This is a genomic window from Nonomuraea bangladeshensis (genome assembly GCF_039529455.1).
Taxonomy (GTDB): domain Bacteria; phylum Actinomycetota; class Actinomycetes; order Streptosporangiales; family Streptosporangiaceae; genus Nonomuraea; species Nonomuraea bangladeshensis.
In genome coordinates, this window is sequence record NZ_BAAAMV010000014.1 from 1 (window position 1) to 56,344 (window position 56,344).

Annotated in this window: 52 protein-coding genes and 1 pseudogene (1 of these 53 cut by a window edge); 32 read left to right on the top strand and 21 right to left on the bottom strand. The window is 71.6% G+C overall.

Annotated elements, in window-relative coordinates; genetic code table 11:
• A pseudogene (locus ABD292_RS40265) lies at positions 1-371 on the top strand (glutathione-dependent formaldehyde dehydrogenase); the annotation flags it as partial.
• Between the two features lie 81 nt (positions 372-452).
• Here ABD292_RS40265 and ABD292_RS40270 read toward each other — a convergent pair.
• Positions 453-1,370 carry a TIGR03619 family F420-dependent LLM class oxidoreductase gene (locus ABD292_RS40270; RefSeq protein WP_344217061.1) on the bottom strand — a complete coding sequence of 306 codons (918 nt, stop codon included), beginning with the start codon at positions 1,368-1,370 and terminating at the stop codon, positions 453-455.
• A gap of 205 nt (positions 1,371-1,575) precedes the next feature.
• Here ABD292_RS40270 and ABD292_RS49095 point away from each other — a divergent pair, with 205 nt between their 5' ends.
• The 3 genes from ABD292_RS49095 to ABD292_RS40285 all read left to right on the top strand — a co-directional run bounded on the left by ABD292_RS49095 (position 1,576) and on the right by ABD292_RS40285 (position 9,950).
• Positions 1,576-1,803 (top strand): zinc finger domain-containing protein, encoded by a 228-nt coding sequence (locus ABD292_RS49095; RefSeq protein ID WP_425565242.1) that lies wholly within the window; start codon positions 1,576-1,578, stop codon positions 1,801-1,803.
• A gap of 917 nt (positions 1,804-2,720) precedes the next feature.
• Entirely contained in the window at positions 2,721-9,131 is a 6,411-nt protein-coding gene (locus ABD292_RS40280; RefSeq protein WP_344217065.1) for a DNRLRE domain-containing protein, read from the top strand.
• 66 nt (positions 9,132-9,197) lie between these two features.
• Positions 9,198-9,950 (top strand): DUF6461 domain-containing protein, encoded by a 753-nt coding sequence (locus ABD292_RS40285; RefSeq protein WP_344217067.1) that lies wholly within the window; start codon positions 9,198-9,200, stop codon positions 9,948-9,950.
• A 315-nt stretch (positions 9,951-10,265) separates the two neighbouring features.
• On the opposite strand, the gene ABD292_RS40290 is transcribed toward ABD292_RS40285, so the two are convergent.
• Positions 10,266-11,654: an APC family permease gene (locus ABD292_RS40290; RefSeq protein ID WP_344217069.1), complete on the bottom strand. Its 1,389-nt coding sequence runs from the start codon at positions 11,652-11,654 to the stop codon at positions 10,266-10,268.
• 112 nt (positions 11,655-11,766) lie between these two features.
• A complete protein-coding gene (locus tag ABD292_RS40295; protein WP_344217071.1) occupies positions 11,767-12,693 on the bottom strand; it encodes a CAP domain-containing protein in 927 nt (308 codons plus the stop codon).
• Positions 12,694-12,927: 234 nt separating this feature from the next.
• On the opposite strand from ABD292_RS40295, the gene lepB reads away from it, so the two are divergent.
• The 5 genes from lepB to ABD292_RS40320 all read left to right on the top strand — a co-directional run bounded on the left by lepB (position 12,928) and on the right by ABD292_RS40320 (position 19,471).
• A complete protein-coding gene (gene lepB, locus ABD292_RS40300; protein ID WP_344217074.1) occupies positions 12,928-13,455 on the top strand; it encodes a signal peptidase I in 528 nt (175 codons plus the stop codon).
• A gap of 126 nt (positions 13,456-13,581) precedes the next feature.
• Entirely contained in the window at positions 13,582-14,121 is a 540-nt protein-coding gene (locus ABD292_RS40305; protein WP_344217076.1) for a cysteine hydrolase family protein, read from the top strand.
• A 133-nt stretch (positions 14,122-14,254) separates the two neighbouring features.
• Positions 14,255-15,025, top strand: coding sequence for an SDR family oxidoreductase (locus tag ABD292_RS40310; RefSeq protein ID WP_344217078.1), 771 nt, complete (start codon positions 14,255-14,257; stop codon positions 15,023-15,025).
• Between the two features lie 117 nt (positions 15,026-15,142).
• Positions 15,143-18,040: an ATP-binding protein gene (locus tag ABD292_RS40315; RefSeq protein ID WP_344217080.1), complete on the top strand. Its 2,898-nt coding sequence runs from the start codon at positions 15,143-15,145 to the stop codon at positions 18,038-18,040.
• Positions 18,041-18,220: 180 nt separating this feature from the next.
• On the top strand, positions 18,221-19,471 hold the full coding sequence (locus ABD292_RS40320; RefSeq protein ID WP_344217082.1) for a hypothetical protein: 1,251 nt from the start codon (positions 18,221-18,223) through the stop codon (positions 19,469-19,471).
• On the opposite strand, the gene ABD292_RS40325 is transcribed toward ABD292_RS40320, so the two are convergent.
• From ABD292_RS40325 to ABD292_RS40335, 3 genes are read right to left on the bottom strand one after another with little or no spacing between them, the layout of a single operon-like run.
• The gene (locus ABD292_RS40325; RefSeq protein ID WP_344217084.1) at positions 19,404-20,579 is read right to left on the bottom strand and encodes a hypothetical protein; all 1,176 of its coding nucleotides are present in this window, start codon (positions 20,577-20,579) and stop codon (positions 19,404-19,406) included. The two genes, ABD292_RS40320 and ABD292_RS40325, sit on opposite strands and share 68 nt — an antisense overlap.
• Positions 20,580-20,601: 22 nt before the next feature.
• A complete protein-coding gene (locus ABD292_RS40330) occupies positions 20,602-21,648 on the bottom strand; it encodes a Gfo/Idh/MocA family protein (RefSeq protein WP_344217086.1) in 1,047 nt (348 codons plus the stop codon).
• On the bottom strand, positions 21,645-22,412 hold the full coding sequence (locus tag ABD292_RS40335) for a ThuA domain-containing protein (RefSeq protein WP_344217088.1): 768 nt from the start codon (positions 22,410-22,412) through the stop codon (positions 21,645-21,647). The genes ABD292_RS40330 and ABD292_RS40335 overlap by 4 nt, the downstream gene beginning before the upstream one ends.
• A gap of 173 nt (positions 22,413-22,585) precedes the next feature.
• Between ABD292_RS40335 and ABD292_RS40340 the strand changes: the two genes are divergently transcribed.
• Entirely contained in the window at positions 22,586-22,888 is a 303-nt protein-coding gene (locus ABD292_RS40340; protein ID WP_344217090.1) for a hypothetical protein, read from the top strand.
• 14 nt (positions 22,889-22,902) lie between these two features.
• Positions 22,903-23,646 (top strand): SDR family oxidoreductase, encoded by a 744-nt coding sequence (locus ABD292_RS40345; RefSeq protein WP_344217092.1) that lies wholly within the window; start codon positions 22,903-22,905, stop codon positions 23,644-23,646.
• Between the two features lie 98 nt (positions 23,647-23,744).
• On the opposite strand, the gene ABD292_RS40350 is transcribed toward ABD292_RS40345, so the two are convergent.
• Positions 23,745-23,996, bottom strand: a complete 252-nt coding sequence (locus ABD292_RS40350) for a hypothetical protein (protein ID WP_344217094.1) — start codon at positions 23,994-23,996, stop codon at positions 23,745-23,747.
• A gap of 183 nt (positions 23,997-24,179) precedes the next feature.
• On the opposite strand from ABD292_RS40350, the gene ABD292_RS40355 reads away from it, so the two are divergent.
• Both ABD292_RS40355 and ABD292_RS40360 read left to right on the top strand, forming a co-directional pair.
• Entirely contained in the window at positions 24,180-24,584 is a 405-nt protein-coding gene (locus ABD292_RS40355; RefSeq protein ID WP_344217096.1) for a cupin, read from the top strand.
• A 16-nt stretch (positions 24,585-24,600) separates the two neighbouring features.
• On the top strand, positions 24,601-25,014 hold the full coding sequence (locus ABD292_RS40360; protein ID WP_344217098.1) for a Clp protease N-terminal domain-containing protein: 414 nt from the start codon (positions 24,601-24,603) through the stop codon (positions 25,012-25,014).
• Here ABD292_RS40360 and ABD292_RS40365 read toward each other — a convergent pair.
• The 5 genes from ABD292_RS40365 to ABD292_RS40385 all read right to left on the bottom strand — a co-directional run bounded on the left by ABD292_RS40365 (position 24,986) and on the right by ABD292_RS40385 (position 29,181).
• Complete coding sequence (locus ABD292_RS40365) at positions 24,986-26,176, bottom strand: GNAT family N-acetyltransferase (protein ID WP_344217100.1); 1,191 nt, start codon at positions 26,174-26,176, stop codon at positions 24,986-24,988. The genes ABD292_RS40360 and ABD292_RS40365 overlap by 29 nt on opposite strands.
• A gap of 14 nt (positions 26,177-26,190) precedes the next feature.
• A complete protein-coding gene (locus tag ABD292_RS40370; protein ID WP_344217102.1) occupies positions 26,191-26,526 on the bottom strand; it encodes an ArsR/SmtB family transcription factor in 336 nt (111 codons plus the stop codon).
• A 45-nt stretch (positions 26,527-26,571) separates the two neighbouring features.
• Positions 26,572-27,777, bottom strand: coding sequence for an acyltransferase family protein (locus tag ABD292_RS40375; protein WP_344217104.1), 1,206 nt, complete (start codon positions 27,775-27,777; stop codon positions 26,572-26,574).
• 52 nt (positions 27,778-27,829) lie between these two features.
• Positions 27,830-28,297: a hemerythrin domain-containing protein gene (locus tag ABD292_RS40380; protein ID WP_344217106.1), complete on the bottom strand. Its 468-nt coding sequence runs from the start codon at positions 28,295-28,297 to the stop codon at positions 27,830-27,832.
• Positions 28,298-28,407: 110 nt separating this feature from the next.
• Positions 28,408-29,181, bottom strand: coding sequence for an SDR family NAD(P)-dependent oxidoreductase (locus ABD292_RS40385; protein ID WP_344217108.1), 774 nt, complete (start codon positions 29,179-29,181; stop codon positions 28,408-28,410).
• A gap of 148 nt (positions 29,182-29,329) precedes the next feature.
• Between ABD292_RS40385 and ABD292_RS40390 the strand changes: the two genes are divergently transcribed.
• A complete protein-coding gene (locus ABD292_RS40390; protein WP_344217110.1) occupies positions 29,330-31,621 on the top strand; it encodes a HelD family protein in 2,292 nt (763 codons plus the stop codon).
• A 41-nt stretch (positions 31,622-31,662) separates the two neighbouring features.
• Here the strand turns inward: ABD292_RS40390 and ABD292_RS40395 are convergent, their stop codons facing one another.
• A complete protein-coding gene (locus tag ABD292_RS40395) occupies positions 31,663-32,118 on the bottom strand; it encodes a MarR family winged helix-turn-helix transcriptional regulator (protein WP_344217112.1) in 456 nt (151 codons plus the stop codon).
• A 97-nt stretch (positions 32,119-32,215) separates the two neighbouring features.
• On the opposite strand from ABD292_RS40395, the gene ABD292_RS40400 reads away from it, so the two are divergent.
• From ABD292_RS40400 to ABD292_RS40415, 4 genes are all read left to right on the top strand, one after another.
• Positions 32,216-35,440 (top strand): efflux RND transporter permease subunit, encoded by a 3,225-nt coding sequence (locus tag ABD292_RS40400; RefSeq protein ID WP_344217114.1) that lies wholly within the window; start codon positions 32,216-32,218, stop codon positions 35,438-35,440.
• Between the two features lie 104 nt (positions 35,441-35,544).
• Positions 35,545-36,975: an adenylosuccinate lyase gene (gene purB / locus ABD292_RS40405; protein WP_344217116.1), complete on the top strand. Its 1,431-nt coding sequence runs from the start codon at positions 35,545-35,547 to the stop codon at positions 36,973-36,975.
• A 10-nt stretch (positions 36,976-36,985) separates the two neighbouring features.
• A complete protein-coding gene (locus ABD292_RS40410) occupies positions 36,986-37,738 on the top strand; it encodes a GNAT family N-acetyltransferase (RefSeq protein ID WP_344217119.1) in 753 nt (250 codons plus the stop codon).
• Positions 37,739-37,861: 123 nt separating this feature from the next.
• Complete coding sequence (locus ABD292_RS40415; RefSeq protein ID WP_344217121.1) at positions 37,862-38,842, top strand: DUF4037 domain-containing protein; 981 nt, start codon at positions 37,862-37,864, stop codon at positions 38,840-38,842.
• Positions 38,843-38,848: 6 nt separating this feature from the next.
• On the opposite strand, the gene ABD292_RS40420 is transcribed toward ABD292_RS40415, so the two are convergent.
• From ABD292_RS40420 to ABD292_RS40430, 3 genes are read right to left on the bottom strand one after another with little or no spacing between them, the layout of a single operon-like run.
• Positions 38,849-39,640: an SRPBCC family protein gene (locus tag ABD292_RS40420; protein WP_344217123.1), complete on the bottom strand. Its 792-nt coding sequence runs from the start codon at positions 39,638-39,640 to the stop codon at positions 38,849-38,851.
• Positions 39,637-39,960, bottom strand: a complete 324-nt coding sequence (locus ABD292_RS40425; protein ID WP_344217125.1) for an ArsR/SmtB family transcription factor — start codon at positions 39,958-39,960, stop codon at positions 39,637-39,639. Before ABD292_RS40425 ends, ABD292_RS40420 begins: the two co-directional genes overlap by 4 nt.
• 45 nt (positions 39,961-40,005) lie before the next feature.
• A complete protein-coding gene (locus tag ABD292_RS40430; RefSeq protein ID WP_344217127.1) occupies positions 40,006-40,764 on the bottom strand; it encodes a MerR family transcriptional regulator in 759 nt (252 codons plus the stop codon).
• A gap of 296 nt (positions 40,765-41,060) precedes the next feature.
• Here ABD292_RS40430 and ABD292_RS40435 point away from each other — a divergent pair, with 296 nt between their 5' ends.
• From ABD292_RS40435 to ABD292_RS40450, 4 genes are all read left to right on the top strand, one after another.
• On the top strand, positions 41,061-41,555 hold the full coding sequence (locus ABD292_RS40435; protein WP_344217129.1) for an ATP-binding protein: 495 nt from the start codon (positions 41,061-41,063) through the stop codon (positions 41,553-41,555).
• A 639-nt stretch (positions 41,556-42,194) separates the two neighbouring features.
• Positions 42,195-42,446, top strand: coding sequence for a helix-turn-helix domain-containing protein (locus tag ABD292_RS40440; protein WP_026215115.1), 252 nt, complete (start codon positions 42,195-42,197; stop codon positions 42,444-42,446).
• A gap of 43 nt (positions 42,447-42,489) precedes the next feature.
• Entirely contained in the window at positions 42,490-42,630 is a 141-nt protein-coding gene (locus tag ABD292_RS40445; RefSeq protein ID WP_344217132.1) for a hypothetical protein, read from the top strand.
• A 59-nt stretch (positions 42,631-42,689) separates the two neighbouring features.
• On the top strand, positions 42,690-43,145 hold the full coding sequence (locus ABD292_RS40450) for a nuclear transport factor 2 family protein (RefSeq protein WP_344217134.1): 456 nt from the start codon (positions 42,690-42,692) through the stop codon (positions 43,143-43,145).
• On the opposite strand, the gene ABD292_RS40455 is transcribed toward ABD292_RS40450, so the two are convergent.
• A complete protein-coding gene (locus ABD292_RS40455; RefSeq protein WP_344217136.1) occupies positions 43,139-43,888 on the bottom strand; it encodes a phytanoyl-CoA dioxygenase family protein in 750 nt (249 codons plus the stop codon). The genes ABD292_RS40450 and ABD292_RS40455 overlap by 7 nt on opposite strands.
• Before the next feature lie 70 nt (positions 43,889-43,958).
• On the bottom strand, positions 43,959-44,888 hold the full coding sequence (locus ABD292_RS40460) for a radical SAM protein (protein WP_344217138.1): 930 nt from the start codon (positions 44,886-44,888) through the stop codon (positions 43,959-43,961).
• Between the two features lie 141 nt (positions 44,889-45,029).
• Here ABD292_RS40460 and ABD292_RS40465 point away from each other — a divergent pair, with 141 nt between their 5' ends.
• From ABD292_RS40465 to ABD292_RS40495, 7 genes are all read left to right on the top strand, one after another.
• Positions 45,030-45,356, top strand: coding sequence for a DMT family transporter (locus ABD292_RS40465; RefSeq protein WP_344217140.1), 327 nt, complete (start codon positions 45,030-45,032; stop codon positions 45,354-45,356).
• A gap of 11 nt (positions 45,357-45,367) precedes the next feature.
• Positions 45,368-45,925: a TetR/AcrR family transcriptional regulator gene (locus ABD292_RS40470; protein ID WP_344217143.1), complete on the top strand. Its 558-nt coding sequence runs from the start codon at positions 45,368-45,370 to the stop codon at positions 45,923-45,925.
• A gap of 20 nt (positions 45,926-45,945) precedes the next feature.
• On the top strand, positions 45,946-46,500 hold the full coding sequence (locus ABD292_RS40475) for a GNAT family N-acetyltransferase (protein WP_344217145.1): 555 nt from the start codon (positions 45,946-45,948) through the stop codon (positions 46,498-46,500).
• The gene (locus tag ABD292_RS40480) at positions 46,497-46,793 is read left to right on the top strand and encodes a DUF952 domain-containing protein (RefSeq protein WP_344217147.1); all 297 of its coding nucleotides are present in this window, start codon (positions 46,497-46,499) and stop codon (positions 46,791-46,793) included. The genes ABD292_RS40475 and ABD292_RS40480 overlap by 4 nt, the downstream gene beginning before the upstream one ends.
• Positions 46,794-47,454: 661 nt before the next feature.
• Positions 47,455-47,709 (top strand): hypothetical protein, encoded by a 255-nt coding sequence (locus tag ABD292_RS40485; protein ID WP_329577730.1) that lies wholly within the window; start codon positions 47,455-47,457, stop codon positions 47,707-47,709.
• A 548-nt stretch (positions 47,710-48,257) separates the two neighbouring features.
• On the top strand, positions 48,258-48,650 hold the full coding sequence (locus ABD292_RS40490) for a nuclear transport factor 2 family protein (RefSeq protein ID WP_344217150.1): 393 nt from the start codon (positions 48,258-48,260) through the stop codon (positions 48,648-48,650).
• Positions 48,651-48,722: 72 nt separating this feature from the next.
• Entirely contained in the window at positions 48,723-49,229 is a 507-nt protein-coding gene (locus ABD292_RS40495) for a MarR family winged helix-turn-helix transcriptional regulator (protein ID WP_344217152.1), read from the top strand.
• Between the two features lie 42 nt (positions 49,230-49,271).
• On the opposite strand, the gene ABD292_RS40500 is transcribed toward ABD292_RS40495, so the two are convergent.
• Entirely contained in the window at positions 49,272-50,216 is a 945-nt protein-coding gene (locus ABD292_RS40500) for an NADP-dependent oxidoreductase (RefSeq protein WP_344217154.1), read from the bottom strand.
• A gap of 737 nt (positions 50,217-50,953) precedes the next feature.
• On the opposite strand from ABD292_RS40500, the gene ABD292_RS40505 reads away from it, so the two are divergent.
• Positions 50,954-51,928 carry a C39 family peptidase gene (locus ABD292_RS40505; RefSeq protein ID WP_344217157.1) on the top strand — a complete coding sequence of 325 codons (975 nt, stop codon included), beginning with the start codon at positions 50,954-50,956 and terminating at the stop codon, positions 51,926-51,928.
• Positions 51,929-52,324: 396 nt separating this feature from the next.
• On the opposite strand, the gene ABD292_RS40510 is transcribed toward ABD292_RS40505, so the two are convergent.
• Positions 52,325-53,413, bottom strand: coding sequence for an LLM class flavin-dependent oxidoreductase (locus ABD292_RS40510; RefSeq protein WP_344217159.1), 1,089 nt, complete (start codon positions 53,411-53,413; stop codon positions 52,325-52,327).
• Between the two features lie 67 nt (positions 53,414-53,480).
• The gene (locus ABD292_RS40515; protein ID WP_344217161.1) at positions 53,481-53,969 is read right to left on the bottom strand and encodes a hypothetical protein; all 489 of its coding nucleotides are present in this window, start codon (positions 53,967-53,969) and stop codon (positions 53,481-53,483) included.
• Between the two features lie 137 nt (positions 53,970-54,106).
• Here ABD292_RS40515 and ABD292_RS40520 point away from each other — a divergent pair, with 137 nt between their 5' ends.
• Both ABD292_RS40520 and ABD292_RS40525 read left to right on the top strand, forming a co-directional pair.
• Positions 54,107-55,636, top strand: coding sequence for a helix-turn-helix domain-containing protein (locus tag ABD292_RS40520; RefSeq protein WP_344217164.1), 1,530 nt, complete (start codon positions 54,107-54,109; stop codon positions 55,634-55,636).
• A gap of 108 nt (positions 55,637-55,744) precedes the next feature.
• Positions 55,745-56,344, top strand: partial view of a tyrosine-type recombinase/integrase gene (locus ABD292_RS40525; protein WP_344217166.1) — the 5' portion only. The gene runs 423 nt beyond the window's last position; 600 of the gene's 1,023 nt are visible here — the first part of the coding sequence; its start codon is at positions 55,745-55,747; its stop codon lies beyond the right edge, outside the window.

A 56,344-nucleotide genomic window follows, 5' to 3' on the forward strand; every position in this document is an offset into this window, starting at 1 on the left:
ATCCGACCCCGGCGATGTACGCCTACGACCGCACCAAGCAGGCCGCCCGGCTGGAGACCGAGCGGCCGTACGTGCTGCGCGAGGCCATCATGGCCTGCCGCAACGGCGGCGTGGTGTCGGTGATCGGGGTCTACGGCGGGTTCGTCGACAAGTTCCCGATGGGCACCGTCATGAACCGTTCGCTGACGATCCGCACCGGGCAGTGCCATGTGCAGCGCTACATGCGGCCGCTGCTGGACCGGATCCGCTCCGGCGAGATCGACCCGAGCTTCGTCATCTCGCACCGCATGCCGCTCAGCGAGGCGCCGCACGGCTTCGAGCTGTTCAAGAACAAGCAGGACGACTGCAACAAGGTCGTGCTCACGACGTGAACCTGCTTTCGCGGCCCCGGGCGGCGATCAGGTGGGCGACCCGCCGGCGGCGGCCCCCGTTCGCCGCCGGCGGTCCTCCGTCTACGGACGGGCCAGGCGGATGAGGTCGGAGTAGAGGGAGAGGGTCTCGTCGAGCCCGGCCTCCGTCCCACTGCCCGCGGTGGCGAACAGCACGTGGTCCACGCCGGTGCCCTCCAGCCCCACGAGGTCGTCGGCGACCTGGCGCGGCGAGCCGCCCAGGAACGGCCGATCGTCGCCCAGCGGCTCGGCCGTGAGCGGCACGTTGGCCCGCGCCACCACGGTCACCGAGCCCGGGTCGCGGCCCTGCTCCTCGACGGCCGCCCGGAACGCCTTGGCCATGTCGACCAGCGTGTCGCGGGTGATCACCACCGGGTTGAGGCCGTCGGCGATGCGCGCGGCCCGCCGGATGCCGCCCGGCGTCATGGCGCCGAGCAGGACCGGCAGCCGCGGCTGCACCGGCTTCGGGTTGATCTCGGATTCGGCGATGTGGGTGAAGTCGCCCTCGTACGCGACCGGGTCCGGCCCCCAGCAGGCCCGCATGGCGGCGACGACCTCGTCCATGCCGCGCCCGATCCGGCTCATCGGCACCCCGGCGGCCGCGAACTCCTGCGGCATCCAGCCCTGGCCGAGCCCGGCCACCGCCCGCCCGCCGCTGAGCTGGTCGAGGGTGGCCAGGCGCTTGGCGAGGACGACGGCCGGGTGCAGCAGGGCGTCGATGATGCTGGTGCCGAGCTTGACGCGGTCGGTGATCGCGGCCACGTAGCTCAGCGTCTCCAGCGGCTCGTAGGCCAGCCGGTAGATCTCGGGCACCGGCTGCGGGTCGCCGCCGCCGATGGCGACCGGCGCGGTCGGCCGCAGCAGTCGTTCGTAGGTCCACACCGAGTCGTAGCCGAGTTGCTCGGCCTCACGGGCGACGCGGGCGATGGCGGCGGGGCCGGCCAGGGGCCCGGAGGTGGGTAAGGCGATACCGAGTTCCATGCCCAGCACACTACTACGTTCTTTATAGTTCACTCGCAAAAAACGAGTAGCGTCCCCGGTCGGCCCTCCGCTTGAAACGGCGGCTCCGGCCGAGCGCGTCCAGGGCAAGCGCTGTTTCATAGGTCGATCAAACGAGTAGCCGGTTGAATCGCTCTGGCAGGGAGCGACGACGACTACCTCCGCGGTTGAGGCTCACGACTGCTCGATGACCTCCTGCGCCGCCCCGGCCGGTTCGCCCTGCCGGACGGGGAAGAGCAAGGTGGCAGTCCAGTGCCACACCGCCCGCTTCCGGCTCGTGCCCGCGCTCGCCAAGGCGCTCAACGTCCACACCCCGGCCCTCCGCAAACCGGGCACGGCCTGGATCGAACTGCCCCGCACGGGCCGCGGCCGGGGTCGAGCCGGCCACGGTTCTGCTGGTCGGCCGAATCCGTAAGTTCAGGCGGCGAATGGCCGGTGTCTCCGGCGCTGTTTGGCCAGGTGCGATCTCTTGATGGCCCGGAACTCCTGTGGCTGTCCGGCGAGCCGCCCATTCAGCTGATCAGCCCACCACCCCCCGCCGTGCAAGTAGTCAACCTGGTCAGAGGCGGCGGGAAAGAGGAGCATGGCCGGAGTTTGAGAGGCGCACACACTCCGTTCTGCAGGAGAGTCACCGAACTGTTCGCTCGTGAGGGAATCGTCGTCCAGAACGCTCCGAGGGTCATCCAGCTTACGGACCAAGATCATCGATTTCAAGAGGCTGAGTATCAGTGATCGCAGGCGGTAAGTAATCGGGCGTGCCGGACATCACCTGCACGATGGCGCCATCAAGGGCGAGAACCCCACCATCGGATCCTGCCTGGCCGGCTGGGCGGAAAGACGGCCGTCGATTCGCCCGGCCTGCCCTTGATCAATTACCCGCGCCGATCTCTTCCCATCCGGCGTTCCCGCTGATATCTATGTGATGATCATCAGCCACTTCGAGACCCGCCAAATGCGCGGGCCCTTCGTGCTGCCATGAATGAGGAGTATTAGTTGTTGTTACCTGCGTTAGATGAGCAGGCGGCTGCGTCGTCACGCCCCTTTGCCCCGAAGCGCCTTGCGCGTTGTTTCGGCAAAGCTGTCGCGGTAGGACTCGCCACCACCATGTTCGCCGCCATGACGAGCGTGCCTGCCTGGGCGCGGCAAGAGCCGGCCGCCGCTGCCGCCGAATCGAAACCCACGACCAGACTTGGAGCTGGTGAGCCCACCCCGGACATGGCGGTCGAAACCGCCAAGCGGAAGGCTCGCGAGACCGGAAAGCGCGTCGAGATCCCGTCAAAGCGGTCGGAGAACGCGACCGTGTACGCCAATCCGGATGGCGAAACGCTCCGTATGGAGCTGCGTTCCCAGCCCTTCCGCATGAAGAAGGAGGACGGCACCGGATTTACTCCGATCGACACCACTCTGCGGCAGAAAAGCGGCGCCATAGCCCCCGAGGCGGCTCCGGGTCACCTCGTGCTTTCTGCCGGGGGTGACAAAAAGCTGCTGCGCATCCGGAGCGAGGCCGGCACCGCGGAAATCGGAACTCCCCGCCAGCTGCCGAAGCCGAAGCTGACCGACGACACCGCCACGTACGAGTCGGCCTACGGCAAGGGCGTGGACCTGCGTGTCACGGCCACCGGGACCGGCTTCCGCCAGGAAATCGTCATTCATGAGCGGCCCAAGGAGCCGGTGGCCTTCCGCATCCCGGTGGATCTGCCCACCGGCATGTCGTACGCGACGACGGAATCGGGGCAGCCGGCGCTGTTCGGCAAGGACGGAAAGAAGATCGCCGACCTGCGTCCGGTGCCGATGCTGGATGCCGAGGCGGCCGACCCGGCCGGTTCCCTCGACGAGGCCCGAACAGGCAAGGCGAGCGTCACCCTGGATGAGGACGGCTCGGCCCTGATCCTCACTCCTGATAGTGCCTTTCTCTCCGATCCTGCCGTTCGATACCCGATCACTCTGACCGCCGCCTCGCCGGGGTGGGTGGGGGCTTCGCTGACGGACGACACGTTCATCAACAGCGTCGACCTCCAGGACGGCTGGTACAACAGTGATCTGGACAGGACCCTTGTCGGCAAGTCCAACAGCGGCACCAAGACCTGGCGCACCTATCTCAAGTTCAAGGTGGCCGTGTCGGAGCTGGAGGACGTGGCGATCCACAACGCCGACCTGATGTTGTGGAATTACTTGTCCAACACCTGCGGCTCGGCCGTCGGCTCGGGAATCGTCGCACGGCGGATCACCAGCCCGTGGGACATCTACACCTTGACCTGGTCCAACCAGCCGTCGACGACGTCGGAGTTCCAGGTCATCAACAACGCCGCCTACAGCAGCGACTGCAGCTGGGGCGAGGGCGAGTTGCTGTATTCGGTCGAGGACACGGTCCGCGCGTGGGCCGCGAAGCTGGACCCCGAGTACGGCTTCCAGCTGCGGGCCACCAGCGAGTCGGACGCCACCAACTGGCGCCGCTACCGCTCCAAGGAAGGGGGCAGCTGGGACCGCGAGCCCAACCACGCTCCCATTCTTTTCATCGACTACACCCCGAACGACCGCGTGGCCATCCATTTCGCGGAGAGCGGGCCGAGGCGGACAGAGCCGATCTCGTACGCGGAGGCCGTGAGCCTGGCGCAGGAGAGCGATGAGGACGTCACCCCGCTCTCTGGCCTCACCGAGGAGCAGCTTCTCCAGCAGGACGCACAGGGCGGTGACCCGTTCCCTGTCGACCGCAGCAACCGCCAGCCCCTCCCGGGTGAGAGCTGGGATCCGGATGAGGCCGAACAGGAGATGGACGAGTTCGCGCCGAAGGTGACTGCGGTCAGCCCGCCGAACAAGAGCGTCGAGGTTGATACCGGCACCACCGTGTCGGCGACATTCGACGAGCCCGTGACCGGGGCGCGGATCACGCTCAAGGACCCCGCAGGTACGGACGTGGCGGGCACGACCGCCATGGACGGGGCTAGCGAAACCATTACATTCACGCCCAGCAGCCCTCTCGCGCCGGGCGTGACGTACAAGGCGGAGGTCAGCGAGGCGACCGACGACGCCTACAACAAGGTCGAGCCCCAGCCCTGGGTTTTCACCACCGCCGGTGGGGTGGCCGCGCACTGGCCCTTCGACGAGGGCTCCGGGACCACCTCCGCCGATGCGTCAGGGCATGGGCATGACGCGACGTTGAGCGGCACCGGGAGGTGGATCGACGGGAAGACGGGCCACGGCGTGTCGAACACCGCGTTGACGCCGACCCGGATCGTCGCGAGCAAGGAGGCTGTCAGGCTGGGGAAGGCGGTCGAGGTTCACGCTGAAACGACGGCGACCAGCCTCACCTACGCCCAGCCGGATGGTAAGACGTACAAAACCGAGGTCACGGCCGGCCCGGTACGCGCTCGGCAGGGCGGCGGCTGGGTGCCGATCGACACCACCCTGGTCGAGCAGGGTGGCAAGCTGCGGACCAAGACCCTCGCCGAGGGCGCGGTCGTGGAGATCTCCGCGGGCGGCACGGACGCGTTCGTGAAGATGACGGCAGACGGCAAGTCGTACGCGCTGCGCTGGCCGACGCCGCTGCCCAAGCCCACGGTCAAGGGCAGTGTGGCCACTTACACCGACGCCGCCGGCGCGGGTGCCGATCTCGTGGTGACGGCGTTGCCGGACGGGTTCCGGCACGAGGTGGTGCTGCGCCAGCGGCCGTCGAAACCGCTGAAGCTGCGGATCGGCGTCGAGGACGAGGGCCTGACCCTGTCGGAGGGCAAGAACGGCCGGTTGCTGCTGAAGGGCAAGGACAAGAAGCTGGTCGCCGCGGCGGCGCCGGCAGCCGCATGGGACAGCGCCAAGGGCCGGCCGGCCAGACGCGGCGCAGCCGCCAGCGACCTGGTCACCAAGGACGGCCGTACGGAGCTGGTGATCGAGCCGGATCAGGCGTTCCTGGCCGACGCCGGCACCGCCTACCCGGTGAGCGTGGCCGCGGCGGTCACCCTGCCGGGAATGACCGATGTGTGGATCTCCAACTACGGAACTCCCGGCTACAGCACCTACCGCAACACGACGCTGTGGGTGGGCACCTACGACGAAGGCGAACCGGCGCCGTGGGTGGAGCGCGCCTTCCTGAAGTTCGACACCGCCGCGCTGGCCAACACCAACGTGTCGGCGGCGACGCTGAGCATGCGCCGCACCGATGCCATCGGCTGTGGCGACGCCCGATCCGGCATCAAGGCCCAGCGGGTCACCGCCGCCTGGACCGACGTCGAGCTGACCTGGGAGAACCAGCCCGGCACCGCCACCGCCGGGGAAGCGGTCGCCAATGACACCGCCACCTGCGGCGCGCCGGGCACGATGAGCTGGAACCTCGCCGCGATGGCCCAGGCGTGGGCGTCCGGCAGCGCCAACCACGGGCTCATGCTGCGCGGCGTGGACGAGACCCTGGACGGCGGCCGGCCGCCGTACGACCGGGCCTTCGACTCGTTCAACGCCACCAACAAGCCCACGTTGACCGTCACCTACACACTCGGCTCCACGCCCACCGTCGCCGGGCTGCAGATCAGCCCGGCCACCAGCGCGGGCGGGACGGTGACCGCCACCTCGCTCACCCCGCAACTGGCTGCCACCGTCGCCGACACCGCCGGCGGCAACCTCACCGGCCAGTTCGAGATCGAGCACGACCCGGCAGCCACCGCGCAGGGCAGCGGCCAGATCTGGGCCGGCACCTCCCCGGCGGTCAGCTCCGGCGGACAGGCCACCGTCAGCGTCCCGGCCGGGAAACTGGCCGACGGCTGGAAGATCCGCTGGCGCGCCCGCGCGGCCAACGCCGCCACCTCGTCTGCCTCGGCGTGGTCGGACTGGCAGACGGCCACCGTCGACGTGCCCAACCCCACGACCGGCGCCTTCCAAGTCACCCCGTCCCAGGTGGTGAACGGCGTCACCACGGCCACCAGCCTGACCCCCGCCCTGCGCGCCACGGTCACCGACCCGGCCGCGCAACCGCTGCGCGCCGAGTTCGAGGTCGAGCACGACCCGGCCGCCTCCGGTCAGGGCACCGGCCAGATCTGGACTGGCGCCACCGACAACGTCACCTCCGGCACCCAAGCCACGGCCACCGTCCCCGACGGGAAACTGACCGACGGGTGGAAGGTGCGCTGGCGCGTCCGGGCGATCAACACGGCCACCACGGTCGGCTCGCTGTGGTCTGACTGGCAGAACCTGACCATCGACGTGCCGGACGCGGTCTCCGAACCGGCCGTCGGCGCGCTGCAGGTCAGCCCGTCCGAGCAGGTGGACGGTGTCACCGTCACCCCCACCCGCACCCCGGCACTGCTGATCCAGGTGAGCGACCCGGCCGGCAAGCCGCTGCGCGCGGAGGTCGAGATCGAGCACGACCCGGCCGTACCCGATCAAGGCAGCGGCCAGATCTGGACCGGCAGCGCCGACAACGTGCCGGCCGGCACCCAGGCGAACATCACGGTCCCGGCGGACACGCTCACTGACGGCTGGAAGGTCCGCTGGCGGGCCCGCTCCGTCTCGGCCACCGCCGCTTCGACCTGGTCGGACTGGCAGTCCTTCACCGTCACGCTGCCCAGGCCCACCGCCACCGGCCTGGCCGTCACCCCGTCCAAGGTGGTGGACGGGGTGACGGTGACCACCAGGCTCACCCCCACCCTCCAGGCCACCCTCACCCATCCGACAGGCCAGGCACTGCGCGCCGAAGCCGAGATCGAGCACGACCCGGCCGCGACCGGACAGGGCACCGGCCGGATCTGGGCCGGCGCCGTGGACAACATCGCCTCCGGCACCCAGGCGAGCATCACCGTCCCCGCAGGCACGCTCACCGACGGGTGGAAGCTGCGCTGGCGCTTGCGCGCCGTCACCGACGACGCGTCCTCGGTCTGGTCCGACTGGCAGCAGGTCACCGTGGACGTCACCCAGCCCGGCGAGGAACCCCTGGCCCAGACCGCCGGACCAGTGATCCGCACCGACCAGAGCTTCACCACCGCCGCCTGGCTGCGCTGGAGCGACAAGGACGGCGACTACACCATCCTCGAACAGAAGGGCGCCCACCAGGCTCCCTTCAGGCTCGGCAACACTCCGCAGCACGGGCTGGTGTTCACCTTCACCAGCGCCGATGCCGTCGGCGCGACGGTCGAGGGCGTGCTGTCCGGTGTCGAGCCACCGGTCGGTGAGTGGTTCCACCTGGCCGGCGTGTACGACGCCACGGCCGAGACCGCCTCGCTGTACCTCAACGGCAGTCTCGTCACCACAGCTCCCGTCACCCTGACTGCGTGGAACGCGAACGCCCCGATGACCCTGGGCAGCACGATGCAGGGAGACCTCGACGACGTACGCGTCTACCCACGCCCGCTGTCGGCCGAGCAGATCGGGGCAATGTCAGGGAGCACTCCGGTGGCCCGGCCGTCCAGCGAGCCGACGGCCTCCCCGAAGAGCGCCACCCAGGCGGCGACGTTTAACTATCACCACAAATCGCTGGAAGACTGCGAGGCGGACCGCGATGCCCGCACCGGCAAGGGCACGAAGGTGCGCGCCTGGGACCACGCCACGCCTTACAGCGCGTGCTGGAGTCGCCACGAGTACTTCATGATGTTCGAGACCAAGGTGAAGAGCACCAAGCAGAACGGAACCGTCAAGCAGACCAAGGTGGCGACGCCTGAGGTCGATGGCCAGTTGCACTTCGACGCCACGATGGTGATGCACACCTACCTCGGCCAGAGGTACGGCGGTATCGTCGGCGGCGGATCGGTGACGGCACAGAACATCAAGGTCTTCACCAAGATCAGCAACATGGACGGCGGAGCCGGCGAAGGCGTCGCCGGCTGGTTCGAGTGCCTCTTCGGCGGCTGTGAAGGCAAGTTCGATGAGGACGACCTGGAACGGGTGCTCACCTTGACCGTGGACGTCCAGGGCGGCAGCAACGCGTGCACCCTGGTCCCCGGATCCGGCTACCAGGGCACGCTCAAGCGGGTCGACAGCGTCGACGACTGGGTGGAGGACGGCAGAGACGAGTTCCTCCTGCGCTCGCACGCGAACCCGGTCAGCAGTTGCACGGTCCGCCCGTGGATCACCTTCAACGATCCCACCCCGTTCGTCTCGGGATCGCAGTCCGTCGCACTGTGGGGCCCGCCGGGATCGGTGAGTGACGCCACCTCCGCATCGATGGCCAAGCGGGCCAACTCCCCCGCCGCCACCTGCGACGACATCACCACCTGGGAGAACAAGGGCGGCTGCATCATCAACGGATCGAGCCGCATCTACGAAATGGCTCTGAACGATCCGACTTTCGGTGCGGTCTCCCAGCACATCAACCGGGCATTCACCACCCCGGACGACACGAAGCCGCCGAAGGACGGCAAGATCATTCCCGGAAACTGGGGGCTGACACCGCAGGGCACGCTACGCGAAACACCCCTGGGCGAGTCGCTGCAGCGGATCCAGAAGTTCAACAACCAGGGCAAGCCCACGGAGAAGTACAAGGCCAATCTGGACGCCAAAGACGCGGTCTGTACGCAGTACTTCTCCGATCGTCCGCGGCCGAGCACCGAGGAGGATGAGACCAAACACCAGGACTGTGATGAGTTTCCCTTCGCGTCAACCGACAAGGGGGGCGGCTATGTGCACCCGCAGCACGGCTGGGGCAACTTCTCGGTGGAAGCGCTCAACGCCAAGCAGAATCAGGAGGCGGGCACTGACCTGCTCATCTTCTTCTCGCGGTACCGCGTCCGGGTGGGCCACTCGTACTGGCTCGTGATCAAACCCTGACAACCGGCCGCCGGGCCAGGCCGGTTCGCCCGGCCCGGCGGCCCCTAATCCCAAGGAATGTGGATCGTGCGACGGTCGGAACGGTTATGGCACCTGCTCTACGAGTACGGGTGGACGGAGCACTTCAGCGGCGTGTGGGTGACCGGGCTGGACCTATCCGGTCTAGGGCGTCGTCTGGGGGTGAAGGCCGGTGATGCGCGGCTGTGCGACCGCGCGGCTCTCTCGCAGATCCTGCTCGACTCCTATGGTGATGGCGCGACCATCATCTGGGCCGATCGCCTGAACGACGACTGGCTCCAGATCATCGAGCCTCAGGGCGCCGCTTGCAGCACGGCCATGGCGGAGCTGTCCGGCGATGGCGGGCGCGCCGTAGGGGTGGCCTGGGGTCCGGGCGGCGTACGGGACCTCCGGTATGCGGTGGACGGCGAGGAGATCACCAGGTTCAGCGTCACCATCCCCGATCGGCGGTCCGGCCGAGTCCCTGACGCGCTGGACACTGCCGCCCAGGGCCTGCTCTTCGACCTGGACGACTCAGGCTGGCGTACGGACCCGGAGTTGCCGCCGGCCTGGACCGCCTTCGAGGAATGGTTCATCGCCCTCCAGGAAGGCGGGGGGGTGGAGGGAGACCTGGAAGGCCAGGAACCGCTCCCGCCGGAATTCGCCACCCTCTACGAGTGGTCGCTCAACGGTTACCATCCCGCCCTGGCGACCAGCATCACCTCAGCGCTGGCACTCGTCGGTAGGATCACCGGCAAAGAGATCGACCGCGAGTGGCTGAGCGGTAGCCATCCCTGCATGTCGATCCCTTTGAAGGGGTGACCAGCAGACCGCGATCTGACCGGCCGGGCCTGCCATGCCCTGGCCCGGCCTCCAGCGCCAGGATCACTTGCCACGGCCAACCGCCTGTGCACCTGGAACGAGATCCGGCGTCAACCACGCCCCTGAAGCCTGCCGCCAGGCACGGCGGCGCTGCTGGTCAAGTTCCTGCCCGCCGCGACGGTCGCGGCGCTCGGCGGTCCGGGGGCGTTCGCCGCCGCCGTGGACGACTCACTCGACCGGGCCGCGGCCGTGCCGGGGGAGGGGGAGGAGGCGGTGCGCCGGCTGATCCTCGGCCCCTGACACGGGGACCGCGCGTCAGGTCCTGGGGCTGGTGAACAGCCGGGTCACCAGCCAGAGGGCCACCCCGAGCACCAGCAGCACGCCCGCGATCTCGTACTGGCCGGCCGGCCGCCCGGACGACCACGGCAGCACCAGGTAGAGGCAGGTGACCGTGCCCAGCACGGGCAGGACCCGGCCCGCGGTGAAGTGCGCGACCTCGACCCGGTCCCGCCGCAGCACCAGCACGGCCACGTTGACGGCGGCGAACACGGCGAGCAGCAGCAGCGACGTCGTCCCGCCCAGCAGTGCCACGACCGGGCTCTGCGGATCCAGGGAGACGAAGACGATGAGCCCGACGGCCAGCACGGTGGTGAACAGGATCGCCGCCTGCGGCGTGCGCCTGACCGGGTGCACCGAGGCCAGGACCGGCGGCAGCACGCCCCGCCTGCCCATGCCGTAGAGGAGCCGGCTGGCCATCATCATGTTGATCAGCGCGGAGTTCGCGACCGCGAACATGGAGATGAACGGCATCAGGCCGGCGATCGGGAAGTCCGGCGTCGCCGTCCGCACCACGGTCACCAGCGGCGTCTCGCTGCCGGCGAGCTGCCCGACCGGCACCACGGCGACGGCGCAGATCGACACCAGGACGTAGATCAGCCCGGTGATGCCGAGCCCGGCGAACATCATCCGCGGGAACGTCCGCACCGGGTCCTTGGTCTCCTCGGCCATGTTGACCGAGTCCTCGAAGCCCACCATGGCGAAGAAGGCCAGCGACGTCGCCGTGCTGATCGCCAGGAACACGTTCTTGTCGGCGGCGGTCTCGAAGGCGACCACGCGGGAGAAGTCCGCCTGCCCGCCGAGGATGAAGAACATGCTGAGCACGATGACCAGCAGCAGCCCGGACAGCTCGATCAGGGTGAGCACCACGTTGGCCTTGACGCTCTCGCCGACGCCGCGCAGGTTGACCGCCATGACCAGGAGCATGAAGCCGGCCGCGATGAGCAGCACGAGGAGGTTGCCCCCGTCCAGGCCGAACCCCTCGACCAGGTTCGCGGCGAAGGCCCGCGCCGCGGCCGAGGCGGAGGTGATGCCCGAGCACATGACGGCGAAGGCCACCAGGAAGGTCAGGGCGTGCCTGCCGAACGCCTTGTCCACGTAGAGCGCGGCGCCCGCGGCCTCCGGATACTTCGTGACGAGCTCCAGGTAGGAGCAGGCGGTGATCAGCGCGACCGCGAAGGCGACGACGAACGGCAGCCAGGCGGCGCCGCCCACCTCGCCGGCGACCTGGCCCATCAGCGCGTAGACGCCCGTGCCGAGGATGTCGCCGATGATGAACAGCAGCAGCAGCCCGGGGCCCATCACGCGCTTCAGGCTGTGCGGGCCGTCGCCGGTCCTCGCCGGGCCGGGGGGAGTGGTCTGGGTCATGGCCGGTCCTTCGCTGTACGTCCTGCGGAGCCGTGCGTGCACATACCATCACGGTAGGTCACGCGCGCCCCGGCATGTGGTGGTCAGCGACACTGCCCGGCGGCGGGCCGAATCAACGTCTGGCGAAGTCCTGCGTCCAGTAGAGCGGGCCCTGCCCGTTCTTGGCCGCGCCGACGCCGATGTGGGTGTAGGCGCAGTTCATGATGTTCTCCCGGTGGCCGTCGCTGTTCATCCAGCCCTTGACGACCTCGGCCGCCGTACGCTGCCCCATGGCGATGTTCTCGGCCCAGGCCGAGCCGGTGAAGCCGGTGGCGCGGATGCGGTCGACCATGTCGCGGCCGTCCTGCGAGTCGTGCTCGAAGTAGTCGTTCTTCGCCATGTCGGCCGAGTGCCCCAACGCGGCCCGCCGCAGCTTGGCGTCGTGGGTGAGCGGGCCGCAGCCGCCCTTGGCCCGTTCGGCGTTGGTGAGGCGGACGACCTCGTTCTCCACCGCCGTGCCGACGGACGTGGCGGACGCCTTGGCCGTCGGCTCGCCGGACGCCTGCGTCCGCGGGGCCGTGGGGGTGGGAGTGGGGGTCGGGGTGGGCGTGGCACAGGTCAGCCGGACGGCCTTGGACGTGGCGGTCCCGCCCCGGTAGTCGGTGGCGACCGTGTAGTACGTGCCGGGCTTGCACGGCAGCCGCAGGGTGATCTTCCCGTCCCTGGTGGCGCCGCTCTTGACGACCGGGTCGGCGCCGGGGACGGCGCGCTTGACGCGGATGCGCAGCAGCGCAGGACGGACGCAGTCGCGTCGGGTCGCGCCGGCCACGATGGTGAGCGCGGCGACCTCCGGGCGGGCCACGCCGACCTGGCAGTCGTCCGACTCCTTCTGTGGTTTCTTGTCCGGCTTTGCGGACGGGGCCGGCGTCGCGGTGTCCGCCGGCGCGGTGATCTGCGACGCCGCGCCGGCCGCGGCGTTCCCCGCGTCGTCGGACGGGCCGCAGGCGGCGAGGGTGACGGCGGTGGTGACAGCGGCGAGCACCCCTAGGGGTCTGCGCATGAGGTTCCTCCAGGTGGCGGGAGACGCAACGCAGTCCCGCATTCTGCCACAAAAAGGACATTTCGCCCCCAGTGATGCCAACTGGGCATCACTGGCACTGTGGCACCGCCAGCGCGACGTGACAACACCCGCCCCGTACGACCCGAGCTCCCGGGAGGTGCGCGCCAGTGGCGACGGACCAGGCCATGGCCTTGGCGTGGAGCCGCCAGGCACGTCGTCCCGGATAATGCCCTGATGATTCCTTTACGTACGGCCGCCGTGGCGGTTGTCTTTCCGGTCCTGATCGCCACCGCAGGCTGTGGCCTTCTGCGCACGGTTGCCGGCGAGTTCCGCATGACCATGCCGAGCGAGTCGATGAAGCCGACCATCGAGATGGGGGCGCGCCTCACGGTGCGGCGGACCGCCGATGACTACGTTCCCCGCCTGGGTGACGTCATCGCCTTCATACCGGACGACTGGCGCGGCATCACCCCGGACGCCCTGCACGTGTCGAGGGTCATCGGCGTGCCGGGAAGCACCGTGGTCTGCTGCGATTCCCAGGGGCGGCTCAAGGTGAACGGCAGGGCGCTGTACGAGCCGTACGTCGCCGGCCTGCCCGCGTCGTATGTGAAGTTCAGCGTTCAGGTCCCACCTGGCCGGCTCTGGGTGATGAGCGACAATCGCCACATCGCCCTCGACTCTCGCGCTCACCGCGCTGACCCTGGGCTAGGCACCATCGCGGTCTCCGGCGTCAGCGGCGTGGTGAGTCCGCCGAATCCCTGAGGGAGCGCGCGGCGCGATCGCCTCACGGGCCACGCCGCCGTCGGGGCCGCCAAGACCACTGGCCGCCGGCCCGCCTGGCGGGGTGTCTCATGGATTAGCCGCGGCCGTCCGGAGAAGGTGAGGGTCATGACTAAATCCGCGCTGGTCGTCATCGACATGCTGAATCCCTACGACCACAAGGACGCCGACAAGCTCACCCGGCACGTCGCGCCGATCGTGGAGCCGCTGGCGGGGCTCGTGGCCCGCGCCCGTGAGCGCGACGACGTTGAGCTGATCTACGTCAACGACAACTACGGCGACTTCTCCGCGGACCGGCACGAGCTGGAGAAGCGGGCGATGGAGGGGGAGCGGCCGGACCTGGTGGAGCCGATCCTGCCGCCGGCGGAGTGCGCCTTCCTGCCCAAGGTGCGCCACAGCGCGTTCTTCGGCACCTCCCTGGAGTACCTGCTCACCCACCTGGAGGTCGGGACCGTCGTGCTGACGGGGCAGGTGACGGAGCAGTGCGTGCTCTACAGCGCGCTGGACGCGTACGTGCGGCACGTGGATCTGACGGTGCCGCCGGACTGCGTGGCCGCCATCCACGAGGACCTCGGCGAGGCGGCGCTGCGCATGATGGAACGCAACATGTCGGCGAGCCTGACCCCGTCCCAGGAGATTTTCGCCTGACCGCTTATTAATCTACATTGTAAAGGCGCTCCGCTGGTGAGGTCGTGGTGAGCGTCCGGTGAGAGGGCTTCGCCATCGTCAAACCCATCACCGGGGCCACCAGGGGACCGGCCGTGCACGGAGGAACAGGACGATGGGCATGCTGACGGGGAAGACGGCGCTGGTGACGGGGGCGTCGCGGGGGATCGGGCGGGCGGTCGCGCTGCGGCTCGCCGCCGAGGGTGCGCTGGTCGCCGTCCACTACGGCGGCAACGCCGAGGCGGCCAAGGAGACGGTGGCGCGCATCGAGGAGGGCGGCGGCCGGGCCTTCGCCGTCCAGGCCAGGTTCGGCGCCGACGACGCGCTGGACCGGCTGTTCGACGGCCTGGCCGCCGGGCTCGCCGACCGCGGGCTGGACGTGCTGGTCAACAACGCGGGCATCGCGTCCATCGCCCCCATCGCGCAGGTCTCGCCGGACGAGCTGGAGCGGGTGCTGGCGATCAACGTGGTCGCGCCGTTCTTCGTGATCCAGCGGGCGCTGCCGTTGCTGAACGACGGCGGCAGGATCGTCAACATGGGCTCCACGGCCAGCCGCTTCGCCGTCACCATGCAGATCGCCTACACCGTGAGCAAGGCCGCGCTGGAGTCGCTGGCCCCGACGCTCGCCAACGAGCTGGGCCGGCGCGGCATCACGGTGAACACGGTCGCGCCCGGCGTCGTGCGTACGGACATGACGGCCGGGCACGCCCTCACGCCCGAGCTCGTCGCCGGGCTGGAGGCGATCACCGCGCTCGGCCGGCTCGGCGAGCCCGAGGACGTCGCCGACGTCGTCGCCTTCCTGGCCGGGCCGGACAGCCGCTGGGTGACCGGCCAGACGATCGACGTCTCGGGCGGCACGTGGCTCGGCCCGCTCGGCGTCGCCTGACCGGGCTCAGCTCACGGGCACAGCTCACGGGCCCTGTTCACGGGCGCGGCTCACCAGGCCCAGCTCGCAGGCCCGGCTCTCGGGCTCGGCTCGCGGGGCCGGTGGATAATCACCGGCATGCGGTTCGGAATCCTCGGCGAGACGCGGGCCTGGCACGACGACGGCACCGAGGCGCCGCTGGGCGGGCCTGCCCGCCGCGCCCTGCTGGCACTGCTGCTGCTGCGTCCCGGTGCGGTGGTGCCGGCCGAGCGGCTGGCGGGGGAGCTCGGCCAGGGGGCGGAGCCGTCGACGCACGCGCTGCAGTCCCAGGTGTCGCGGTTGCGCGCGGCCCTCGGCCCGGAGGCGGCCATCGAACGGACCGGCGCCGGCTACCGGATCGTGGTGCCGGCGGACGCGGTCGACGCCGTCCGCTTCGAACGGCTCGCCGCCGAGGGCCGGGCGGCGCTGCGCGACGGCGACGCCGGGGCCGCGGTGCGGCTGCTGCGCGAGGCGCTGGGGCTGTGGCGCGGGCCGGCGCTGGCCGGGCTGCCCGACGGCGAGAGCGCCCACGCCGCCGCCGCCAGGCTGGAGGAGCTGCGGCTGGCCGCGCTGGAGGACCGCATCGAGGGCGAGCTGCGGCTGGGCGAGCACCGCGCGGCGGTGCCGGAGCTGCGGGAGCTGGCCCGCCGCCATCCGCTCAGGGAACGGACGGCCGCGCTGCTCATGCGGGCCCTGTCGGCCGGGGGCGGGCAGGCGGAGGCGCTGCTGGTGTTCGAGGAGACCCGGCGGCGGCTGGCCGACGAGCTGGGCGCCGACCCGTCGCCGGAGCTGGCCGCGCTGCACCGCGAGCTGCTGGCCGCCGGTCCCGCGCCGTCGCCCGCCGCGCCGCCCGCGCAGCTCACCTCGTTCGTGGGCAGGGAACGCGAGGTGGCCGGGGTCGCCGCTCTGCTGCGGACGGCGCGGCTGGTCACGCTGACCGGGCCTGGCGGCGTCGGCAAGACCCGGCTGGCGGTCGAGGTCGCCGCGGGCGCGGACGGTGAGGTGTGTTTCGCCGAGCTGGCGGCGTTGAGCGACGGCGGCGGGCTGCCGCAGGCGCTGCTGGCCGCGCTCGGCCTGCGTCACGACGGGCTCCAGCTCGCGGGCGGGGCGCGGGCGCCGCTGGAGCGGCTGGTCGCGGCGTTGTCGGACCGGGAGCTGCTGCTCGTCCTGGACAACTGCGAGCATCTGATCGACGAGGCCGCGGCGCTGGCGGGGCGGCTGCTGGCGGCCTGTCCGCGGTTACGGGTGCTGGCGACCAGCCGGGAACCGCTCGCGGTCATCGGCGAGCACGTCTGGCCGGTGCGGCCGCTCGACGGCGCGGCGGCGGTCCGCCTGTTCGCCGACCGGGCGGCCGCCGCCGGGCGTGGGCTCGCCGCCGATCCTGGTCTCGTCCGACGGATCTGCGCGGCCCTCGACGATCTGCCGCTGGCGATCGAGCTGGCGGCGGCGCGGCTGCGCACCCTCGGCGTGCGGGAGCTGGCCGCGCGGCTGGACGACGTGCTCGGTGTCACGGCGCGGGGCGTCCGCACGGCCGACGAGCGGCACCGTACGCTGCGGTCGGTCGTCGCGTGGAGCTGGGAGCTGCTGTCGCCCGAGGAGCAGCGGGCGGCGCGCCGGTTCACCGTCTTCGCGGGCGGCGCGAGCGGGCGGGCCGCTCGCGAGGTGTGCGGGGCCGGGGGTGACGTGCTGGAGTCGCTGGCCGACAAGTCGCTGCTGGAGGTCGCGGGCGACGGACGGGTGCGCATGCTGGAGACGATTCGCGCGTACGGGGCCGAACGGCTGGAGGAGGCGGGCGAGGGCGAGGAGGCCCGGCGCGCCCATGCCCGGCAGTTGCTGGAGCTGGCGCGGGCGGCCGACGCGCATCTGCTCCGCGCCGAGCAGCTCGACTGGCTGCCGGTGCTGGGCGCCGAGCACGGCAACCTGCTGGCGGCGTTGCGGTGGGCGGCCGGGGCGGGGGAGCGGGGGCTCGGGCTGCGGCTGCTGGCGGCCGCCTCGGCGTACCTGTGGATCCGGGGCGTGTCCGCCTCGGTGGCGCCGTACGCGATCGCGTTGCTGTCCGGCGAGCTGTCGCAGGACGATGGACTCGGTGAGGAGTACGCGATCTGCGTCCTGCACGCGGCTGCCGTCCCGGCCGGGCGGGAGCTCTGGCTGCGGCACGCGGCGGCGGCGGGTGAGGCGCTGGCCGCCGCGTGGCCGGGTGACCGTGCGGGCCGTCATCCGGCCGCGCTGCTGTTGTGGATGATGCGCAACGCGGGCGAGCGGGATCCGGGGGACGCCTTCACGCTGGTCTCGGCGCAGCGGGACTGTCCGGACCCGTGGGCGCGGGCGTTGTCGCATTATGTCGGCGGTTTCGACGCGCTGGGGACGGGCGGCGCCGCGGCGGGGGAGGACGCCTTCCGCGCGGCCGCCGAGGGGTTCCGTGAGACCGGCGACCGCTGGGGTCTGGCGCTGGCGCTGGACGTCCTCGCGGGGCTGGCGAGCGGGCGCGGTGACCAGGCGGAGGCGATCGCCCTGACCGATCGGGCCCTGACGCTGAGCGGTCAGCTCGGCGCGCTGGAGGACCAGGCCGACTTCCTGGTCAACCGCGCCGACTACCTGATCTCCGGGGATGGCGCGGGGGACTTCTCGGCGGCGCGGGCCGGCTATGCCTCGGCCGCCGCGCTGGCTCGCCGGGCGGGCAGTTCGTCCGGTCTGGCCGCGGCCCTGCGCGGTTTCGGTGACCTCGCCCTGCTGGCCGGCGACCTGGCCGAGGCGGAGCGGCTCTACGCCCGCGCGCTGGAACGCAATGACCCGCACTGGGTCAGGAGCCTCGGCACCCAGGTACGCATCCTCGTCGGCCTCGGCCGGGTGGCCGCCGCGCGTGGCGACCGGTCCACTGCCGCGACGCGCTACCGCCAGGCCGCTGAAGCCGCGGGCGTGATGGGACCCGCGGTCCCCGGCGCGCTGCGCCTGCTCGGCCTGCCCGCGGGGATCGCCGCCGTCCTGACCTCCGGGTGAGCGCGGGACCGCCCGGCCACCTCTGAACGAGGTGAAAGTTTCAGGGGGAAGCGGCAGGTCGTCCGGCGCCGGGTCCGTACGCCGGTTGACGTCATGCCGGTGACGTGCGATCAAAGCTCGCACGGGACGACGGAGTCACGTATCAGGGCATGTTAGCGCTACCAAAGGGGACCCGATCCTATGAGACGCCTGGCAATCCTGCCCCTTCTACTGCTCGTGACGTTACTTTTCCCGCTGCGGGAGGCCGTGGCGGACACCAACGTCGCGCGCTCGGCCACCCCGTCGGCCTCCTACACCTCGGCGTGGGAGAGCGTGGCGGCGATCAACGACGGCATCGACCCGCCGCGCTCGAACGACACCGTCAACCGCCGCTGGGGCACCTGGCCCCAGACCGGCACGCAGTGGGCCGAACTCACCTGGGCGTCGGCGCAGAACCTGCGCTCGGCCGACGTCTACTTCTTCGACGACGGCGGCGGCGTGCGCGTCCCGGCCTCGTGGAAGCTCCAGTACTGGACCGGCAGCGCCTACGCCGACATCTCCGCCTCGTACCCGGTGGCCGCCGACACCTACAACACCGCGTCCTTCTCCCAGGTCAGCACCACGCGGCTGCGGGTCGTGCTGCAAAGCGGCCAGGGATCGGTCGGGCTGCTGGAGGTGCGGGCGTTCACGCCGGACACCGGCGGCGGCACCAGCGGCTGGAACCCGCCCTCCTCCCTCGTCACCCCGCTGGACGAGGTGTGGCGGCACGTCGAGTCGACCTACTCCAACCCGTACGGGTTCCGCAACTACGGCTGGGACCAGATCATGGCCAACCGCGGCTCCGTCAACTACTGCGTCCGCTGGGACTCCAGCGCCACGGTGACCGCCGCCCAGCGTGACCAGATCCACGCGGCGCTGGCCCGCCAGTTCAAGAAGTGGATGGACGTGATGGCCGGGCACAACGGCTGGCCGTACGCGGACGTGCCGCTCAAGGTCGTCGGCTGGGCCGTACGCGACCGCGCCCAGCTCCAGTGGAGCGACACGAGCGTGGACATCTACGTCAACAACATCCGCGAGAACGCGCCCCAGTGCTCCGAGCCGTGCGGCCGTTTCTTCAACCAGAGCGGCAATTACCCGAACTGCCCGGGCGGCGCGTCGCACCACTACGACATGTCGCTGTGGCTGACCGCCGGCTTCTCCGGAGGCGCGGGCGGTGACTGGGGGCAGCGGGTCGGCAGCGAGTACTACATGTCCAACCTGAACGCCGCCAACATGCACATCCTGCTGCACGAGATAGGCCACTCGTTCGGGCTGGACGACTTCTACGACTGGACGCCGACCGGCGTGTGCTGCTTCCTCATGAAGGCGGGCAGCGCGACGTCGATCACGGACTTCGACGCGTGGATGTTCCGTGACTGGTGGCGTCATCTGAAGAGCCGCTACGGCCTGTGAGCACGGCGATCTGCGCGGCGGCCAGCGCTACGGCCGGGGCGAGGAACGCGGTCAGCAGTGCCTGCGCGTACGGGCCGCTCTGCGTGCTGTGGTCGTAGGCCCGGGCCCCGACCGCCGCGTAGACGGACCAGACGAGGAGGGGGCCGGCCAGCCCCGCGACGAGGCCGGGCCCCCACCTCGCGGCCCGTCGTGCCGTGCGGGCCGCGAGCACCGCCACGATCACGAACGGCGTCACCAGGAGCAGCGGGTCCGCGATCACCTCGACGGGCTCCGGCAACTCTCCCGGTGCGCGGTCGAGGGCTTGCAGGGTGCGGAACGCGACGAAGCACACCAGCCCCGCCGCGACCCCCGGGTGCCGCAGCGCGAGGACTCCGGCGGCGGCCCCGATGCCGCCGCCCGCCAGCGAGGCCAGCAGCGCCACGCCCGGGGGTTCGACGGTCACGCCGAGGGCCTGCGCGTACTGCATCGGGCCGCCGGCCAGCGCCGCGCCCAGCCAGGCGGCGACCGGCACGGCGGCCGACGGCTCGCGCCCGCCCCGCAGCCGCCCGGCCAGCACCGTCGCCAGCACGACCGACGCGGCCGGGTACCACAGGGCGGAGGTGAGGTCCCGGTACCAGCCGGGCCCGTCGTACGGGTGGTAGTCCTCCCACAGCGTCAGCCCGGCCGCCTGGGCGGCGGCGAGCTGCCCCGCCGCCAGCACCGCGCCCGCCCCGGCGGCGACCGCCACCGCCGGGAGCCGTGAAGGCGGCGCTTCCCCCGTCCCCTGTCGAGCTCCCGCCGACTCGTGCCGGGCGCTCGCCGGCCCCTGCCGGGCGGCCAGCGCGTACGCGAGCACGGCCCCCAACGCCCACCCCGGCCAGCCGGGCCACTCCAGCCAGCTCCCCATCGCGTCGGCGGTCTCGATCCCGGCCAGCGCGGTCGTGAGCACCGCCCACGCGCCTCCCCACAGGGTGGCCAGGGCCGCCGCGGCGGGCGACCCCCGTAACAGCAGGCCCGCGAGCACGCCGATGAGCGGCCCGGCGGGCTCCGGCCGGCCGGCCAGGGACAGCAGCGCGGCCGCCGCGGGCGCCAGGAGGCCGGCGACGAGCGCGGCGCGGAAGATCGGCATCCGTCCAGCGAACCACATCCCGCTAGGTCGTGACAGGCGTTCGCATCCCGGTGCGGGCCGACTCCAGGGCCGCCGTCACCATGGCGAGGCTGCGGATGTTGTCGTGGCACTCGCCCTGCGGCGCCCGCCCGGTGCGCAGCCCGGTCACGAACTCCTCCAGCCCTTCGGCCAGCCCGCCGAAGCGCCGGGGCCGCTCCGGGTAGGGGTCGTCCTCCCGTTTGCGGGCCCGTACGACCTCGCCCTTGGCCGGTTCGGCCACCGGGTCGCCGTCGCCGTCCCATAAGGCGGTGCCGCGCGGGCCGGTCGCCCGCCAGGAGCCGGTCCACGACGTCGGCAGGCCGGGCGCCGACCAGCTGCCGGTGAAGGTGTAGCGCAGCCCGCCGGTCATCTCGAAGATCGCCGTGGCCGAGCACGCGCCCGGGTACCAGGTCCACGCCGGCCGGAACGACTCGCAGTACACCGACACCGGATCGGCTCCCGACACCGCCCGCGCCGCGTCGAACAGGTGGATCGCCATGTCCTGCAGCAGCGGGTGCTCCAGCGTGGACAGGAACGCCGCCCCCCGGTACGGGATGAAGAACTCCGACGTCATCAGCCCGAGCGGCCCCAGCTCGGCCACGGTGCGCCGGTAGGCGACCAGGCCGCGCTGGTGGCGGCGGTTCTGGCTGACGGCGAACAGCCGGCGGGACTCGTCGGCGGCGCGCACCATGGCGCGGGCCTCCTCCAGGGTGACCGCCATCGGCTTCTCGCTCAGCACCGACACCCCGCGCCGCAGCGCCGTCACCGTCACCTCGTGGTGGGCCTGCGGGACGGTGCAGTTGACGACGAAGTCGGGCTCCTCGCCGTCCAGCAGCGAGGTCAGGGACGCGCCGGTGGGTAAGTCGTCCAGGCCCAGGGCGTGGGCGGCGGCGTGGGCCCGTTCGGGGGCCACGTCCACCCAGCCGACCAGCTCGACGCCGGGGTGGGCGAGCAGCTCGGGCGCCCACTGCCCGCCGATGAACCCGGCTCCGGCGATCACCGCGCGCAGCGGCCGGTCGGCTTCCACGGTCGCGAACGTCGCTGACGTCATCGTTCCCCCTGCCAGGTGATCGGGGTGTGGGCGTTCTGGAGCGGCTCGCCGGTCCCGGCGTCCGGGGCGGCCCACAGGACCGCGTTGGCCAGCACCCGCCGTACGTCGGGGTGGTGGTAGACGGGGTATTTCTGGTCGCCGGGGCTGAAGTAGAAGACGCGGCCGAGTCCGCGGCGGTAGCAGCAGCCGCTGCGGAACACCTCGCCGCCGGCGAAGCCGCTGACGAAGACCAGCTCGTCGGGCTGGGGGATGCCGAACGGCTCGCCGTAGGTCTCCTGCGCCTCGATGACCAGCGGGTGGGGGACGCCGCGGGCGATGGGGTGGCCGGGGGAGACCGTCCAGACCAGCTCGCGTTCGCCGGCGTCGCGCCAGTTGAGCGTGCACGTGGTGCCCATGAGCGAGCGGAAGATCTTGGAGTAGTGGCCGGAGTGCAGCACGAGCAGGCCCATGCCGCCGAGCACGCGGCGTCGTACGCGCTCGACGACCTTGTCGTCCACCTCCTCGTGCGCCATGTGCCCCCACCAGGTGAGCACGTCGGTGGCGGCGAGGACCTCGTCGGTGAGCCCGTGCTCGGGCTCGTCCAGTACGGCGGTGCGGACCCGTGCCCGGGGGCCCAGCTCCTCGCGCAGCCCGTCGGCGATGGCGCCGTGGATGCCGGTGGGGTAGCGGCGGCGTACCTCCTCCTCGCGCGGCTCGTGGTAGTTCTCGCTCCACACGGTGACGTTGAGCGGGGCTTCGGCTGGGGGTGGGACGTGGGCCGCCATCCGTTTCCTTCCGGTCGTCGATCGTCGCCCCTTTTCCTCCCCCGCCGTCCCCGCCCCGGAACTAGTGATCTACTTTGTAAAGGCGTTCCGTTTGGTCCACCAATGTGGCGAACCAAACAAGAACATGATCGACAAAGTAGCCGCAGGGCGCGCGGGAGATCGACCGGGACTTGATGGAGGCGCCTGATCTGCTGGTGGAGGATGTGCCCTCCACGCGTACGGCGATGACGCCGTCGATGAACGCCTCGGTGGCGGCGTCGGCGTGGTCGGTCATGCTCTGCTCCTGCTGGTTGTTCTCCACGCTGCCGTACGCGCGCGTCCCGGACGAGCTGTATGCCAGGGCGTCGGCGCACTACGACGACAGGGCGATGTGGTCGCTCGTGATGGCGATCGCCCACCTCGGTTTCTTCACCCCCGCGGCCCTGATCGCCAAGCCGATCCCGGGCATGCCTCCCGGCCGGAACTACAGCGCGTGAGAGAGGAGCCCGGCATGAGCGTGACCACGTTCGCGGCAGCGGGGGCGACCGGGCGGCTCGGCCGTCACGTCGTGGAGGTCCTGGCGGAGCGGGGGCATCGGGTCGTGCCGATGTCGCGCGCCACCGGTGTGGACGTCGTCACCGGTCGGGGCCTGGCGGAGGCGCTGGACGGGGCTGAGGTCGTGATCGACGTCGCCTCGTGGCACGCCTCCGATCAGGGCGCGGCGACGGAGTTCTTCCGTACGTCGGCCGGCAATCTGCAGGAGGCGGGCCGGAGGGCGGGGGTCGCCCGGATCGTCATGGCGTGCATCATCGGCGTCGACAAGGCCACGGTCGGTTTCCTCGTGGCGAAGAAGGTGCATGAGGAATGCCTGCTGTCCGGGCCGGTTCCGGTGCGTCTTCTGCGGGCGGCGCAGTTCCACGAGTTCGTCGGCCAGCTCCTGGACTGGCGGCAGGGGGACGTCGCCTACGTGCCGGCGTTGCCCAGTCAGCTCGTGGCCTGCCGCGCCGTGGCCGAGGAGCTGGTCGACCTGGCGATCGCCGCTCACTCTCCGGGGACGCCGGTCCCGGAGATCGCCGGGCCCCGCAGGGAGATCCTGGCGGAGGCGGCGCGGCTGCTCGGCGCCCGGCGGGGTGTCAGGGTCGACGGGTCCGCGATGCCCGACGCCGAGCTGGCCGCCGACGGTGCTTTCCTGCCCGGTCCGCATGCCAAGCTCGCCGGTCCCGCTTTCCAGGAGTGGCTGAACGCCCAGCTCTGAGCCGGCCTCGCCCTTGTTCTCGGTGCTCGACCGTCCGGGCCCTCGGGAACGAGGGCTTACCCGACGACGTCCTCCAGAAAGGGCTCCGCCGTAGGTTCTCAGTCGGTCGGTTCGGTTCCTGGGCGGGCCGGTTGTTCGCCGGTGTTGTCGGCGGCGTCGCGGCGTTCCTCTTCGGCCTTGCGTTCGGGGTCGACCGGGGGTTCGACGGGTTCGGCGGGGATGGGGCGTGGGGAGGAGGTGCGGACGTCGCCTCCGGAGCGTTCGGCGACGATGTCGCTTTCTCCGTTGACTCGGCCCACTGCGGCGGGGAGGTCGTCGCTTGTCGTGTTTTGTGCGTTCATGACCGGCATCTGCCCGGAGCGTGGCGGGTGAAGCGCCTGTACTTCCGGCGTGGTATCCGGGCCGGTCGTTGGTCCCGGTGGGGTAGAGGGAGTTCGCTTCCCTCACGGGACGTCCTGCGTGGTGCGGCCGGCGGAGAATGCCGGTCACCGGGGCTCAAGGCCCGTACGACGCCGGAGGGAGGGCGCTTCGCCATGACCGTCGCCCCGATCGATCTGTTCGCCTCGTCCATCCATCTCGACCGGGAGGGCCGGATCCGCGCCGGGAGAAGGACCGCCGACCCCGACCAGGACGGCTGGCGGCTGACGGCGTTCCATGCCAAGGTGGGCGGGGACGTGCATGTCGGCCATTGGGAGGTTCATCCGGAGGCTGAGGAGATCGTCTCGTGTCTGGTCGGCAAGATCCGCCTTTACCTGCGTGCGGAGGGGCCGGGGCAGCAGGAGGAGGAGGTCAGGTTGACGGCGGGCACCGCCGCGATCGTCCCGCGCGGGCGCTGGCACCGGATCGAGCTCGACATTCCCAGCAACATCCTGGCGGTGACGCTGCCGCGGGGCAGCCGCGTGGAGAGGCGCCTCGCTGAGGACGGTTCCGCCCTGTGAGACGGATGGAGACGCCATGTGGAGGAGGCGGACGGTCCTCGACCGGCCCTTGGCGGGGCTGCTGACGGCTCGTGCTCAGCGGGCGCTGGACCTGGCCGGGCAGGAGGCGGGGGTGCTGGGCCATGACCGCGTCACCGCCGGGCACCTTCTGCTGGGCCTGGCCGGCGTGGGTGAGGGGGTGGCCGTGATGACGCTCAGGAGCCTCGGACGCGACCTCACGGCCTCAGCCGCCCGAGGGACGGACGTCGGTCTCGACCAGGTCCTGGAGCGGGCTCGCCGTGAGGCAGCCGGGCTCGGGCACCGGTATGTCGGAACCGAGCACCTCCTGCTCGGCCTCCTGCACGACGAGACGACGGCTGCCGCCCTGGGAGTCGGTCTCCGGCAGGCGCGTGCTCAGGTCGTCAAGGTGCTTCACGGTGAGGATCACTGAGCGCGCTGCGGCGTTCGATGAGCAGCACGTCGCGCCAGAGGCCGTGGTGGCAGCCGATGCGTTCCCTGGTGCCGACGACGCGGAAGCCGAGGGCTTGGTGCAGGGCCAGGCTGGCGGTGTTCTCGGGGAAGACGCCGGACTGGACGGTCCAGACGCCGGCGTCCTCGCTGGCGGCGACGAACGCGGTCAGCAGCGCCCGGCCGATGCCCTGGGCCTGGTGGCGGGGGTGGACGTAGATGCTGTGCTCGACCACGCCGGCGTACACGCAGCGTGACGACACCGGTGAGGCGGCCACCCAGCCGAGCACCTGGCCGGTGCGGGTGTCGCAGGCCACGTAGCGCAAGCCGGGCAGCCGGGCCGCGGTGAAGTCCTCCCAGCTCGGGGTGGTGGTCTCGAAGCTGGCGTGGCCGCTGTCGAGGCCTGCCTGGTAGACGGCCAGCACCTGTCCGGCGTCGGCGGCGCGCATCGGCCGGAGCTCCACGTGGGGCGGGGCGGCCGGTTTGGCGGCCTGGACGATCGCCGAGTGCGTGCCGTCGGCGTGGCCGGTGGTCGGTGTGATGCGTACGCCGGTGAAGCCCGCGGCGGCGAGCAGTTCTCGGTATTCGCCCACGGGGAGCGCTCCGGCGGCGCAGCCGGTGCGCTGCTCGGTGGTCGTCGTGTGCGTGGTCACCACGTCGCTGACGCCGAACCGCCCGCCCGGCCGTAGCACCCGGAACGCTTCGGCCAGCACGGCGGCCTTGTCGCTGGAGAGGTTGATGACGCAGTTGGAGATGACGACGTCCACCGAGCGGTCCTGCAGCGGCAGCCGTTCGATGGTGCCGGGCAGGAACTCGGCGTTGTGCGCGCCGGCCTGCTGGGCGTTGCGCCGGGCGAGCGCCAGCATGTCCGCGCTGGCGTCCACCCCGTACGCCTTGCCGTCGGGGCCGACGCGGCGGGCTGACAGGAGCACGTCCAGGCCGCCGCCGGAGCCGAGGTCGAGGACGGTTTCGCCGGCGCGCGGCTCGGCGACGGCCACCGGGTTGCCGCAGCCCAGGGCGGCTCGTACCGCTGCCTGGGGCAGCCCTTCGAGGTCGTCGTAGCCGGCGGTGCCGGTGAGGGTCCGGCCGGCGTCGGCGGCGCGGGCGAGCGCGGAGTAGTGGTCGATGATCTCGTCGTGGGCCATGGCTCGGGGCTCCTTCACGGGCAGGGGGGCGGGGGCGGCGCGGGGTTGCCCATGACGACGTCGGCGGCGGTGGGGAAGCAGCTGACGCACGTGTCGTTGATCCGGTAGAGGCTGGAGGTGCCCTGCCGTTCCACCAGGACGAACCGCACCTCGGCGAGGATCTTGAGGTGGTGGGAGACGGTGGACTGGCCCACTCCGGAGGCGGTCACGATGTCGCCGACGCTCATCGGCGCGCGCCGCCGGGCCAGCAGGGACACGATCTGGATCCGGGTGGGGTCGGCGAGGGCCTTGAACCAGCCGGCGTACTCCTCGGCCTGTTCGCGTGGCAGGGGTCCGTTGTTCGCGTTCATCGTCCATCGACGATATTCGATGAACTAGTGGAGGGGAAGCTCCGTTCAGCTGCCGGCCAGGCGTCTGCCCAGCCGCTGCGCCGGCAGCTCCACCCAGCGCCAGGTCAGCGCGGACAGCCCGAGCAGCGCCGCGTAGACCGCCCCCAGCAGCGCCAGGCGTGCGGCCAGCGGCAGGGCCCGCGGGTCCGGCAGGAAGAACTCCACGCTCTCCAGCAGCAGCGGGTGCAGCAGGTAGATGGAGTAGGACACCAGGCCGAGCCACGTCAGCCACGACGGCATCGCGCGCCGGCGCAGCGCCATCGCGGCGGCGAACGTCAGCCAGGCCGCCGCGATCGCCGTCTGCACTCCCGGTTCGGCGCGTGCGAGCCACAGCCCCGCCAGCGGTACGAGCGCCGTCCAGGCGAGGTGCCGGCGGCCGTACTGGCCGGTCTCGACGCGGTACAGGGCGGTGCCGGCGAACATGGTCGCCAGGATGAGCAGTCCCTGCCACGGTCCGGGGTAGCTCTGGTTGACGGCCAGCAGCAGCAGGATCGTGCCCGCGACGGCCACGGCTCCGGCCTGCCGGGTGCGCCGGCCGCCGCGCAGCACGGCGGTCAGTCCGGCGGCCAGCACGGCGGTGACGGCGAGCACGACCGTGAGCATGCGGCCCGCGCCGCCTGCCGACAGGAGGGTCACCGGCAGCAGCCCGGCGCCGAGCACGGCGGCCGCGGCGAACGTGAGCGCGGCCGTGGTGCTGCGCCGGTGTGCCCCGAGGGTGAACATGGCGGTCAGCAGGAGGTAGAAGGCCATCTCGTAGGACAGGGTCCACAGCACGTTGGCGACGTTGGGGGCGTACATGAGGTTCTGCAGCATGGTGGCGTGTGCCAGGGCCAGTGCGGCGGGCCGGCTGCTCCACCAGGTGTGCAGGTCGTCCCAGCCGGCCGCGGCGAGCAGCAGCATGCCGGCCACGCACACGGTGAACAGCGGCCACAGCCGGAAGAAGCGGGAGATCCAGAAGGCTCGCAGGCTGCCCCGGCGTTCCAGTGACGCCGGCACGATGTAGCCGCTGACGAGGAAGAACACCATGACGCCGTACCAGCCGGGGTCGAAGACGGCCTTGACCGGCTCGCGTGCCTCCGGCCAGAGCGGCGCCAGCGCGTGTTCGAAGACCACCACCATGGAGGCGAGTCCGCGCAGCGCGTCCAGCCAGGCCAGGCGGCGGGTGTGCGGCCGGTCCGGGCCGGTGGCGGCGGTGGGGGGAGCGGACAGCATCCGGACATCGTAGTAAGGGACGTCTTTTACCGCTTTGTCGCGCGAGTTCCTGTCAGAGCGGTCCGAGGAGGTCGTGCGGGTCGGCGTCGAGGTCCAGGGCCGCCAGAACCCCCAGGAGCTCGCGCTCCTCGTACCGGAAGTGGGAGTGCATGATCGCCGAGAGGCCGTCCAGGTGCAGGGCCAGCTCGTCCGGCGCGGCGTCCGAGGTGATCGCGTGGTCGAAGCGCCGGAGCAGCTGCGCGATCAGCTCGTGGTCCTGCCGCAGCTTGGCGATCGTGGGCCGCAGCGACGGGTGGCGCGCGGACAGCTGGGGGAAGAGCCCGGCGTCCTCGCGCACGTGATGGCCGTCGAGGGCGGCGCAGAAGCCCTGGCAATGAAGCAGGAGGTCCGCCCGCGCCGCGGCGGTGTCGCCGGCCCGCAGGGATTCGCGGGCGAGGCGCAGTGCCCGGTGCAGGCGCCGGTGCGCCGCCTGCAGTTCGAGGTGCCAGGCCAGGAGCCTGTGCTTGTCGTGCTCACCCACGGGTGGGGAACGGGGAAAGGGTCATCGTGACCGCCTTCCTGATCCGGCGCCTCCATGCCTGACGCGGCCCGTCACCGGCACGCGACGCTGGCTGCGATCCTACTGGCACCCTAGTGGACGGAGAAGCCGCCGTCGACGAACAGCATCTGCCCGGTGACGAACGCCGAGGCGTCCCCGGCCAGGAAGACGGCGGCGCCGGCGAAGTCGGCCGGGACGCCGTTGCGGCCGGTCATGTGGCGGGCGGCGAGGGCCTCGACGCGGCCCGGGACGGCCTGGGCGGGCGCGGTCAGCGGCGTGAGGACGAAGCCGGGGATGATCGTGTTGACGCAGACGCCGGCGGCGGACCAGGCCTCGGCCTGGGAGCGGGTGAGCCCGGCGAGGCCGGCCTTGGCGGCACCGTAGGCGCCGCTGTCGCCGAAGGCGCTGATGGACTGCTGGGAGCCGATGTTGATGATCCGGCCCCAGCCGCGGGCGGCCATGCGCGGGCCGAAGTGCTGGCCGAGCAGGTAGGGGGCGGTGAGGTTGACGGCGACGGTCAGCTCGTAGTCGTCGGCGGTCAGCTCGGCCATCGGTTTGCGGATGTTGTTGCCCGCGTTGTTGACCAGGATGTCGATCTCGCCGGCGGTGTCGTCCATGGTGTCGCAGACGCGCTGGACGTCGTGACGGTCGGCGAGGTCGGCGCTGACGCAGGTGGTGGTGACGCCGTGCCTGCGCAGGCGGCCGGCGGCCTGGTCGAGCTCGGCGGGCCGGCGGGCGACGAGGACGACCTCGGCTCCGGCGCGGCCGAGGGCCTCGGCGATGGCGTAGCCGATTCCTGAGCTGCCGCCGGTGACGAGGGCGCGGCGGCCGTGGAGGGAGAACAGCTCCTGCAGATAGTGCGACACGGTCGCACAAGCTAGCACCCGGGCGGGGGCGGGGCGCGCGTAGGGGAGGGCGCGGGAGATTGCGCGGGCGTGGCGGCGCGGAGTAAGCTCGAACACTCGCATTTATGCGCCAGCTTTCACAGCCTTCCCGATAGGAGTATACCACTCGATGGCTAACCGTCAAGATGGTCTCGCCGAAGCCCTTGACACCGAGCAGCGCACTGTGTCGTGGCTGTACGAACTGCTCGACCTCGCCAGGGAACGCGCGCAGGCGACGCTGCGCCAGGTGTACGGCCGCGGCGGCGGCAGCCGTCAGGCGATGGTCGAGCGTGAGGCCCTGGCCTCGGAGCAGGCGCGCAGGCTGGCGCAGCTCAACGCGGTCGAGCGGGGCCTGTGCTTCGGCCGCATCGACGAGCGCTCCGGCCCCAGCACCTACATCGGCAGGATCGGGCTGCGCGACGAGCGGCACGAGGCGGTCCTGATCGACTGGCGGGCGCCGGCGGCGCGGCCCTTCTACGTGGCCACGGCCACCGACCCCGGCGGCCTGCTGCGCCGCCGCCACCTGCACCTGAAGGACCGCCGCGTCATCGCGATCGACGACGAGGTGTTCGACCTGGAGCGGATGAGCGAGAGCGACCGGCGCACGCTGGTGGGGGAGGCGGCGCTGCTGGCGGCGCTGCGGCGGGGCCGTACGGGCCGGATGGGCGACGTGGTGGCCACCATCCAGACCGAGCAGGACCGGGTGATCCGGGCCGGGCTGCAGGGCGCGCTGGTGGTGCAGGGCGGCCCCGGCACCGGCAAGACGGTCGCGGCGCTGCACCGGGCGGCGTACCTGCTCTACACCCACCGCGACGTCCTGGAGCGGCGCGGCGTGCTGGTGGTCGGCCCGAACGCGATGTTCCTGCGTTACATCGGCCAGGTGCTGCCATCGCTGGGGGAGACGCAGGTGGTGATGACGACGGCCGGGGAGATGTTCCCGGGCGTGCGGGCGACGGCGGCCGACGCGCCGGCCGCCGCGGTGGTCAAGGGCGACCTGCGGATGGCCGGGGTGGTGGCCGCGGCGCTGGAGCTGCGCCGCCGGCCGCCGGAGGGCGACCTGGTGGTGGAGCTGGACGGGCTGGCGCTGCGGGTGCCGCACGAGACGTGCGTGCGGCTGCACGAGCGGGCGCGGGCGGTGCGGCTGCCGCACAACATGGCCCGCAAGCTGTACGTGAGCGAGCTGCTGAAGGAGCTGGCCCGGGCCGAGGCGCGGGCGCTGGAGGAGTCGCTGCACATCGAGGACCTCGCCAACGGCGACCCGGAGATGGAGGAGCTGGCCCAGCCGCTGGACCTGGAGGGCGACCTGGACGAGCTGGACATCGACCTGGCCTCGGAGCGGCTGTGGGGCGAGCCGGCGGTGCGCCGCGCCGTCGAGGGCCTGTGGCCGGAGCTGACGCCGCAGCGGCTGATCGCCGGTCTGCTGGCGGACCCGCGGGCGCTCGAAGCGGTCATGCCGCCCGGCCTGGACTGGGCGCCCCTGGTGCGGCCGGCGGACGCGCCGTGGACGGTGGAGGACGTGCCGCTGCTGGACGAGGCGGCCGAGCTGCTGGGCGAGGACGACTCGGCGGCGCGCGCGGCCTCCCGCCGCAGCCGGGTCGAGCAGGACGAGGACCTGCTGTTCGCCAGTGAGGTGCTGCAGACCACCGGCGTGGCCGAGGAGGGCATTCTCGCGCGGGCGGACGTGCTGGCCGGGCGGCACGCCGACCCGGGCGCGGAGCTGACCACGGCCGACCGGGCGGCGGCCGACCGGGGCTGGGCCTACGGGCACGTCATCGTGGACGAGGCGCAGGAGCTGTCGCCGATGGCGTGGCGGATGGTGATGCGGCGGGTGCCGGCCAAGTCGCTGACCGTGGTGGGCGACATCGCGCAGACCGGCTCGGCCGCGGGGGCGCGCTCGTGGGGCGAGGTGCTGGACCCCTATCTGCGGGGCCGGTGGCGGCTGGAGCATCTGCGGGTCAACTACCGGACGCCGGTGGAGATCATGGACGTGGCGGCGGACGTGCTGCGCGCCTTCGACCCGGCGCAGGAGCCGCCGGAGTCGGTGCGGTCGGGGGAGTCGGCGCCGCGCGCGGTGCGCGTCCCGGTCGAGGGGCTGAAGGAGCTGGTGGCCGAGGAGCGGGCGGCGATCGGGGAGGGCCGGGTCGGGGTGGTGACCTCCGACGCGCTGCGTGAGCGGGTGGGGCGGGAGTTCCCGGCGGCCGACCTGGACGCGCCGGTCACGGTGCTGACGGTGACGCAGGCCAAGGGGCTGGAGTTCGACGCGGTCGTGGTGGTGGACCCGGCGGGCATCCTGGAGCAGTCGCCGATGGGCGGGCGGGACCTGTACGTGGCGGTGACGCGGGCGACGCGGCGGCTGACGGTGGCCTACGAGGGCGAGCTGCCGGCCGTTCTGTCCCGCCTGGCCGGCGGCTCCCCCGCGTAGGGGCCGCCGGGGTCAGGGGCGGGGGTCAGGGGCCGCCGGGGTCAGGAGTCGCCGAGTTTCTCCGCGGCGGCCCAGATCGCCCGGGTGACCTCGTCGAGCGCGCGCAGGGTCTCGGTGTCGAGATGGTCCATGATGCGGCGCATCTGCTGGCTGCCGACGCTGTTGACCTCCTCGAGGAAGGCGGCGCCGGCGGCGGTGAGCTCGACCCGGCGTACGCGCCGGTCGTGGGGGTCCTCGTGCCGGCTGACCAGGCCCTGGGCGAGGAGGCGGTCGACGATGCCGGTCACGGTGCCGGGGCCGACGCCGAGGCCGGCGGCGATCTCCTGGCCGCTGGCCGAGCCGCCGCGTACGGACAGGAGCATGACGACCTTGAGCTGGCGCATCGTGAGGTTGGAGGTGAACAGGGGGGATTGATGCTGGGCGAAGACGCGCCCCAGGTTGCGTTGCGTCTCGGCGATCCTGCGGATCAGGTCTTCGCGTTCGTCGTTCACTTTCACCTCTCGCTTCCTGAGAAGGTTATCAGGAAGGTTTGATGTGTCTAAATATTCGCGTGATGCGAAGTGTTAGTCTAAGCCGAACTCTTGGAGGGGGCTTATGACCGCTTTCGCCAGGTTGAGCCTGGTCAACCGCACTCTTGTGATCCTGATCGCGGTCGTGCTCAGCGCGTTCGGCGCGTTCACGATCCCGCAGCTGAAGCAGCAGTTGCTGCCGTCGTTGTCGTTCCCCGGCGCGTTCGTGATCGCCCCGTACCCGGGCGCGTCGCCCGACATCGTGGAGGAGCAGGTCACCAAGCCGATCGAGGACTCCTTCCAGGGGCTCGACGGCATGGAGGAGCTGACGTCCACCTCGCGGGAGGGCGTGGCGCAGATCCAGGTGGCTTTCGAGTACGGCACCGACATCGAGGCGTCGCTGAACAAGATGCAGCAGGCGCTGAACCGGGTGACGCTGCCGGACGGCGTCGAGCCGCAGGTCGCGGCCGGCAGCACGGACGACATCCCGGTGCTGGTGCTGGCGGTCGGCGACGGCGGCGACCAGCAGGCGATGGCCGACAAGCTCAACCGGATCGTGGTGCCGGCGTTGCAGGGCGTGGAGGGCGTGCGCGAGGCGACCGTCACCGGCGTCCGCGACGAGGTGGTGACCATCGAGCCGGACGCCGGGAAGATGGCGCTGGCCGGGGTGTCGCCCGCGCAGATCCCCGAGGCGCTGCGCGCCAACGGCACGCCGATCCCGGCGGGCACCCTCATCGAGGACGGCAGGGCGCTCACGGTCCAGGTCGGCACCCGGGTCGACTCCCTGGAGAAGCTGAAGAACCTGTACCTGACCCCGGCCCAGCCCCAGCCGCAGGCCCAGCAGCAGACGCAGCCCCAGCAGGGCCAGCAGCAGCAGGCCCGCACCCCCACGTCCCAGGCCCAGGCCCAGGCGCAGGCCCGGTCGCCGCGGCCGGTCAAGCTCGGCGACGTGGCCACCATCAAGCAGGGCCTCGCGGCGGCGACCACGATCACCCGCACCGACGGCCGCTCCAGCCTCGGCGTGTCGGTGACGATGACCCCCGACGGCAACGCCGTGTCGATCTCCCACGAGATCCGCGACCTGCTGCCGGACCTGACCAAGGCGCTGGGCGACGGCTCGGACACGGCGGTGTCGGTGGTGTTCGACCAGGCCCCCTACGTGGAGCAGTCGATCGAGAGCCTGACCACCGAGGGCCTGCTGGGCCTGGTGTTCGCGGTGCTGGTCATCCTGGTGTTCCTGCTGTCGGTGCGCTCGACGCTGGTGACGGCGGTGTCGATCCCGCTGTCGGTGGTGATCGCGCTGATCGTGCTGTGGGCGGGCGGCTACTCGCTCAACATGCTGACGCTCGGCGCGCTGACGATCGCGGTGGGCCGGGTCGTGGACGACTCGATCGTGGTCCTGGAGAACATCAAACGGCATCTCGGCTACGGCGAGGCCAAGCTGCAGGCGATCCTGACGGCCGTGCGCGAGGTGTCGGGCGCGGTGACCGCCTCGACGCTGACCACGGTCGCGGTGTTCGTGCCGATCGCGGTCGTCGGCGGCATGGTGGGCGAGCTGTTCAGCCCGTTCGCGATCACCGTGACGGTGGCGCTGCTGGCGTCGCTGGTGGTGTCGCTGACGGTGGTGCCGGTGCTGGCGTACTGGTTCCTGAAGGCGCCGCAGCTCACGCCCGAGCAGGCGCGCAAGCTGCGTGAGGAGGCCGAGGCCAAGGAGCTGCGCTCGCCGCTGCAGCGCGCCTACCTGCCGGTGCTGCGGTTCGCCACCCGGTTCAAGCTGACGACGGTGCTCATCGGCGTGGCGGTGTTCGTCGCGACGATGGGCGTCGCGGGCGCCCTGCAGACCAACTTCCTGGACTCCTCCGGGCAGAACACGATCTCGCTGTCGCAGCGGATGCCGGTCGGCACCGACCTGGAGACCACCGACAAGGCGGCCAAGAAGGTCGAGCAGGTGCTCGCCGACGACAAGCAGGTCGAGTCGTACCAGGCGAACGTGGGCGGCGGCAACGCGATGGCGGCCGCGTTCGGCGGGGGCGGCGGCTCGGACCGGGCCTCGTACTCGGTGACGCTCGCCGACGGGGCCGACACCCCGGCGGTGGAGCAGCGGCTGCGCGAGAAGATCGGCAAGCTGACCGGCGTCGGCGAGGTCACGGTCGGCGCGGCCGGCGGCGGAGGCGGTTTCAACGCCGACGGCATCAGCGTCATCGTCCGCGGCCCCGACCTCGACACGCTGCAGGCCGCGTCCGAGCAGGTCGCCAAGGCGATGGGCGAGGTCAAGGGGCTGCGGGACGTCTCGTCGAACATGGAGGCGTCCGCGCCGCGCATCGAGGTCGTCGTCGACCGGCAGAAGGCGGCGGCGCGCGGGCTGTCGGAGGCGCAGATCGGGCAGAGCGTGGCGCAGGCGTTCCGCGGCGCGCCGCTCGGCCAGGTGACGCTCGACGGCCGCAACAGCGACCTGGTGCTGCGCGGCGCCGAGGCGCCGCAGGACGTCAAGGAAGTACGGGACCTGCCGCTGATGACGGCCTCGGGCCTGGTGCGGCTGTCGTCGGTGGCGCAGGTCAAGGAGGTCGCCGGCCCCACGCAGGTGACCCGCATCGACGGCGAGCGTTCGGCGACGGTGACGGCCAAGGCCGTGGACGCGGGCGACCTGGGAGCGGTGACGCAGGAGCTGCGCGAGAAGCTGGACGCGCTGCAGCTGCCGGCGTCGGCCTCCTACACGCTGGGCGGCGCGTCGGCGGACCAGGAGGACGCCTTCGCCGACCTCGGCATGGCGATGCTGGCGGCCATCGCGATCGTGTTCCTCATCATGGTGGCGACGTTCCGCAGCTTCGTGCAGCCGCTGATCCTGCTGGTGTCGGTCCCGTTCGCGGCGACCGGCGCCATCGGGCTGCTGGTGGCGACCGGCACCCCGATGGGCGTGCCCGCGCTGATCGGCATGCTGATGCTCATCGGCATCGTCGTGACGAACGCGATCGTGCTCATCGACCTCATCAACCAGTACCGCGAGCAGGGCATGGGCGTGGTCGAGGCGGTCATCGAGGGCGGCCGGCGCCGGCTGCGGCCGATCCTGATGACGGCCGTGGCGACCATCTGCGCGCTGACGCCGATGGCGCTGGGCGTGACGGGGTCGGGCGGGTTCATCTCGCAGCCGCTGGCGATCGTGGTCATCGGCGGGCTGATCTCCTCGACGCTGCTCACGCTGGTGCTGGTGCCGACCCTCTACACGATGGTCGAGCGGGCCAAGGAGCGGCTGCGGCGCGGCCCGGCGGCGCCGGTGAAGGAGGAGAAGGTGCTGGAGCCGACGCCATCCTGACGGCGCTCGGCGCGTACGGGCCCGGTCGCCGGCGACGGCGGCCGGGCCTTTCCCCGCCCCCGGGCGTGCGACGTGACCGGTGCCGATGCCTACACTTGTCGAACGTGACTTCCAAGCCGCGCATCCCGAACGTCCTGGCCGCCCGCTACGCCTCGCCGGAGCTGACCCGCCTGTGGTCGCCCGAGTACAAGATCGTCGCCGAGCGGCGGCTGTGGCTGGCGGTGCTGCGGGCGCAGGCGGAGCTGGGCGTCGCGGTCCCCGACGGCGCGGTCGCCGACTACGAGAAGGTCGTCGAGCAGGTCGACCTGGAGTCCATCGCGGCGCGCGAGCGGGTGACGCGCCACGACGTCAAGGCGCGCATCGAGGAGTTCAACGCGCTGGCCGGGCACGAGCAGGTGCACAAGGGCATGACCTCGCGCGACCTGACCGAGAACGTCGAGCAGCTGCAGATCCGCGACAGCCTGCTGCTGGCCCGCGACCGCATGGTGGCGCTGCTGGCGCGGCTGGCGACGCTGGCGAAGGAGCACGAGGCCACGGTGATGGCCGGCCGCTCGCACAACGTGGCCGCGCAGGCCACCACGCTCGGCAAGCGGTTCGCGACCGCGGCCGACGAGCTGCTGGTCGCCTACCGGCGGCTGGAGGAGCTCATCACCCGCTACCCGCTGCGCGGCATCAAGGGCCCCGTCGGCACCGCCCAGGACATGCTGGACCTGCTCGGCGGCGACCGGGCCAAGCTCGCCGCCCTGGAGGGCCGGGTGGCCGAGCACCTGGGGTTCGCCGGCGCCTTCACCAGCGTCGGGCAGGTCTACCCGCGCTCGCTGGACTTCGAGGTGCTGACCGCCCTGGTGCAGGCCGCGGCGGCGCCGTCGTCGCTGGCCAGGACGATCCGGCTGATGGCCGGCCACGAGCTCGTCACCGAGGGGTTCGCCGAAGGCCAGGTCGGCTCCTCGGCCATGCCGCACAAGATGAACACCCGCTCCTGCGAACGGGTCAACGGCCTGGCGGTCGTGCTGCGCGGCTACGCCTCCATGACCGCCGAGCTGGCGGGCGACCAGTGGAACGAGGGCGACGTGTCGTGCTCGGTGGTGCGGCGGGTGGCGCTGCCGGACGCGTTCTTCGCCTTCGACGGGCTGATGGAGACGATGCTGACGGTGCTGGACGAGTTCGGCGCCTTCCCCGCCGTGATCGCCGCCGAACTGGACCGCTACCTGCCGTTCCTGGCCACCACGAAGATGCTGATGGCGGCCGTGCGGGCCGGGATGGGCCGCGAGCAGGCCCACGAGCTGATCAAGGAGCACGCCGTCGCGGCGGCGCTGGCGATGCGCTCGCGCGGCGCGGCCAACGAGCTGCTGGACCTGCTGGCCGGCGACGAGCGCTTCCCACTGGACCGGGAGCGGCTGGACGGGCTGCTGGCCGACCGGGTGTCGTTCACCGGCGCGGCGGCCGACCAGGTGGAGGCCGTCGCCCAGCGGGTGGCCGAGATCGTGGCCGCGCATCCGGAGGCGGCCGCCTACCGGCCGGGCGCCATCCTGTGACCTGCCCGCAATGGTGACGCGGGAGCTGCGCACCCCCGCCGACGTACGGTCGGCGTGCGGGGACGACGACCTGGTGATGTGGGCGGCCCAGGGACTGCGGCCCGGCGCGCGGGCATGGGCGGCGGGCGGCGCGGTCGCCGCCGGCTGCCCCGGCATCTCACGCTGGGACCGGCTGGTGGTGCAGGGCCCGCCGCGCGACGCCGCGCCGCTGGTGCGGCACGCCCTGGCCGAGCTGGGGCCGTCGTACCGGCCGCTCGGCGAGGCCGAGCTGATCCGGCAGGTCGCCGGCGCGGTGGACGGGCTGCGGGCGGGGCCGTGCTTCTCCTGGATGAGCCTCACCGAGCTCCACCACGACACCGGCGACACCGGCGACACCGGGGAGGACGGGGTGGGGTGGCTGGACGGCGCCGAGGCGGAGATCACCGCGCTGCTCGCGGCCGACGCCCCCGACGCCTACGCCGTGCCCGGCGGCGCCGGGGTGCGCCGGTGGGCGGGGCTGCGCGACGGCGGCGTGATCGCCGCGGTCGCCGCCGACGCCTGGTCGGCCCCGGACGTCGGGCTGCTGGCCGGCGTCGCCACCCGCGCCCCCTACCGCGGGCGCGGCCTGGCCGAACGGGTGTGCCGGTGGGTGTCGGGACGGCTCATCGACACCTACGGGCGGGCCGCGCTGATGGTGGACGACGACAACCCGGCGGCGATCCGCGTCTACGAGCGCATCGGCTACCGGCGCCGCCAGGTGATGACCTCCTCCGTCACCACCTGAGAGCCCCCCAGGGGGCAGGGCGAAAATCGGGTGAGGTTCGGGCGGTGCTGGTGCAGAGTTGACGGCGTGATGTCCGATTTCATGCCGGGTATTGAGTTGTCGCGGGCTTTCTACCATGAGGTGGTGGCGCCGCTGGTGCCGCGGACCGCGCACAGCGCCGCGCTGGTGGGGCCAGGGTCTGAGGTGCTGGCGTTCGACACCGCCCGCTCGGCCGACCACGACTGGGGGCCGCGGGTCCTGCTGTTCGTGCCGGGCGAGCAGGTGGCCGAGGTGGAGGCGCGGGTGCTGGCGGGACTGCCGGAACGTTTCCACGGACTGCCGACCGTGTTCCCCTATCACGGCCGGACCCGGCCCGGCGTACGGGTCTGCGAGCCGGGCGCGTGGCTGCGCGAACACCTGGGGTTCGACCCGCGGGCGGGCATGTCGCTGCTCGACTGGCTGTCGGTGCCGTGGCAGCGCCTGGCCGAGGTGACCCGCGGCGAGGTCTTCCACGACGGCCTCGGCGCGCTGGAGGCGGCGCGGGCCGCGCTGCGCTGGTATCCCGAGGACGTGTGGCGGTACGTGCTGGCCTGCCAGTGGCGGCGCATCGCCCAGGAGGAGCCGTTCCCCGGCCGGTGCGGGGAGGTCGGCGACGAGCTCGGGTCGGCGGTCGTGGGGGCGCGGCTGGCCCGGGAGGTGATGCGGCTGGCGCTGCTGCTGCGCCGCCGCTACCCGCCCTACGCCAAATGGCTCGGCAGCGCCCTGGCCCGCCTGCCCGGATCGGCCGAACTGGGGGAGTGCCTGGGAGCGGCGGTGTCCGCGCGGTCGTGGCGGGAACGGGAGGAACTGCTGTCGGGCGCCTACACCCGCCTGGCGGCCCTGCAGAACCGGCTGGCGCTGGCCGAACGGCTGGACGAGGGCGTGCGCGGCTTCCACGACCGGCCGTTCCGGGTCATCGGCGGCGACCGGTTCGCCGAGGCGCTGATGGCGTCGGTGTCGGACCCGGCGATCCGGGCGCTGCCGGTCGCCGGATGCGTCGACCAGCTGTCGGACTCCACGCAGGTGCTGACGGAGTCGGGGCGGGCGCGGGCGCTGACGGCGGCGGCGCTGGGCCTGACCGCCTGAGTCTTCTCAGCTTTCTCCGGCGAGTTCCGCGGCGAGTTCCGCGGCCCGGGAACGCCAGGCGGGCAGCGCGGCCGGGTCGCCGGTGCAGGTGAGGACGAGACGGGCGCCGTGGCCGGTGCCCTCGCCCAGCTCCCAGCGGACGCCGCCGCCCGGCGTCCCGTACTCCAGGAGCTTGCCGGGCTCGGCGCGGGTGACGGGGCCGGCCGGGACGGCGGGCACGGTGAACGGGGCGGGCGGCGGCTCGCCGACGGCGGCGCGGTCGCCGCCCAGATGCCGCCAGACGTGATCGGCCGGGCGGACGAGCTGGCGTTCCACGCGTACGGTGCCGCCGTCGCAGGTCGCGCCGTCGAGGCCGAGGATGTGGACGTAGTCCTCGTGCAGCCGCCCCATTTCGGGCGGGCCGGCGGCGGGGGAGCGGCCGTCCAGGTGGGCGAGCATGGCCATGAGGCAGGTGTGCCAGCCGGCGGCGAAGCTGGCGGCGCCGTACCGGTCGGAGAAGGTGTGGGTGAGCGTGAGCAGGGTGCCGCCGTCCTCGTCGGGCTCCAGCTCCCACCGCAGATGGTCCTCGCCCCAGGTGTGGGCGAACAGGCGGGGCGGCTCGCGGTGGGTGACGCGGCCGTCGGGGCCGAAGCCGTAGCCGATCCGCTCGCCGTCGATGGTGACCTCCGTGGGGAACCAGGCGGCCAGGTGGTCCGGCTCGGTGAGGGCGCGCCAGACCTTCTGCGGCGGGTGGGGCAGGCGGCGGCGCATGCGCAGACAGGTGCGGCCGTCGGGGTGGAGGGTGAGGTCCTCGTTCATCGCACGTCCTCCTCGGGCTCGTCCGGCATGGCGTCCAGATGGGCCTCCAGCCGGTCGAGGCTGCGGGTCCAGAGCCGGCGGTAGGGGGTGAGCCAGGCGTCGATCTCGGCCAGGGGAGCGGGGGTGAGCTCGTAGAAGCGGCGCTGGGCGTCCTTGCGGACGGTGACCAGGCCGGCGCGGCGCAGGGCGCGCAGGTGCTTGCTGGTGCCGGGCTGGGTGAGGCCGAGGCTGTCGGTGAGCTCGGTGACGTTGCGGGGGCGTTCGAGGAGCAGGTCGAGGATGTGCCGGCGGGCGGGCTCGGCGAGGACGTCGAAGGGCATGCCAGCGAATATACCCGCTTGATTATATGCCCGCAAGGGCATGTATCAGGGGTGGCGGTCCGCGTTGGCGTGGATGGCCTCCCGCACGTAACCGGCCAGGCCCGGCAGGACCGCGTCGAAGAACGCGGTGAAGCGGACATCGGTGACGTACAGGTCGCCGAGGCGGCGGTGCAGGTCGTGGCCGCAGTCGTAGAACCAGCGATGCACATGGCCGCGGTGACGTTCGGCCAGGTCCATCGCGTGCTCGCCGCCGGCCGGCAGCCCCGCCTTGCACGCCTCGGCGAGCGCGCCGGTGATCGCCGACGCCTCGGCCTTCAGCTCCAGCCAGTCGGCCCTGCTGTAGGAGGCCACCCGGCGGCGGCTCTCGGCGTAGCGGGGGTCCGCGCCCCAGCGGGCGGCGGCCTCCGCCTCGTGCTCCTCGGGCCGGAAGCCGCCGAACACCTCGAAACGCTCGGCGGGGGTCAGGGTGATGCCGCTGGTGTGCGCGTGGATGGCGCGTTCGACGGCCGCGATCACGTCGCCGAGATGGCGGGCGCGGGCGGTGAGCAGCTCGTGCTGGCGGCGCAGATGGGTCAGCTCGTCGGCCCGCGGCTCGTCGAGGATGACGGCGATCTCCTCCAGGGGGAAGCCGAGCTCCCGGTAGAGGAGGATCTGCTGCAGGCGGGCGAGATCGGCGTCGGTGTAGCGGCGGTAGCCGGCGCGGGTGCGCTCGGTGGGGGCCAGCAGGCCGATCTCGTCGTAGTGGTGCAGGGTGCGTACGGTGACGCCGGCGAGGCGGGCGACCTGACCGACCGACAGACTCATGCCTCCCACCATGGACCCTCACGAGGGGTGAGGGTCAACTCCTTTGCCGGGTACGGGCCCGGACCGTACGTAGGTACTCATATAGGGATTTCTCACCTCTTGGTGGGGCGGGGTGTGAGGGCATGGTGAAGGAGAACCCCGGAGACGGGACGCACCAAGGATGGGGGATCCGACATGTGCCAGCACCAGCCTCCGCACCCGCCGCCCGGCACCACCCGCCGGCCCGAGCGGGGAGGGGACCTGCCACGCAACGGCGCCGCCCGCACCCCGGCGGCCCGGCACGACGGGCGATCGGCATGAGTCCCGCCTGCACGGCCATGCCCGCCGCCATGCCGGCGCTCCTGCCGGCGCTGATGCCGCAACTCATGCCCGCGTACATGCCCGCCTGCCTGCCCACGTCCATGCCCATGGTCGCGGCGTCGTGGACGCTGCCCGCCACGCCCTCCTCGGTGCCGCGCGCCCGCCGCGCGGCACGCGGCCTGCTCGCCGAGTGGGACCCGCCCCGCGAGACAGCAGAGGCCGCCGAACTCCTGGTCAGCGAACTCGTCACGAACGCGGTCCGGCACGCGCACGGCCCCGTCGTGCTCAGCATGTGGGCACGCGACGGCCGGCTGCGCTGCGAGGTCGCCGACACCGACCCCCGCCCGCCCCGCCCCCGCCGGGCCGGCGAGCAGGACGAAGGCTCCCGCGGCCTGGAGCTGGTGCAGGCACTGGCCGACGCGTGGGGGAGCACCCCCTCACGGCGCGGCAAGGTCGTCTGGTTCGAGCTGGCCGCGCCGGGGTGCGCGTGAGGTTCCCCTGCTCACGCGCGCCCCGGCGCCGCGCCCTCACCCGGTCACGCCAGGCCCGCCCCATCGGCAGGCAAAAACTTGCTGTGGGTTTTGGCAGGAACTGCCCCGGATAAGGGGCCGGACATAACCTGGGGACGACGGCGGGCGGCGGCGCACGAGGCGCACGCCGGCTCCGCCACTGTGAGGCGCCATGACAACGGTGACGACCAGCAGCATCCGCCCCGAGGGGCGAACACGGGAGACGACGCGTCCCGGCGCTCGCCGGGACCGGCATCGACCTCCGGGACGGCCCGGCGGAGGAACCCGCGCCGACTCGCGAGGACCACGCGGCCCGCGTACGCTCCCGCAGGCCCAGGACCTGCGGACAAGAGCGCGCCCGGCGCCGCGCTTATTACCACGAGCGGCCCGCCTGACCTGCGCGCGGCCCCGCCCGGACACGGACCGCGCGGTCACCACGGCGGTCACCACGGCGGTGACACGCCGGCCGGCGCGACACCCGTCGCAGCCGTCCCGCCACGCCGGACAGCGCCGCCCGCGACCCTGCGAGCACGGCCACCGGCCTGCCGCGTCACTCGACCACCGGTTATTACCCCGGTGAGCGAACGATAACAATACCGGTAACGGTATAGAGTGAGCCTCATGGTGCGACCACCGCTGACTCCCGAAGAACGGCTCCGCGGCGAGCACCTCGGCACGATGCTCCGCCAGGCCCGCGGCGAGCGCAGCATCGTCGAGGTCGCCGCCGCCGCCGGCATGTCCGCCGAAACCCTCCGCAAGATCGAGACCGGCCGGATCGCCACACCCGCGTTCTTCACCATCGCCGCGCTGGCCGACGTCCTCGGCATCTCGCTCGACCACCTCGCCACCCGCACCACGCCCGCCCCCACCTGACCCGGCGTCCGCCCAGCTCAACCCCCTTGTTACCGTCGGTCACATGGACACGGGGGAGCGCCGCCCGCCGCCCAGGCCCAGCCTGCCGCGGCGCCTGCTCATCCTGGCCGCCCTGGCCACGGTGATCCTCACCGCGGCCGCGCTCGGCGCCGCCTCCTTCCTGCTCACCACCACCACCCGCTGACGGGTTGCACGTCTGATCCCCGCCAGCGCGCAACCGCCCCGAGCGGCGAGGCTGGCGCCATGAGCACCACCACCGATCACCACGACGCACCGGCGGCCGACGCCTGGACGGTGATGCAGAAGTTCTACGCCGCCGAAGCCGCGTACGTCGCCGCAGGCGGACCCGGCAAGGCGAGCTACGACCAGGTCGCCGCCCACCTCGACCCGGAAGTGACCCTGCACCAGGCACCCGGGCTCCCCTTCACCGGCACCTGGCACGGCCACGACGGCATGGAACGGTTCCTGGCCCGCTTCAGCGAGACCTGGGAATCGATGGAGTTCCTGGAGCAGGAGCACTGGGGCGACGAGCACACCGTCGTCGTACGCAACCGGGTGCGCTTCCGCGCCCGCGCCACCGGACGGGACGTCGACACCCTGATCGTGCAACTCATCACCGTCAGGGACGGCCGCATGCTCGAATGCCGCCCCTTCTACTGGGACCCCGCAGCCATCGCCGCGGCCTGCGAAAGTCAGTAACCGGCCGCCCGCGCCAGCGGCGAGCCCGCACCCGGCTCCAGCGGACGCGACAGGAACACCGGCGCCTGCGCCATGAACCGCGGCTCGGCCCCCAGATGCTCCTGCGCCGCGTGCACCGTGAACGGATGCACCACAAACACATCACCCGGAGAACCGGTCGCCAGCGCCACCGGCCGGTCCCGGCCCACCTCCTCGAACGCGGGCCCGATCTCCATCACATCCTGCACCCGCTCGTCCAGCAGCGCCGCCATGTCCCGCTGCGAACCCACCCGGATCCGCGTCGGCGCGTCCTGCGGCCCCACCCGCGACAGCAGCACCAGCAGCAGCAACGTGTGCGGCCGGCCGCTCACCCCGTACGTGCCGTCCGCGCGCGGGGTGTTCGCGTCGATGTGCCAGCCCCGATCCTCCGCCGGCGGCACCCGCGGGAACCGCACCGCGATATTGCCCACACTGCCGCGCGGCAGCCACCCGCCCGCGCCCGCCACCGCGTCCAGCGCCGACGCCAGCCGCGCGCTGCGCACGATCTGCCCGAACGGCCCCTCACCCGTCATGTCAGCCGTCCACACCACCGGCTGCGTCCACCCCGACGGATCGTCCGGCGACAACCCGATCCGCTGCCACAACAGCGCCCGCGCCGCGTCGGCCACCTCGCCCGGCACGACCGACCCCACCTTGACGAACCCGTCGGCCACGAACGCCTCGACGTCCACTCCGGCGCCGCCGCCCATGCTGGTCTCGTTCATGCGCCGGAACGCTAGCAGCGCCCACCCGGCCGGATCGACCCGATTTCCCCCGCAAGGGGGACAGGCACGCTCAGACGAGCGAGAGCTGCGCCACCCGCGGCTCCCGCACCCGCGCCTCACCCGGCCCGAACGCCATCCCGTACACCTGGCACAACTGCGCGATCTGCCCCGTGATGCGCCGCTCGTAGTCCGGCGACGGCAGCCCCGCCCGGTCGTACAGCTCCTCGTAACGCGCCACCAGATGCGGATGCGCCGCACCCAGCCACTCCAGGTACCACGCCCGCGTCCCCGCCGGCAGCCGCAACACCACCGGCTCCACCGCCCGCGCCCCCGCACCCGCGATCCGCCGCACCGTCGCCCCCAGCTGGTCGGCCGCGTCACTCAGCAACGGCAGCACCGGCGCCATCAGCACCCGGCACTCCACCCCGGCCTCCGCCAGCGCCGACACCAGCTCCAGCCGCGCCTGCGCCGTCGGCGCCCCCGGCTCCACCGCCCGCCGGATCCGCTCGTCGACGAACGCGATCGACACCGCCACCCGCGCCCCCGCCTCCGCCAGCAACGCCGCGTCCCGCAACACCAGCGCCGCCTTCGTGTAGACGGTGAACGGCACCCCCGCCTCCGCCAGCGCCCCGATCACCCCCGGCATCAGCCGGTAGGTCGCCTCCGCCTCCTGGTAGCAGTCACCGCTGACGCCCACCGCCAGCTCCTCACCGCCCCAGCGCGCCAGATCCGCGCGCAACCGCGCCACCGCGTTCGGCTTCACCACGATCCGGGTGTCGAAATCACGCCCCGCGTCCAGCCCCAGCCGCCGATGACCCGACCGCGCCCCGCAACCCCGGCACGCGTGCGCACAACCCCGATAGGGGGAGACCGCCCACTGCTGCGCGATGCCCGCCACCGCCGGCACCCGCTCGATCATCGTCCGGGCCTGCGTCTCGTAGAAGCCGTCGCGCAGCACCGCGCGCCGCTCGATCAGCGGTCGCTCATCGGCGGCGTCCACCAACGGAAGCGCGTCCCAACCCACACCCTCCAGTGGAACACGTATTCGACTGCCTTTTCAAGCAGTTCCGCCACACCCGGGGGAGCGGAGCCGCACGATAAACTGGGACACCCGTACCAGTTCACCCCCAAAAGGAACACCATGGCCTGGCTCCTGCTCGCCCTCGCCATCGCCTCAGAAATCCTCGCCACCAGCGCACTCAAACTCAGCAACGGCCTCACCCACATCGGCTGGACCATCGCCGTCGCCGCCGGCTACATCACCTCCTTCACCCTCCTCGCCCAAGCACTCAAACTCCAACTCGACATGGGCACCGCCTACGCCGTCTGGTCCGGCGCCGGCACCGCCGCCATCGCCCTCATCGGCGCCGCCTTCATGGGGGAGACCCTCACCCCGTACAAGATCGGCGGCATCCTCCTCATCATCGCCGGCGTCATCGTCCTCAACCTCGCCGCCCGCACCCCATGACAACGCACCCCATGAAAACCCCCAACCCCGCCACCCAGGCCCGCTCCCGCCGACGCCGCGCCACCCTGCTCAACACCGCCGTCGACCTCCTCGCCGAAGGCGGCTTCGCCGCCGTCACCCACCGCGCCGTCGCCCAACGCGCCCACCTCCCACTCGCCGCCACCACCTACTACTTCACCTCACGCGACCAACTCCTCGCCGAAGCCTTCGCCCAGCTCGTCGAGACCGAACTCACCACCACCGCCACCCTGATCACCCACCACGGCCTCACCGGCCTGCCCCACGCCCTCACCACCGACACCGACCGCACCCGCCAGCTCGGCCTATGGGAGCTGTACGTCCACGCCGGCCGCGACCCCGTCCTGCAACACATCGCCCGCCGCTGGACCGACGGCTGCACCCGCCTCATCGCCCAAGCCCTCGACCTGCCGGAAACCGACCCCCGAGCCCGCCTCCTCTACACCACCCTGTCCACCCTCTGGCTCGAACTCGTCGTCGAACAACGCCCCGCCGAACAAGCCCGCACCCTGCTCACCCACGCACTCGAAACCCTTTTGCCACCCCGCTGACCAATCCCTACACTGCCCCCGTGCTCCAACCCACCTACCCCATCACCACCCCACGCCTCACCCTGCGCCCCTTCACCACCGACGACCTCGACGCCGTCCACGCCTACGAATCCCGCCCCGACGTCGCCCGCTACCTCTACTGGGAACCCCGCGACCGCGACACCAGCCGCGAAGCCCTCGCCAAGAAAGCCACCCGCACCGCCATCCACGCCGAAGGCGACGCCCTCGACCTCGCCGTCACCCTCACCCGCACCGGCGAGCTCATCGGCTCCGCCCTGCTCGTCTGGACCAGCGACACCCACCGCCAAGGCGAGATCGGCTACATCCTCCACCCCGACCACCACGGCCACGGCTACGCCACAGAAGCCGCCCGCGCCATGCTCGCCCTCGGCTTCACCGGCCTGCGCCTGCACCGCATCACCGGCCGCCTCGACGCCCGCAACACCGCCTCCGCCCGCGTCCTCGCCAAACTCGGCATGCGCCACGAAGCCACCCTCGTCGACAACGAGCACGTCAAAGGCGAATGGACCAGCGAGACCATCTACGCCATCCTCGAGACCGAATGGACCCCATGACCATCCACCACCTCGCCCTGGCCACCGACTGGCACCACGCCACCGGCGCGGGGGAGTACCGCATCTCCACCCTCGGCCGCACCCTCGACGAGGAAGGCTTCATCCACTGCAGCCACGACCTCGACCAGCTCCGCCAGGTCCACGACCGCTACTACACCCACGTCACCGAGCCCCTGCTCGTCCTCGACATCGACCCCACCGGGCTCGACATCCGCACCGAGAACGGCTACCCCCACCTGTACGGCCCGCTACCCGTGACCGCCGTCACTCACGTCCGGCCCTACACCACCTGATCAGCGAGACGACAGCGGGGGAGAAGCACCCCACAACGGACACCCGCACGTCCGCACCCTGGCCGAACGCCTCGGCCCGTGACCACGGGCACACCGGTGACCCCGGCGGCCTGCCCGCGCAACGACAAAAACCCGTCAGCGCACCCGCTGACGCAACCCGTTAACGAACCACCCGCAACGACGCCCCACGCGGCCGCCCCGCAGCCACCATCGGCGGCATCGCCGGCGCCGCCTCAGCCACCGGAACAGGCTCCTGCGCCGGCACCCCCGGCCTCGGACGCGCCACTTCCCGCGTCCGCTCCTGCGCCACCCGCTCGGCGCAACCGCCCCCGCAATAACCGTTCGTCACGATCAGCCGCCCCCGCAGCTTCGTGTACGCCTCCTTACCGGAAGCGGGCAGAACCCCCTGACACACCGGGCATAAGACGGACTCGATCCCCATGTGCTGCTCCTCTCGCGGCGCGAATAGCAGGAGCTCCACCCTAAATCGGCGATCCCGCGCAAGGACAGCGATTCAACACAAGGTCAACCTTCCCGTCAGAACCCTGCGGAGGGGGACCGGGCCTGCCGGGGCCGATTCCGGTCTACTTGACATAATGTTCATTATCGAGCAAACAGACATGTGCCGACTAAAGCACCCCGCACCGGGAAGACGCACCGCATGTACCCCCTGGAGATCACGACCCCGAGCCTCATCGCGCTCACGGCCGTCATCACCGCAGCCGCCATCTGGCTCGCCATCCTCGCCGTGCGCCTGACCCAGCGGCCGCGTAACCGGCTGAACCCGAGCATCGATCTTGTCGACCAGGCTCGTGAGCTCAAAGCCCTCGGCCAGATCCAGGAAGCCGTCTTCCTGGTACGCGGCGAGACCGGCATGAGCCAGCGGGCCGCCGCCCGGTTCGTCAACCGGCTGTGAAGGTGGTTTGCCGGGGCCGCTCCCCGGCGAGACTGCATAATGCCGGAAATAGTGCGATACCGGACAGAATGTGGGTTCTGTCCGGTTAGTGACGAACGCATTCTTGCCTAGACCCGCACTCGGCGAGACCGTTGTTGTGCCTCCCCTGCAAGGATTGGACGCCCAGCGCGATGCTCAGCTCGCGACAGCTCCTGGTGCTCGCCAACGACCTGCGCTGCAGCGGACCTCGACTGACTTGAAGACTCGACGGACCTGACGAGGAGCACGCACTCATCCGGCGCCTCTCCCCCGCAGGCCGAACCCGAGGCTTCTGCGCATGGCGGAAGCACCAGCTGGATGAGCAGGACTGGCAGGCGCGACGCGCCCTCGTTGAAGGCCGGCCGGCGGTCTTTGTCGTGCAGCAGGGTCTGGGAGGCTCAGGCCGGTCGCGCCGCTGGCCACGGGCCAGCGCGGTCCGTCAAGCCCAAGTAGGCTCTCCAGCGGATCGGCGCGCGAGGCGGGGAGGCATGATGACGACCGGAGAGCAGCGTTTGACCGGAGATGGGACGGTGACGCGCCCGCCGGCGGGTCAGGTGCACGCCGGCGCGATCGACGCCTTCATCGCCGCGGCCAACACCGGCGATCCGGATCGCCGGGCCCGGCTGCTCAGCCTGGCGCTCGCCCCCGATGTGTCGTTTCATGGCCCTCTCGGCCGGGGGGTCGGGCGCGGTGCCGTGGAGGACTTCATCACCGAGGTGGTGCAGAGCTACCCGGCGGGCCGGTGCCGCATGGTGCGGACGACGGTGGTCGACGCGCCTCATGAGTGGGCCAGGTTCGGCTGGCGTTTCGAGTCCGCTGACGGCACCGCGGTGCTGAGGGGCACCGACATGGTTCATTTCACCGCTGCCGGCGACATCGACGAGATCGTGGTCTTCGCCGGACCTCTGCAGCAGGAGGGCTGAGAGCCGGCGCGCTGCGGCGCGTGGTGCTTTCGCGGCCGGGCGGTGCGAATTCGAAGCAGTAGGGTGAGGGGCGTGAGCGATCCGACGGCCGGCCTGAACAGTGAGCAACTTGGCGCCTACTTCGCCTTGATGGAGGTCAGCAGCCTTCTGCAGTACGCGGTGGAGGAGCACTTGCGGGCCGACGGTGATCTCAGCTGGGTGCAGTTTCAGATTCTGGCCCGGCTGGTGGACGCGCCGGAGGGCAGGCTGCGGATGACGGACCTGGCGGACGGTGTCGTGTACAGCCGTAGTGGTCTGACCTATCAGGCGGGTCTGCTGGACAAACGTGGCTTGATCACCCGCTCGCCGTCGCCGGAGGACGAGCGCAGTGTGATGGTGGCTGTCACGGACGCCGGCCGGGAGCTGGTCGCGCGGGTGCTCCCGGGGCATGTCGCTCAGGTGCGGGGGTTGTTGTTCGAGGCGATGAGCGATGAGGACCTCGTCGCGCTCGGTGGCGTGCTGGCCCGCGTCCGCGCTCACATGCGCGCCACCCCGCCACGTTCTGCCAAACGCCGGCCCGGCCGCAGCCGGGCCGGATGACCCGTCTCCCCCGCCGTGGCCATCCCTCTTCTGTGGCGGCGGTCAGGTGGTGGGTGCGACGATGACGACCTTGCCGTGCAGTTCGCCTGCGGCGGCTTGGGTGTGGACCGCCGGCAGTTCGGCCAGCGGGACGTGGCGGGCGACGTCGACACGTAGTTCGCCGGAGTCGATCAACGCTGCCAGTTGCTCCAGTTGGCCGGCGTCGCTGCGGACGAACAGGTCGATGCCCCGTACGCCGTGTTCGTCGTCGGAGGGCGCGGGCATCCAGACGGTGGTGTTGACCAGCACTCCCCCGGGCCGGATGAGGGTGAGCAGTGCTGCCAGCCGCTCCGGGTCGATCGGGGCGAGGTTGAGGGCGGCGTCGACCGGCTCTTTCACCGCCGTGTTCACCTCGGTGGTGGTGTGGTCGATGATCTCGTCGGCGCCGGAGGCTTTGACCTGCTCGTGGCTGCGCGGGCCGGCGGTGGCGATCACGTGCGCGCCGGTCCGCTTGGCCAGTTGTACGGCGTAGCCGCCGACTGCTCCGCCTGCGCCGTTGATCAGTATGCGCTGGCCGCTGGTGAGCTTGGCGTGGTCGAAGAGGGCCTGCCAGGCGGTGAGGCCGACCACTGGGAGTGCGGCGGCGTCGGGCAGCGGGATGCTTTTGGGTGCCGGTGCCAGGATGTCGGCGGGTGCGAGGACGTACTCCGCGGCGGCGCCGGTTCCCGTCATCGGCAGGAAGGCGACGACCTCGTCGCCGATCTCGACGCCTTGCACGTCCTCGCCCAGGGCGTCGACTGTGCCGGAGACGTCGAGGCCGGGGGTGTGCGGGAGTGTGACCGGGATGGGGACTTGCATGAAGCCTGCGCGGATGTTGCCGTCCACCGCGTTGAACGATGTCGCGGCGACCCGGATCCGTACCTGTCCGGGGCCGGGGACGGGCTGGTCCACTTCTTCCTGGCGCAGGACTTCGGGGCTGCCGTACTGGTGGAAACGCACTGCCTTCATGGCGGGGCTCGCTTTCGGAGAGGTGTTGCTTCGAACTCGAAGCATCTGGTCGTTACTCTAGACCCGCTTCGAATTCGAAGCAACGTGAGAGCCTGTGGGATGGAACACAGTTCCGCTCTGACGGTCACGCCGGACGGGGTGGTGATAGGACGGCTGCCCTGAGACGCATGCGAGTGCGTTGGCGCAGGCCGGCCCCCTGTTTGGCGGCAGAAATGTCCGCGATGGCCCGGCGGGCGGAGCCGGCGACGGGATGATGACGCACACGCCGTCGATATCGGTCACGTTTTCGCGGCCCCAGCGCCCGCCCGGACGGTGTCTTCTCCTTGACTCGATCCGTTGACGGGCGACGCTCGCAAGGTTACGGTCAGGACCGTTATCGCGCACAAATGAACGCCATCACGGAGGTGGTGCTGTGCAGATCCTCGTGAACAGTCCCTTAGCGGGAGCGGAGCGGCAGCGGGCCCGGCGCTTCTTCGATCGGGCGGAAGGCAGCGGGTGAGACGCGCCCTGTTGCACAGAACGGACCGCGGCGGTGTTTCTCACGGTCCTGCGGGGCGGCTCGTTGCCCACCCTCGACACCGTGCAGCCCGGGACGATCACGGCGAAACGCCTTCTCCCTGCCGCATCGACAGGCCGGCGAAGGCGGCGACCGTGCTGCTGACGGTGGCGATCAATGAGCGGCTGAACCGGGTCGCGGTCCCGCGGCCGCGACGAACCCCTGCAAAGAAAGCGAACCCATGCGAAGGATCTTCACCGCGTTACTCGCGGTCCTGACGGGGACGGTGCTCGCCGTCGTCGCCGTGCCCCCGCTACCCGCACAGGCCGGGATCTGGCACGAGTACCCGCCGGCGGCGAACAGAACCTGCAGCGAAACTCGCGTTCACAACGGCACCGCCTATCAGGTCTGCCTGGAGTTCAACTCCGCCCGCACGCAGGTCCGCAGCGTCGCCTTCATCAACCCGGGCGCGTACACCAACTTCCAGGTGAACCTGCGGCTCACGTTCGGCGGCGGCGGACCGGACATCTCCGACTCGTGCCCCACGATGACCACCAACGCCAGCCGGGCGTGCTACACCGCCTTCACCGACCTCAGGCGTCCCTACGTCGTCACCCAGGCGACGTTCGGCATCGCCGGGACGTGGCAGCTTCCGGTCCGGGCCCTGGACATGAGGCTGTCGGCCAAGGAGCAGGAACGGGCCAACTGGTGCGGGCCGGGCGTCGTACAGACCACGCTGTCCACGATCGGCATCTCGGCTCCGCCCCAATCGGAGCTGGCCGACAAGCTCCAGACCGAGGAGACTCTCTTCGGCGCGACCATGCCGGGCAGGATCCCCGCCGCGATCAACTCCTACATCCCCGACTCCGACTGGCAGTACAAGTGGGAGGAGATCTACGTCGCCAACGGCCAGACCTACGAGGCGGGAATCGACCGGATCGTCACGTCCCTGTCGCGGGGCAGGCCGGTGATGATCCTGGTGATCCCAGGCAAGCTGCCCTGGTGGAACTCCGCCACGCCGCTCCTGCGGCACTACCTGACCATCCACGGGTACGGCGGCGTGGTCCACGGCGACGGGTCCGTGCATCCTTCGACGTTCAAGGTCGCCGACCCCGCTGACGGCAGCGAGCACTCCATCGACGTGGACCGGCTGCTGCTGGACAACGCCAACCTCGCGTGGAACTGGGTCGATCACGTCGCCATCGTGCGAACCTGACCCGGGCGCGAGGGGGCGTCCGCCGTACCGCGGGAGGAGGTCGATCCGGCGTTCGGCGTTCTCGTGAGCTCACGTCCTATGCGGCCTGACGCTGTTGATGTCGTCGGGCGGCCTGGGGAACGTGGTCGTCGAGGGCCGGCTCGGCCCTGAGACGCGGCCTCGGCGCGGACGACACGCACGGGTCCTGCTGGATCTGACGGCCGGGCTGTGGCGGGCTCGGCCGTTCCCGGCGCCCGAGCCGGCCGGCTCTCCGCGCGACCAGCGGACCGCCTACTTCGCCACCATCGACGGACGGACGGCCGCCCGCGTCTCCCCCGCGCGCTTCGCGTCGGTGGGGTCATGGACCCCGTGCGCTACCGGCAGGACTCTGCTCGACGGCGGCCGCGTCCCTCCCCGTCAGGGCAGGCGGCATTCCGCGGCGGCCTGCTCCAGCACCGCGAGTTGCGCGCCGGCTTGTTCGCCGCGGGGCCACAGGACGGCCAGAGTCGAGATGCCGAGCTGCGCGTACCGGCCCAGGCAGTCGCGGAACGCCTCGATCGAGGCCAGCGGGCGCTCGCCCCCGTACCCCAGCACCGCCAGGCGGGGCAGGGTCTCCGGGGGGCGGCCCTGTTCGGCGCAGATCTCGTCGAGGAGGGCGAGCTGGCGGCGTACCTCGGCGTGCGGGGTGCCGGCATAGGTGGCCGGGTTCTGGCTGATGTCCTGCGTGATCCACAGGTCGGCGTGGCGTACGGCCAGTTCCATGCCGCGTCTGGCGGTGGCGGCGACCGCCAGGGGCGGCCTGCGTGCTTCGCCGCCGCCGATTTCGACCTGGTGGGCGGTGAAGTGGCGGCCGGCGAAGTCGGCGGTGTCGCGGGTCAGCAGCAGGTCGATGAGCTCGGTCCACTCGGCGAAGCGGGCCGTGCGTTCGGCGCGGTCGAGCGGGGCGCCGCCCAGGGCGTCGGAGTCCGCGCCGGGGCCTCCGGCGCCGAGGCCCAGCACGAAGCGGCCCTCGGAGAGGGCGTCGAGGGACAGGGCGGCCTTGGCGGTGGTCACGGGGTGGCGGAAGTTGGGCGCGGTGACCATGGTGCCCATCCCGATGCGGGAGGTCGCCGCCGCCGCGGCCGCGAGGGTGGTGTAGGACTCGTGCCATATCGGCCGGTCGTTCAGGTTCAGGTGGTCGTACAGCCAGCCGCGGCCCAGCCCGAACTCCTCGGCCTGGAGCCATTCCTGGCGCATGTCGGCCCACGGGGAGTCCGGCCACATGATCACATCAAGGTTCACGCCGGTCACAGTACTCGTGGGGCCGTAAGGGGTCCGGCACCAGATCGGGGTCTGGGCGGCCGGGCGGGAGGCTCGTTCGAGGAGTGCCGGTGAGGGGGCCGGCAGGTCCTCCCGGAGCGTGGCGGCGGTGGTCGGCGCGGTGATGTCCGCGCCGGTCGCGTCGGGACGGACAGCCACCCGACGCGCGGGGGCGAGGGCTACCAGGTGGTCGCCTGTGCCGGCCATGCGCAGGCAGGCGTTGCGGCGGAAATGGCCCCGGCTCCTCCTGGGGCTCGGCGCCGCGCCCGGCCTCTCACGGCCAGAACTGCAGGGTGATCAACGTCCGCTGGGCGACGTCCGGTGGGAACGCTCCGTGGCCGAGCCGGTCGCGGTGGACGCGGACGTTCCATCGCCGGTCGGGCCGGCCGAGGTCGAACCTGCTGCCGGTCAGATCGGTGCCGGCGATGTCCTCGGGCTGGATGATCCCGGATTCCAGGTAGACGGTTCCCTGCCAGGTCGAGGCCGCGGGCGGGTGTGTCGGCGGCTCGCCGTCCCACACCTCGTACTTGATGATGCAGCCCTGCTCGATCGGCTCGTCGATGGCGATCCAGTTGTCCTGGGCCGTGGCCCATCCTCCGGGCTCGATGGCGTAGGTGTCAGGGGATTCCTCGGCCGCGGTGTCCACCACGCCGGCGAAGCCGCGGATCGGGTCGTCGTCTAGCAATTCACTGATCAATGCGGCCATGTTGCCGGCCTCCAGCGGTTCGAGGGTGGTGGCGGTGCCGAGAACGGGGGTCATCATCCCACCTCGTCGGAGGGTCACGGCGCTAGCGAGTTGTGGGTGGATGTGTATCTCGTCCCTCCTGTGGTAGGTGGTGTTCGGCGCGTCGGGGACTCCGGTCGAGGATGCATCTCATATGTGAGATATGGTCGTCTCTTATGACAGATGATTACTTGGTACGGATCGGCCGGTTGATTCGGGATGCTCGGCAGCATCGCGGATGGACGCAGTTGCAGCTGGCGGACGCGCTGGCGACGAGTCAGAGCGCGGTGAACCGGATCGAGCGCGGCAACCAGAACATCAGCCTTGAGATGATCGCCCGGATCGGTGAGGCGCTCGACAGCGAGATCGTGTCGCTGGGGTACGCGGGCCCGATGCATCTGCGGGTGGTGGGCGGCCGGCGGTTGTCGGGCAGCATCGATGTCAAGACCTCGAAGAACGCGTGCGTGGCGTTGTTGTGCGCGTCGTTGCTGAATTCGGGGCGGACGATCCTGCGCAAGGTGGCGCGGATCGAGGAGGTCTACCGGATCCTGGAGGTGCTGGCCTCGATCGGGGTGCGGGCGCGGTGGATCAACGAGGGCAGTGATCTGGAGATCGTGCCGCCGGCTCGGCTGGAGCTGGAGGCGATGGACACCGAGGCGGCGCGGCGTACTCGGAGCGTGATCATGTTCCTGGGTCCGCTGATGCATCGGACGGAGCAGTTCCGGATCCCGTACGCGGGGGGTTGTGACCTGGGGACCCGTACGGTGCAGCCGCACATGTCGGCGTTGCGGCACTTCGGGCTGGACATCACGGCGACGGGCGGGTTCTATCACGCGCGGGTGGACGGGTCGGCGGCGCCGTCGCGGCCGATCGTGCTGACGGAGCGGGGCGACACGGTGACGGAGAACGCGCTGCTGGCGGCGGCGCGTCATGACGGCGTCACGGTGATCCGGAACGCGTCGTCGAACTACATGGTGCAAGACCTGTGCTTCTTCCTGGAGGAGCTGGGCGTGCGCGTGGAGGGGGTCGGGACGACGACGCTGACGGTGCACGGGGTGCCGGTGATCGATCGGGACGTGGACTACTCCCCCAGCGAGGACCCGGTCGAGGCGATGAGCCTGCTGGCGGCGGCGGTGGTGACGTCGTCGGAGCTGACGATCTGCCGGGTGCCGGTGGAGTTCCTGGAGATCGAGCTGGCCGTCCTGGAGGAGATGGGGCTCGACTGCGACCGGGGGCCGGAGTACCGGGCGGCGAACGGGCGTACGCGGCTGGTGGATCTGACGGTGCGGCCGTCGAAGCTGGTCTCCCCGATCGACAAGATCCACCCGATGCCGTTCCCGGGGCTGAACATCGACAACGTGCCGTTCTTCGCGGCGATCGCGGCCTCGGCGCAGGGGTCGACGCTGATTCATGACTGGGTGTACGACAACCGGGCGATCTATCTGACGGAGCTGACGCGGCTGGGGGCGTCGGTGAAGCTGCTGGATCCGCATCGGGTGCTGGTCGAGGGCCCGACGCGGTGGCGCAGCGCGGAGATGATGTGTCCTCCGGCGCTGCGGCCGGCGGTGGTGGTGCTGCTGGCGATGATGGCCGCGGAGGGGACGTCGGTGCTGCGGAACGTGTACGTGATCAACCGGGGGTACGAGGATCTGGCGGAGCGGCTGAACGCGCTGGGGGCGCGGATCGAGACGTTCCGCGACATCTGAGGCGGGCCGGTTCGGGCTGGTGGCGGTGGCCGCGGGTTTTTCGTCGGTGGGGTCGGTTACGGTCGTGGGTGATCGTGTGGTCCTGGCGGCGTGCAAGGGGGTTGGCGGGTGCGGCCTGCGGAGCTCGAGCGGTTGACGGTGGTGGAGGCGGCTGACCGTTATGTGGAGCTGGTGCGGGCGCGGACGGTGACGGGGGGTTTGTCGGCGTCGACGGCGGAGGTGTACGCGCGGGACGTGGCGACGCTGGTGGAGCTGGCCGGGGCGGATCGGGTGCTGGACGATCTGACGGGCGAGGACGTGGACGCGGTGCTGCTGGCGTTCGCCCGCAAGCCGGACGGCCGCTCCCCCGCCGGGTCGGGCGGCAGGGGGCAGTCGCCGTCGTCGCAGGCGCGGTTCCGCCGGTCGGTGTCGGCGCTGTTCAAGCACGCGGCGCTGGTGGGGTGGGTGCAGGTCAATCCGATGCTGCACGCGACGGTCACGGCCAAGGAGCGGGGCGGGCTGCGTCCGCATCGGCGGGCGTTGACGCGGGAGCAGGCGCAGGGGCTGATCGGGGCGGCGCGGCGGCTGCCGGAGGAGCCGGTGGAGGCCGGCAAGCGGCGCGATCAGCGTACGGAGCTGCGCGACGGGCTGATCGTGCTGCTGCTGGCGACGGTGGGTCCGCGGGTGTCGGAGCTGACGCGGGCGAACGTGGAGGATTTCTTCACCAAC

Coding starts and splice junctions, on each gene's coding strand:
- ABD292_RS40270 (WP_344217061.1), bottom strand. CDS start 1,370: ATGGAACTCGGTATCGCCTTACCCACCTCCGGGCCCCTGGCCGGCCCC.
- lepB (WP_344217074.1), top strand. CDS start 12,928: ATGATTCCTTTACGTACGGCCGCCGTGGCGGTTGTCTTTCCGGTCCTG.
- ABD292_RS49095 (WP_425565242.1), top strand. CDS start 1,576: ATGACCTCCTGCGCCGCCCCGGCCGGTTCGCCCTGCCGGACGGGGAAG.
- ABD292_RS40355 (WP_344217096.1), top strand. CDS start 24,180: ATGACCGTCGCCCCGATCGATCTGTTCGCCTCGTCCATCCATCTCGAC.
- ABD292_RS40450 (WP_344217134.1), top strand. CDS start 42,690: ATGAGCACCACCACCGATCACCACGACGCACCGGCGGCCGACGCCTGG.
- ABD292_RS40290 (WP_344217069.1), bottom strand. CDS start 11,654: ATGACCCAGACCACTCCCCCCGGCCCGGCGAGGACCGGCGACGGCCCG.
- ABD292_RS40360 (WP_344217098.1), top strand. CDS start 24,601: ATGTGGAGGAGGCGGACGGTCCTCGACCGGCCCTTGGCGGGGCTGCTG.
- ABD292_RS40480 (WP_344217147.1), top strand. CDS start 46,497: ATGACCATCCACCACCTCGCCCTGGCCACCGACTGGCACCACGCCACC.
- ABD292_RS40510 (WP_344217159.1), bottom strand. CDS start 53,413: ATGGCCGGCACAGGCGACCACCTGGTAGCCCTCGCCCCCGCGCGTCGG.
- ABD292_RS40410 (WP_344217119.1), top strand. CDS start 36,986: ATGGTGACGCGGGAGCTGCGCACCCCCGCCGACGTACGGTCGGCGTGC.
- ABD292_RS40445 (WP_344217132.1), top strand. CDS start 42,490: ATGGACACGGGGGAGCGCCGCCCGCCGCCCAGGCCCAGCCTGCCGCGG.
- ABD292_RS40365 (WP_344217100.1), bottom strand. CDS start 26,176: ATGGCCCACGACGAGATCATCGACCACTACTCCGCGCTCGCCCGCGCC.
- ABD292_RS40515 (WP_344217161.1), bottom strand. CDS start 53,969: ATGATGACCCCCGTTCTCGGCACCGCCACCACCCTCGAACCGCTGGAG.
- ABD292_RS40465 (WP_344217140.1), top strand. CDS start 45,030: ATGGCCTGGCTCCTGCTCGCCCTCGCCATCGCCTCAGAAATCCTCGCC.
- ABD292_RS40345 (WP_344217092.1), top strand. CDS start 22,903: ATGAGCGTGACCACGTTCGCGGCAGCGGGGGCGACCGGGCGGCTCGGC.
- ABD292_RS40340 (WP_344217090.1), top strand. CDS start 22,586: ATGGAGGCGCCTGATCTGCTGGTGGAGGATGTGCCCTCCACGCGTACG.
- ABD292_RS40390 (WP_344217110.1), top strand. CDS start 29,330: ATGGCTAACCGTCAAGATGGTCTCGCCGAAGCCCTTGACACCGAGCAG.
- ABD292_RS40520 (WP_344217164.1), top strand. CDS start 54,107: ATGACAGATGATTACTTGGTACGGATCGGCCGGTTGATTCGGGATGCT.
- ABD292_RS40455 (WP_344217136.1), bottom strand. CDS start 43,888: ATGAACGAGACCAGCATGGGCGGCGGCGCCGGAGTGGACGTCGAGGCG.
- ABD292_RS40400 (WP_344217114.1), top strand. CDS start 32,216: ATGACCGCTTTCGCCAGGTTGAGCCTGGTCAACCGCACTCTTGTGATC.
- ABD292_RS40425 (WP_344217125.1), bottom strand. CDS start 39,960: ATGCCCTTCGACGTCCTCGCCGAGCCCGCCCGCCGGCACATCCTCGAC.
- ABD292_RS40280 (WP_344217065.1), top strand. CDS start 2,721: ATGGAGCTGCGTTCCCAGCCCTTCCGCATGAAGAAGGAGGACGGCACC.
- ABD292_RS40325 (WP_344217084.1), bottom strand. CDS start 20,579: ATGCCGATCTTCCGCGCCGCGCTCGTCGCCGGCCTCCTGGCGCCCGCG.
- ABD292_RS40320 (WP_344217082.1), top strand. CDS start 18,221: ATGAGACGCCTGGCAATCCTGCCCCTTCTACTGCTCGTGACGTTACTT.
- ABD292_RS40305 (WP_344217076.1), top strand. CDS start 13,582: ATGACTAAATCCGCGCTGGTCGTCATCGACATGCTGAATCCCTACGAC.
- ABD292_RS40500 (WP_344217154.1), bottom strand. CDS start 50,216: ATGAAGGCAGTGCGTTTCCACCAGTACGGCAGCCCCGAAGTCCTGCGC.
- ABD292_RS40310 (WP_344217078.1), top strand. CDS start 14,255: ATGGGCATGCTGACGGGGAAGACGGCGCTGGTGACGGGGGCGTCGCGG.
- ABD292_RS40315 (WP_344217080.1), top strand. CDS start 15,143: ATGCGGTTCGGAATCCTCGGCGAGACGCGGGCCTGGCACGACGACGGC.
- ABD292_RS40335 (WP_344217088.1), bottom strand. CDS start 22,412: ATGGCGGCCCACGTCCCACCCCCAGCCGAAGCCCCGCTCAACGTCACC.
- ABD292_RS40505 (WP_344217157.1), top strand. CDS start 50,954: ATGCGAAGGATCTTCACCGCGTTACTCGCGGTCCTGACGGGGACGGTG.
- ABD292_RS40485 (WP_329577730.1), top strand. CDS start 47,455: ATGTACCCCCTGGAGATCACGACCCCGAGCCTCATCGCGCTCACGGCC.
- ABD292_RS40370 (WP_344217102.1), bottom strand. CDS start 26,526: ATGAACGCGAACAACGGACCCCTGCCACGCGAACAGGCCGAGGAGTAC.
- ABD292_RS40295 (WP_344217071.1), bottom strand. CDS start 12,693: ATGCGCAGACCCCTAGGGGTGCTCGCCGCTGTCACCACCGCCGTCACC.
- ABD292_RS40375 (WP_344217104.1), bottom strand. CDS start 27,777: ATGCTGTCCGCTCCCCCCACCGCCGCCACCGGCCCGGACCGGCCGCAC.
- ABD292_RS40430 (WP_344217127.1), bottom strand. CDS start 40,764: ATGAGTCTGTCGGTCGGTCAGGTCGCCCGCCTCGCCGGCGTCACCGTA.
- ABD292_RS40435 (WP_344217129.1), top strand. CDS start 41,061: ATGAGTCCCGCCTGCACGGCCATGCCCGCCGCCATGCCGGCGCTCCTG.
- ABD292_RS40350 (WP_344217094.1), bottom strand. CDS start 23,996: ATGCCGGTCATGAACGCACAAAACACGACAAGCGACGACCTCCCCGCC.
- ABD292_RS40440 (WP_026215115.1), top strand. CDS start 42,195: ATGGTGCGACCACCGCTGACTCCCGAAGAACGGCTCCGCGGCGAGCAC.
- ABD292_RS40420 (WP_344217123.1), bottom strand. CDS start 39,640: ATGAACGAGGACCTCACCCTCCACCCCGACGGCCGCACCTGTCTGCGC.
- ABD292_RS40330 (WP_344217086.1), bottom strand. CDS start 21,648: ATGACGTCAGCGACGTTCGCGACCGTGGAAGCCGACCGGCCGCTGCGC.
- ABD292_RS40470 (WP_344217143.1), top strand. CDS start 45,368: ATGAAAACCCCCAACCCCGCCACCCAGGCCCGCTCCCGCCGACGCCGC.